Consider the following 42450-nt stretch of genomic DNA (forward strand, 5'->3'; position numbering starts at 1 on the left):
CCCGCTGGTGATGGCGGTCGCGACGCTGCTGCTGAACGACCGTGCGAGCGCCTGGGGCACCGCCGTGGTCGGCGGCCTGTTCGGCGCATACGGCCTGTTCGCGGTGATCAGCGAGACCGTGGGCGGCGCGTTCCACGCGCACATGGCGATGACGCTGGTGGCCGTGGCGCTGTTGGGCCTGAACGTCGGCCTGTCGATCACGCGGTTGCGGCATCGCATCCCGCTCGACGACGACGACATCGCCCTGCTGAGCATCCGTGCCGACGTCAGGCACCGGTGAGCTCTACGTCTACTGGACCGCCGCATCGTTCCTGATGCCGGCCCAGGAGATCGCCGCGCCCGCGGCGAGGAGCACGGCCGTGACCACGGTCGCCCGGTGGAAGCCGGTGAGGTCCAGCAGGCCGGCCACGATCGATCCGAGCATCGCGACCGCGACCAGGCCCGCGATGCGCGCGACCGCGTTGTTGACGGCGCTCGCGATGCCCGCGCGGTCGGGGCCCACGGGGGAGAGGATCGCGGAGGTCAGCGGCGCCACGGTGAGCGTCAGGCCCGCGCCGAACACGATCACGCCGGGCAGCACCTGGGTCCAGTAGTCGAACTCGGCGTCGACGGCGAGCAGCATGACGCTGCCGACCGCCATCACGGCCGGTCCCGCCGTCATGAAGAGGCGTGGGCCCCGGCGACCTGCCCACCGTCCGACCGTGGAGGAGCCGAGGATCATCAGCAGCATCACCGGCAGTGACGCCATGCCCGCCTGGGTCGCGCTGAGCCCGGCCCCGGTCTGGAGGTAGACGCCCAGGATGAAGCCGTTGAGCGCGAGCGCGCCGTAGATCATCCACGTGGCGGCGTTGCCCCACGCGAAGTTGCGGATGCGGAACAGGCTCAGCGGGAGCATCGGCGCGGGCGTGCGGGACTCGTGGATCAGCATCGCGATGAGCGCGACCGCGCCGAGCGTGCCGGTCACGATGATCGCCGGGTGCATCCACCCGAGCCGTGGCTGCTCGATCAGCGCGAACACGGTGGCCCCGAGGCCGCCCGCGGCCAGCGCCGCCCCGATGAGGTCCACCCGCGTCCCCGGGCGCCGCCTCTCCGAGGGGCCCAGGCGCCCCAGCAGGAGGATCGTGATCGCGATCGGCAGCACGTTGATGCCGAAGGCCCACCGCCAGCTCGCGAGGTCGGTGAGCAGCCCGCCCAGCAGCGGGCCGACCACGAACGCGCCGGTGGTCGCGCCGGTCCACGTGCCGATCGCCTTGGCCTGCTCGGGGCCGCGGAACGTCGACATGATCAGCGCGAGGCTGGACGGCACCAGCAGCGCGCCGGCGGCGCCCTGGAACAGTCGCGCGCCGATCAGCACGCCCGCGGTGGGGGCGAGCGCGATCGCGACGGAGGCGACGGCGAAGCCCAGCAGGCCCAGGCGCAGGATGCGGATCCTGCCGAGCAGGTCCGACAGGGAGCCCGCCACGAGGATCAGCGCGCCGAGCGTGATCAGGTAGGAGTCGACCACCCACTGCTGCATCGACACGCCGCCGCCCAGGTCGCGCTCGATGGCCGGGAGCGCGACCGTGACGATGCTGCTGTCCAGGAAGGCGACGAAGCTGCCGAGGATCGCGATCGCGAGGACGGCTCGGGGGCGGTTCACCTGCTCAGGCTACGGCCGGCGCGCCGTCCGGACCGGGTGGGGGGACGCGCGGCGCGCCGCGCCTACGCTGAGGGGCAGACGAGGAGGTTCCATGCCCACGCCCGCCAGCCGCCCCGATGGCGCTCCGCTGCCGCCGCACGCCGTGCGCAAGCTCGAGAACCGCTCGTGGCGGCTCAAGACGTCATGGTGGATCCTGCCGCCGCTGGTCTCGCTCGGCGTGCTCGGCTGGGTCGGGTTCGTCTGGGCGGGATTCAAGACCGCGCGGGTCAAGTACTACGTCTCGGGCGGCGCGTGGCTGGTGTTCAGCTCGCTGGTGGTGCTGCTGCCCGCCGGCTGGTGGACCGGGGTCATCGGCATCGTCAGCTGGTTCGGCGCGGCCATCCAGGCCGTGATCATGAACCGGACCTACCTGGTCGAGAGGGCGCTCAGGGACCTCTGAGCGCGGCGGGGCTCAGCCCATCGAGGCCCGGGCCTCGAGCGCGTGGCGCGAGCACAGCAGGCCCTCGGGGGTCGCGTCCTGGGTGGCGGCGTCGTGGACCAGCCAGAGGTGCTCGGCGTGATGGTGCGCTGACTCGGGCGGGCAGGCCACGCACCTGCCGGTGGCGCGGACCATGCCCGCGAGCGCGAGCAGGTCGCCGTAGTTGTCCATGGTGGGGTGGTCGAGCCGGTCGCGGCTGTCGATCATGATGCGGTGCCAGTCCTCTGTACGTCGTTGTCAGAAAGGGCGCGTCCAGGGTACGCGCCTCGGCGGGTGGACGATGCGGGTCCGAGGTCCCGCATCGCGGTCGGGGTCAGGCGGCGGGCGCCTCGGTCACGGTCGGCGGGGTCCGCAGCGCGAACCACTGCGCCGCGGCCACGCGGGCCTTGTCGGTGAGGACCTCCCACGGGGCGGGCTCGGCGCCGGCCGCGCGGATGGTCGCGTCGAGCAGGTCGCGCACGGCCCACACGTCGACGGGGTCGGCGGCGGGGCCCACGCGGAGCGTCTCGGCGGCGCGACGCGGGCTGAAGTCGAGGGTCTCGGCGATGGTCTCGGGCGAGAGCCCCGCGAGGGCGAGGTTGGCGGCGATCTCACGGCCTGCGCGCGCGGTCTGCTCACGGTTCAGCGACATGTGTCTTCCTTTCGGTCCGAGGCGACGTTGCCCCGTGCCACCGCAGAAGGATAATCCGCGATACGCCAACTATCGGACGAACAACCGTGTGATGTTGGCGACACGCCCGGCAGCGGCTACAGCAGCACGCCGATGCGGGCCGCCGCCCGCCGCGCTCCGTCCGTCTCCACGTCGACGTAGTCGACCTCGTTGCCGAGGAGCTCCACCAGCGCCGCGGCGACGGCGGCCGGCTCGAGCTGGTCGTACTCCATGAGGCGTCCCGCGCGGTAGCGCTCGAGGCGCGCCCGCACGTGGACGTTCTGCTCGAAGTGGTCGCGCAGCGGCACGTAGATGAACGGCACCTTGGCCGCCGTGAGCTCCATGGTGGTGGTGAGGCCGCCCTGGACGATCGCGACGTCGCAGGCCGCGAGCCAGCGATACAGCCGGTCGACGTACGCGTGGTACTCGACCCCCGGGACCTGCGGCATCGTCCGCGGGTCCAGCCGCGGCCCGGTGACGATCACCACCCGCAGCTCCGGGATCAGCGCCCGTGCCGCGGGCACCGCGGCCGCCACCCGTTCGAGCAGGCTCCGTCCGACCCCGGTGCCGCCGCAGGCGACCACGCAGACCTTCTCCCGCGGCCCGAAGCCCACGGACGCGCGCAGCCTGTCGCGATCGCCGAGAGTCCTCGGGTCGAAACCCGCGATGTACCCGGTGAAGTCGAAGTGCTCCTCGGTCCACTCGCGGATCCCCGGCAGGCCAGGTCCGAAGGGGAGGTGCGTGACGTCGTCGGGCTCGCCCACGAACACCGAGGCGTCGCGGATCTCCGGATGCCGGGCGACGTGCTCGATCATCTCGAGGTTGTAGTCGGCGACCAGCTCGGCCTGGCGCGGTCCACGCGCCGGCATCGGCACGTTGCCGACGAAGTCGGTGAGCCACGCCACCGGCGCCCTCTTGAGGCTGGGGGTCTCGTGCAGGTGGTAGTCGAGGTCCCACGCCTCGTCGGCGACGATCAGGTCGTAGCGGCCCTCCGCGACCACCTCGTCGAGCACGTGGAAGTTGGTGATGAGGATCTCGTCCATGGTGCGCGAGCACTCGAACACGTCGAGCTGGTGCTCGCCGCAGGACTCCTCGAGGTGCGCCGACTCGCTCGCCAGCAGCCGCGACGCCGGGTGCACGCGGTGACCCTCGGCGGCCAGCACCCGGGTGACGGGGTCCTGCGCCAGCCAGTCGATCTCCACGTCGTGGGCGGCGGCGAGCTCCTGCGCGATCGCCACGTCGCGCCGCGCGTGCCCCAGACCGATCGGCGAGGACAGGTACAGCACCTTCCGGCGGGACGATGCCGGGGCCGCCCAGGCCGCCGCCTCCAGGGCCGCGCGGGAGGGCCGGCCGAACACCTCGTCCGCGAAGTCGCGGATGCGGAGGTTGTTGAGCGCGGGGTAGCGGGCGTGCGGGGCATGGCCGGCGCCCTCGTCGATGATCAGGCGCGCGCCGGGGATCTCCGCCGCCGCGCGACGGGCGCTGTCCACGTGGATGATGCGGTCGTCGGTGCCGTGGATGATCAGGGTCGGGATGGTCGTGGCCGCGAGGCGGCGGCGCCAATCGTCCTGGTCGAGGTCGTCGGCATCGGTGATGCTCGCCAGCGCGACGTCCGGGTCCTGGGTGCTGCCCCAGGCGATCAGGTCCTCGACAGCCTTGGTCGAGTGGGGGTCGTGGCTCACCTGCGACATGAAGAACTCGAGGAAGCCGGTCCAGTCGCTGCGGATGCGCTCGTGGTCGAACTTCGACCACTCGAGAAGCCACGGGTCGTCCGCCCAGTGCGCGTCGTGCCAGTCCGGCGGGTCGACGCGGAACGGCTCGCTGCCGCCGATCGACACGACACCGGCGACCAGCTCGGGCCGGTACGCCTGAAGGCTGTAGGCGAGGGTCCCGCCCATGGAGACGCCCGCGATCAGCGCGGGCGCGTCGCAGGTCGCCTCGATCACCGCGGCGGCGTCGGCGAGCCGGTTGCCGTGGGTGTGGCGCGTCGGGTCGGCGGGGCCCGTGGAGCGACCGGAGGCTGCGGCGTCGAACACCACCAGGCGGAAGTGCCGCGCGAGGTACGGGATCTGCATCTTCCAGGCGCTCGCGTGCACCACGGTCCAGGTGGGCAGGAGCACGATCGTGGGGGAGCCCGCAGGGCAGAGCTCCGCGTAGACGTCGAAGTGCAGGCGGGCACGGTCGCGCTCCACCGTGCCGTCGGAGGACGGGAGGACTGGTCGCATGGGTGGCTCCTGGGGACGGGGAGGCCGGGCGGGGACGTGGCGCCGATGCGCGGTCGACGCGGGGATGGCGTCAGGGCTGCTGGGCGGCGGCGAGCAGCGGCTCGAGCGCGCGGAGCGCGTCGCGGACCGGGGTCGCGTCGTCGGTCTGACCCATGAGGCACAGTGTCTCAGCCCCCAGGAAGACCGCGGCGATGAGCGCGCAGGCCTCGTCGGCGGTGAGGCCGCCGAGCCGCAGGCCGTGGGCGTAGTGGTAGCGCAGGGCCTCGGTGATGAGGCCGGACCAGCCGCCGAGCATGTCGCGCACCTGGGCCCGCAGCTCGTCGTCGGAGTAGCCGGCGGTGATCATCTCCTGGAGCATGCGCACGTACCCGGACTCGAGGTCCTGGTCGAGGTGGTCGCAGGCCCGTCGCCATTGGACGGCGAAGGGCTCGTTCCCGGCGTACATCGCGGCCTGACGGTCGAGGAGGCGGCGGTCCTCGGCGGCGAAGGTGGCGAGCATCAGGCCGCGCTTCGACCCGAAGTGGTAGTGGATCTGGGACAGCGGCACGCCGGCGGCGTCGGCGACCTTCCGGGTCGACACCGAAGCCGCTCCGCCCGTGAGGATCTGCTCGCGGCAGGCGGCCAGGATGCGATCCGTGGTGGTCGCGTCGGCGGTGGCGGTCGGTGTCATCAGATCCTCTGTCTCAGGGTACGGCCGGTGTCAGGCCGCGCTCGGGGTGCCGGTGCCGTGGGTGCCGGCGTCGGCGAGGGCGTCGGACCAGCGGCGGGCGCGCGCGGCGACCGCGTCGAGCGACACCTGGCCGGCGTGGCGCAGCCGGTCGGCGAGGACGCGCTGGCGGGGGATGCGGTGCACGCGGTGCTCGTCGCGGCCGGGCAGGTGCCCGTTGACGCGACGGTAGGTCAGCTGCGCGATCGCCTGCGCGATCGCCAGGTTCGGGTCGGGGGACGGCACGTACCGCAGGTCGGGGTTGTCGTAGGTGGTCATGGCGGGGACTCCATCTGCTGGCCGGGGAGCCGCATCTCTGCCGCTCCTCGTTCGGTCGTTCGACCGACATGTGTCAGCATGCGCCCGAGCACGGTGGATGTCAACCGGAATGTCCGAATTCGGCCCGCTGTCAGGGGCGTCGGGGGCCAGGCGGCTCAGGCGGTCGCGATGACGGCCCCGTAGTAGTTCTTCCTGAACGTGTCGACCGGGACGCTCACGTCGTAGTTGGTGCCCCACGACCACGCGTTGAACTCCACCCGGTCGCCGTTCAGCGTCGCCGGCCCGTCGAGCATGATGAAGTGGTTGGGGAACGAGTTGAGGATGAACTCGTCGGACTTCACCTCGCCGTCGATCGGGGCTCCGCCGGAGGCCGCGACCGGCTGCCCGCGCAGCAGGTGCGCGTGGATGAGCAGGATCACGTCATGGCGGTTGTCGGGCGTGAGGCCCAGGATGTGGTCGACGTCGCGGTTGACCACCAGGTTCGCCTCGTTCCGCACGTTCGAGTAGAGGTTGGTCTCCTCGAGCCAGTCGGCCACCTCTCCGGGCGTGGTCGCGGCCGCGACGTCCTCGTCGGGGGTTCCCTCGAAGTCGAGCAGCCAGTTCTCGTCGTCCCGCAGCGAGCTCATCGCGATCCAGGCGGCGGGCTCGACGCCCCACGCGGGATCCATCAGCTGACGGCGCAGATCCCCGCCGGGCTCGACGGTCCGGGTGCCCCAGCGTGCGTCCCCGTGCGCGTAGAGGCCGGCGACGAACCCGGCGACCAGCTTGCGGTCGCGGTTCATCACGGCGCGCAGCGTCGCGGCCGGCCCGCAGAGGTTGAGCTTGCCCTGGCTCGGGTGCTTCTTGTCCGAGAAGAGCCGCGCGAGGCTGTCGGCGACGTCGTCGGGGGCGAACGTGAACTTCACGGTGCTGGGGTCCAGCCCGCGGATGGTGGTGATCATCGCCTGCGCGTCGGCGACGGTGGAGCCGGGGTTGGTGCCGGGGGCGGGGGTGCGGGTCGCGGGGCTCTTCGACGAGGAGGAGTCGGAGCCGCTGTCGTCCTTCTTCGACGCGTCGACCTCGACCGTCTCCGCGCCCTCGGCGGTCTGCCGGGTGACCTTGACCTTGCCGTCGGCACCCTTGTCGACCACCTTGCCCACCTGCTGGTTGTCCAGCAGCGAGCCGCCCGCGGTCGCCACGTTCTGGCTCTCGAGCACCTTCTTCGCCTGAGCCGTCGCCTCCTTGTCGTCGATCAGCCCCAGCTCCTTGGCCTTCTTGATGTTGTCGAGCTTGCGCTTGGCCTCCTGCGTGCCGTACTTGGCGGTCTGCAGGTCCACGGCCTTGGAGGCGAAGCCCGTCGCGAGCGACGCCGCCTGCTTGAGGCCCTCGATCGAGTTGTCCTGGGTCTTCGCGAGCCCCGCCATGTCGCGGAAGGAGTCGGCGGAGGTGACGGCCTCGAGGATCCCGGCGAGTCCCGTCGGGGCGGGTGCGGCGGGGGCCGCGTGGAGGTTGATGAGCGAGTCGTTGAACTCCGTCGGGGTGAGGTTGGCGGGCTCGGCGCGCCGGCTGATCAGCTGGGACGCGAGAGCCTCCAGCTCCGGCTCGTCCTGGGCGAGCACCCAGTCGAGGCTGCCCGCGTGCTCCTCGCACGCGAGGCACTCGTCCATGAGCGCCCGCGCGTACAGGCCCTGGGTGGGCAGGCTGACGCGCAGGGGCTCGGGCACCGCGGCGCCGTCCACGTAGTACTCGCGCAGGGCGTCGGGGCTGGGGTGTCCGTCGACTCCCAGGAAGGCGCCGCTCGCCACCCGCAGCACCAGGGAGTTGCCCAGGATCGCGAGCGGCTCGCGCTCGACCACCGAGGCGATCGAGCGGCCCGGGTCGTCGACCCAGTCGGTGCCGTCGAAGCGCCGGCCGTAGGGGCTGGTGAAGCCGTCGAGCATCATGTAGAGCTCGTCGCGGTCCATGAGCCACCAGATCACCTTGTGGTAGTAGACCCGGTTGGCGTTGAGGTGCGTGATGAGCTGGTCCACCTGGCTCTCGATCTCGACGCGCTGGTCGCGCAGCTCCCACGGCGTCAGGCGCAGGTAGGACACGGCGCCCTCGGGATCGATCGCCCCGGTCTCGACGTCGATCAGGTCCCCGACCAGGGGCGCCGACCGGGCGGAGTGGTCGAACGTGGCGGTGGAGTAGTCGATCGACGCGCTGCGGAGGTTCGCCGAGCTGCCCGGCGGGAGGTCGTGCCCCGCGACCACCTTGAGCTCCTTGAGGTCGTCGCGGGTGACGCCGTCCGGGGCGGCCGCCTGGAAGTCGATCCGCACCTTGCTGCCGAAGCGGTACCGCGTCGCGAGCGTGAGGTCGATGCTGTCGATCTTCTTGTCCCCCGCGAACAGCTCGAGCCGGTCCGCCCACTTGACCGCCATCCCGGGCGCGACCTCGCGCTGGTAGTAGGAGTCTCGCTGCTCGGCCATCGCCTCGAGCAGGTCGTGGACCTGCCGTGCGGGCCTGGCGAGGATGCGGCCGAACGGGCCCCAGGCGAGCTTGAGGTAGTCGGCGAGCTCCTCGTCCTTGAGCTGGGCCCGCGGCCGCTCGATCGAGAGGTCCACGTAGATCGAGCCGCTGAGGTACTCGATCTGCTGGTCCTTGCGCGCGCCGGCCGGGATGTCCGAGCCGGTCCAGTCGTTCTCGACCTCCTCCAGGTGGTCGAGCGCCGAGCGGAGCTCGCGGGAGCGCAGCCCGCGGCGCAGCTGCTCACGCCACGAGATGGCCTTCTCCAGGTCGAACGGCGTGATGGTGAACGGCACGAACAGGCACTCCCGCACGCCGGACAGCACGGTGTCCACGCGGAGGTGGCGGAGGATCTCGGAGTACGTGACGGTGAGCGAGTGGCAGTAGTTGATGTTGCGGACCACTTCGGAGACGCCCTCCGCCTCCTCCTCCTGCGTGACCTCCGTGACCACGGTGCTGTTGAGGGAGCGCGCGGACTCGCCCCACTGGCGGATCGCGTCGCGCAGGCGCTGCTCCTCGCTCGCGCCCACCCGCCGCCCGCCCGTCTGGGTGGACGATGCGCTGGAGCGGCCGTGCGCCGCGCCGCCGCCGATGACCACGGGCCCCATCGCGAAGCCGATGCCGCCCGCGGCCGAGGTGGTCTTCGACTCGGACTCGCCGTGCGCCCACTCGCTGAGGCTCGACTGGACCGCGTCGGAGTAGTCGCGGTCGCTGAGCGTGGTCTGCGAGACGGAGTCCTGCTGGCGCGTGCGCTCGGAGCGCCGCGCGCGGTCCCTTCGCGACCACGAGACCCGGGAGATGCGGCGGACCTGGCGCGGCGCCAGGGTGAGGGAGTAGGCGACGTTGCCGAGCGAGTATCCGTTGGAGCGCCACTGCACGCGCCAGTCGAGGATGTGGCCGCCGCACACGGTGGTCGCCTGGTACTCGGTCGGGTCGCCCTCCCAGCGGATCGGGTTGCTGCGGCTGACCGCGCGTCGCCCCTCCGCGCGGTTGCCGATCCACCGCGACCACTCCGTCATGGTCTCGGGGGACCGCATGCGGGTGATCACGGAGTCGCGGACCACGGTCTCGAGCGGGCGGTCGCTGTCGCGCGCGGCGAGCGCGCGGGTCCGCATCGGCATCGACGCGAGGCTCAGCCCGAGCAGCGGCGCCCGCCAGTCCGTGCCGACCTTGCCGCCGCCCACCTCGGGCTGGTCCACCCGCAGGATGGTGTGGAACGGGCGCTCGCCCAGGATGCGCTGGGGTGCGCTGAACGGGTGGCAGACGCTCCCGGGATCCTCGGCGAAGTCCGCGGGGTTGTCGATCAGCTGCCGCTCGTCGAAGTCCATCGGGACGCCCGAGGGGGACGAGGCGCCGCCCCCATCCGCCGCATCGTCCCCCTCGAGGAGGGCGCCGGCGGGCAGGACGATGACGATGTGCTCGGCGGACGCCACCGCCGGGTCGTCGGGGTGGAAGCCCGCGAAGGACTCGCGTCCGACGAGCAACCAGGCCCAGCCCGTCTCCGTCGGCCCGTCCGACAGCGCGGCCTCGAAGGCGAAGCCGCCGTCGGTGCGCAGGGTGGCCTCGCGCAGGCCGAGCGTGGTCACGGCGTTCGCGGCCACCGCGCCCGCGTCGATCGCCTCGGCCTCGAACGTGTCCACCGCGCCGTTCCCGCCCATGCCGAGCACCGCGCGCAGCGCCGCCCATTGCGAGTCGTCGGCACGGGTGGCGAGGGGCGCGACGTAGAGGCGGGTGCCGCCGAAGTCGGCGACCTGGTCGTCGAGCCGCACGAACCGTCCCGCCCGCCGCCACGCGGGCGTGCTGTCGGGCTCGGTACGCACGGTCGCGTCCACGAGCGTGTCGACGGGGAAGGTGGCGGAGGCGTGGAACGCGCGATCGTTGCCGCGGGCCGCCTTGACCTTGGCGGCCCACAGCCGGGTGCCCTGGGACGCCTCGATCGCCACCTCGACGCTGGCGTCGCCTGCGAAATCGGCGATCTCGAACTGGGCGGTGCCGTCGGTCTCGAGCTCGGCGCGCACGGTGGCGCCGACGGCGAGCGGCGCCTCGGCGCCGTCGGGCTTGTCCCCGGTCTCGGCGCGATAGCTGACCCGCGTGTAGAGGACGGCGCGCACGCCGTCCTCGAAGGCCTGGGTGTCGCTGGGTCGGACGTCAACGTTGAGGGTCGATGCCATGACGGGTCTCCACTTGCCTCGCTCGACGCGCCGGCCACGTGACCCTCAGCACCACAGCCACCGCTCCGTGTCCTGGTGCCTTCGATCATGCCAGCGGATCGGGAGCCCTGCGACTTTTGTCCGGGATGCCCGGATCGGGTCGGGAGTCGCTGTCCCACCCCGCGCCTAGACTCGTGCGCATGGCGGAGGCGGGCGCGGACACGGTTCTCGAGGGCCTCAACGCGGCCCAGCGCGAGGCCGTCCTCACCGGGTCGAGCCACAATCTGATCCTCGCGGGCGCGGGCACGGGGAAGACCACCACGATCGTCGCGCGGCTCCGGCACCAGCTGCGCCAGGGGGTGGCCCCCGAGCGGCTGCTCGCCATCACGTTCACCCGCCGCGCGGCCGCCGAGATCCGCTCCCGCGTCCAGGCCGAGATCGGGGTCGGTGGCGCTCAGGAGGGCGTCGCCGCCATGACCTTCCACGGGTGGGCGATGCGGCACGTCCGCAACAACCCCGACGTGTTCGGCTACGAGGGCTGGAGCGTGCTCGACGCGGAGGACCAGGCGCAGGTGATGCGCGGCGTCGTCGGGCGCGGCAAGCGTGTCGAGGGGCTCAAGGCGGACCAGATCGTCGACGTCCTGTCCTTCGCGCGGAACACCCGCATCACCCTCGCCGAGGCGATCCGGGTCAAGCATCCCGACCAGACCATCGACGCGAAGGCCGTCGGCGCGATCGTGCGGGCCTTCGAGGAGCGCAAGCGCGAGCGGCAGTACCTCAACTACGACGACATCCTCATGATCTTCGCCGAGCGGCTCAAGGACCCCGAGGTGGCCGCCTGGGTGGGCAGCCATTACGAGGAGATCCTGGTCGACGAGATGCAGGACACCAACCCTCTGCAGTGGCTGCTGATCGACCCCCTGGTCCCGCGCACGCGGTTCTACTGCGTGGGCGACGACGCGCAGTCGATCTACGGCTTCCGCGGCGCCGACTTCGCGTCCATCCACAGCTTCCGCGACCGCGTGCCCGGCGCGCGGGTGCTCAAGCTCGAGGACAACTACCGCTCGACGCAGGAGATCCTCGACCTGAGCAACTGGCTGCTCGACCAGTCGCCGCTGGGCTACGACAAGCACCTGCGCGCCGTGCGGGGCAGCGGGGCCAAGCCCGAGCTGCACTCCTTCGAGACCCCGCAGGACGAGGCGGGCTGGATCGCCGCCGAGATGATGCGCGCCCGCGACGACGGCCAGCCCTGGGCCACCCACCTGATCCTGGTGCGCTCCAACTACTCGGGTCGCGCGATCGAGGCCCGGCTGGTCGAGAACGACATCCCCTACGTCTTCTTCGGCGGCGTCAAGCTGCTCGAGAGCGCGCACGTGCGCGACGTGCTCTCCGCGCTGCGCGTGGTGTCCAACCCCGACGACGAGATCGCCTGGATGCGCCTGCTCACGCTGCTGCCCCGCGTGGGCGACCGGACGGCGGCGCGGGTGTTCGACGACGTGCTCGACGCGCGCGGCGCCGGGCTCTCCGCGCGGGAGGCGCGCGAGCGCGCCCTGAAGGGGCTGCCTGGCTGGCTCGCCGCCGGGTTGGACGCCATCGAGGAGGCCTCGGCCCGGGTGGACGATGCGGTGGGCCGGGCGGCCTCCATGCTCACTCCCGTGCTGGCGCACAAGTACCGCAACGACAACTGGGACGCCCGGTCACGCGACCTCTCGCACGTCGAGCGGCTCGCCGCGTCGCGACCGTCGATCAACGCGTTCATCGAGGAATACCTGCTCTCGCCCGTGTTCACATCGGAGCTGTCGCAGGACCGCTCCGACGGCGACCACGTCATCGTCTCCACCGTGCACTCGGCCAAGGGGCTCGAGCGGGACTGGGCGTTCTGCGCGGGGGTCTCGGCCGGGGCGTACCCGTCCGCGCGCTCCCTGGGCGACGTCGACTCGATCGAGGAGGAGCGGCGGGTGCTCTACGTGGCGCTCACGCGGGCGCGGGACAGGCTGATCGTCACCCGGACCTTCGCACACACGCCCGTGCGCGCATGGGTGAGCACGTCGGCTGGGCTCGGCTTCGTCGAGGACGCCTACTTCCTGGGCACGCTTCCCGAGGCGCTGGTCCGCGAGGAGGTCCATACGGCCGCGCGCCTGCCCAAGCCGGTGCCGCCCCCGGGCGCGGGGGTCGGCGGGCCGCGGGAGATCGATCTTGGGGTCGATCTGGGGGATCTCGAGTAGGTCCGGCCCCGGCGCCGCGGGCGCTCCTGTTGCCGCGCATCGTCCCGCGACGCAGACTCGTCGGGTGGGCGGCGCCCCGGCCGTCCCGACCCCTGGGAGGCACGCATGGCTCACGGCGACATCACGCACATCGACATCCCGGTCTCCGACCTGGCGGCGGCGTCCGGCTTCTACTCGGCGCTGTTCGGGTGGCGGATCGCGGAGCCGCCCGGCTTCGAGGGCTATCCGATGTGGCAGGCTCCCAACCAGATCAGCGGGGGAGGGCTGGCCCCGCGCTCCGAGGATTTCTCGCAGCCGCGCAGCTACGTCGAGGTCGACTCCATCGATGACACGGTCGCGCTCGCTCGGGCGAACGGGGCGTCCGTGCTGATGGAGAAGTCGCCCATCTCCGAGACCTCGTGGTGGGCGGTGATCGCCGACCCGGACGGCAACGTGATCGGGCTCTACGAGGGGGTCACCGACGTCGACGCCTGAGCGCCCGGCTCGGTGCGGTCCGGGCCGAGGGCGCCGTGGGATCCGACGTGGCGGTTCAGCGCGTCGTCCAGGGCCACGAGAGCCCGCGCGAGCGTCGCGGCGTCCTCGTCGGAGGCGACCAGCGGGTCGAGCAGGGCGGCCCACTCTCCGCGCACGCGGCGGCCGACGTCCTCGCCGGCGGCGGTCAGGTGGAGGTGCTTCGCCCGCCGGTCGGCGCCGTCCGTGCGCTTCTCGACCAGGCCCAACCGCGTGAGCGACCGGATGGCGGTCGAGGTGTTCGACGCCTGCAGGCCGAGGTCGGCGGCGACCTCGGACGGCTGCAGTCCGGGGAAGCGGTCGATGTGGCGGATGACGATCCGGTCGAGGTGGCAGAGCGGGACGATCCCGGGATCGTCGAACGGCACGCTCTGGATCTTGCGCGCGACGGAGATCGCCGCGGTGGCGACGTCTGCCAGGTGATCCGTGCGGGACGTCATCGTCACGCTCCCTTCCTTGCCTGCGGAAGTTATCGTACTATAGTTATGAATTCATAACTATAAGGAGTCTGCATGACCACCCCCGCCGCCGAGGCCGCGCCCCGCCGGATGCCCCGGCTCACCACCGCGCTGATCGTGACCGCCGGGCTGCTCGCCGCGGCCGCGCCGTTCGCGACCGACCTGTACCTGCCGGCCTTCCCCGACATGGCGGAGCAGCTGGGCGCCTCGACCTCGGCGATCCAGCTCTCGCTCACCGCCTTCCTGGTGGGCGCCGCGGTGGGACAGCTGGTGTTCGGGCCGCTGTCCGACCGGCTGGGCCGGCGCGGACCGCTCGTCGCGGGCGTCGTGATCTTCGTGCTCTCCTCGGCCGCCGCGGCGGTCGCGCCGACCGTCGCGCTGCTGGTCGCCGCCCGCCTGATCCAGGGCCTCAGCGGCGCGGCGGGCATGGTGATCGGCCGCACCGTGATCGCGGACCTCGCGCACGGCCGGCAGGCGGCGCGCGCGTTCAGCGCGCTCATGATCGTCTCGGGCGCCGCACCCGTGGTCGCGCCCATCGCGGGCAGCCTGCTCGCGGCGCCGCTCGGCTGGCGCGGGCTGCTGTGGATCGTCGCCGGGATCGGCGTGGCCTCGCTGGTCGCCGTGCTGATGTTCGTCCCCGAGACCCACCCGCGCGAGGCGCGGGGGGCCGGCGGCGCATCGTCCCTCCGGGCGGGCCTGCGTGAGCTCGGCACGCGCCAGTACGTCGGGGCGGCGCTGGCGTTCGCCTTCGCGTTCTCGACGATGATGGCGTACATCTCCGCCTCGCCCTTCCTCTACCAGCAGATGATGGGGCTGTCCGCCTGGCAGTACGGGCTCGCGTTCGGAGTCAACGCCCTGGTGCTGATGGTGGTGAGCGGTGCCGCCATGAACCTGACCGGCCGCTTCGGGGTGCGCCGGCTCGCGCGGCTGGGGCTGTCGCTCAACCTCGCGGGGACGGTGGCGCTCGCGCTCATGGTCGTGGTGGGCGTGCCCGCGCTGTGGCTCGCGCTGCCCATCCTGGTGGCGGTCGGCGCGCTGGGCCTGGTGCTCGGCACCGTGACGGCGATGGCGATGGACGCCGTGCCTGACGCGAGCGGGGCGGCCTCGGCGCTGCTCGGGTTCGGGCAGTTCGCGCTCGCGGGCCTGGTCGCGCCGCTCGTCGGCCTCGGCGGCGAGGCGACGGCGGTGCCGCTCGCGATCGTCATGCTCGTGGGGTCCGTGGTCGCGACCGCCGTGTTCTCGCTGACGCGGGACGATGCGGGGGAGCCTCCGGTCGAGGCCCTCGCCGGGGCGGGGGACGACGAGCCCGAGCTGGTCGGGGTGGGCGTCACGGTGTGAGCCGAGTTCCGCGCGGCGGCCGCTGCTAGCGTTCCCCGCATGGGGGAGAGCGTGGGATACGAGCGCATCGTCATGGCCGCCGAGGCCGCCGCCGTGGCGGAGCGCGCGCGGACCTGGCCGCGGCATCGTCCCTGGGCGATGGACGATCTCGAGTGGCACGCCGCGCTCGCGTACGCGACCTACCCGCTGCACCCGCCCGAGGACACCGAGGAGGCGCTGCGGGCGGAGACCCTCGCCTCGTTCGACGGCACGTGGGGCGAGGTGATGCCGGAGGCGTCGCCGGTCGCGCTCGGCGATGCCGGGGAGCCGGTGGGGGCCGTGCTGACGGTCCGGCGCATCGTCCACCCCCAGGCGCCCGACCACCCGTACGTGATCGGCGTGCTCACGGACGCGGCGTGGCAGCGGCGCGGGATCGCGTCGGCGCTGCTGGGGATCGCCGCGTGGGCCGTGCTCGCGGAGGGGGAGACCCGGCTGGGGCTGACCGTCGACGCGGACAGCGTGGGCGCGATCCGGTTGTACGAGGGGCTGGGGTTCGTCGAGCTGTCCCGCGGGGCGGCCGGGAGCTAGCAGGGCCGCCCGGCGCGACAGCGGGAGCCATCGGGCGCACCATGGAACCCTGACCTCGAGACGGATCCAACGGTGCAGGGGGCGCCATGCGGAGCACGAGCGAGCAGGTGGCACGCGAGCCGTGGCGTGCCGTGGAGACGTACCGCAACCTGCGGATGCTCCTGGTGGCGCTGCCGCTGCTGCTCCTCCTGTCCTCGCTCGCGCTGCTCGTGGTCTACGGGAGCCTCGAGGGGTCGATCAGCGAGTACTACGGCACGCTGCTGCAGGACGTCTTCGTCGGCGCGATGGTCGCGACCGGGGTCTGCCTGGTCGCCTACAAGGGCAACCCGCTCGAGGACTACGCGCTCAACGTCGCGGGGTTCTACGCGCTGATGATCGCGTTCGTGCCCACCGGCTTCGACTCGTTGGTCGCGAACCCTCCCCCGGGCACGAGCGCCGACGAGCTGCTGAACTCCCTGCGGATCGTGCTCGTGCTGATCGTTCTCGGCGCCGGGGTGTACGTCCTGGTCGAGCTCAAGTACGGCCCCCCGCGGGTCGCGGACCTCAGCCGCCGCACGGCCACCAAGGTGTGGTTCTGGATCACGCAGGCGCTCCAGCTGGTGTTCCTGGTGGTGCTCGGGCTCGCGCTGGTGCGCGGGACGGGCTTCCAGGCGGTGCACATGCTCGGCGCCGTGTTCCTGATCGTCGGGTTCGCCACCGCGATCGCGAGCCACGTGTGGCCCGAGCCGCTCGGCGGCACCGAGAAGGTGCCGCGCGGGCGCTACGGCGCGATCCTGGTGGCGATGATCGCGGGGCTGCCCGTGGTGTTCGCGCTGCGGACCTTCGCGCACTGGGAGCACGCGATCCTCGCGATCGAGTGGTGGGAGATCTCGCTGTTCGCCGTGTACTGGGTGCTCGAGATGAAGCGGACCTGGACGGTGGTGCCGGGGACGTGAGCGACGCAGGAACGACGCGCGAGCCACCGGTGCCCTTCGAGGTCTACGGCGACGGGACCGTGTATCTGCACGGGACCAAGGCGGCGCTCGCTCCCGGCGACGTGCTCGAGCCCGGCTACGAGTCGAACTTCCGTCCCGACGCCCCGCTGCGGCACGTGTACGTGACCCGGACCCTCGACGCGGCGACCTGGGGCGCTGAGCTCGCCGTGGGCGACGGGCCCGGCCGGATCTACGTGGTCGAGCCGACCGGCGAGCTCGAGGACGACCCGAACGTCACCGACAAGCGCTTCCCGGGCAACCCGACGCTGTCGTATCGCACGCTCGCGCCGGTGCGGGTGGTCGGGGAGATCCGCGACTGGGTGGGTCATCCGCCCGAGCGCCTCCAGGGGATGCGGGACGGGTTGGCGGCGCTGGAGGCTCGCGGCGAGGACGTCATCGAGGACTGAGCAGGGTCCGAGCCGTGGCACCCTTGACGCCGTGAACACGCCTGACCTGATCCCCGTCGACGCCGCGCTGGAGGAGTTCGAGCTGGAGGTCGCGCACCGGCCGCTGGTGCGGCAGATCGCGCTGCGCGCCGGGATCGTCGGCGGTGAGCTCAAGGCCTCGTACGTGAAGCTGCATCGGATCGATGGCATGCATCCGCTGCACGTGACCCATCGTGGGGTGGAGTGGTTCTCGTCGGAGGTCGAGGTGGTCTCCGCGTCGGGCCTTCCCGAGGCGGTGTGGTCGAAGACGAACCGCGCGGGCACCACCAACTGGGGCGTCGCGTTCCCGAAGATTGTGGTCGCTGCGGCGGTGTCGGTGGACGATGCGGTGCTGGCTCCGGCGGGCGGGGCGTCCGACGCCCCCGCCGACGCGCCGCGCCCGGCGCGTCTCTCCAAGCCCGCCTCGCCCAAGCCGGTCGAGCGCGACTACGGCGTGTGCGACCGCTGCTGGCAGGCGCGCACCGCCGCGGGTGCCTGTGGGTGCGACTAGCGGGGTGCCTTCTGGCCTATTCCGGTTGAGACTGGAATGGGCCGCGCGGCATGCGGGCCGTGCCCGCGCCGGTAGCGACGTGCACGGGTGAGCGTGTGCGCTGGCCCACGATGCGTGCGTCAGTCGCAGAGGTCGCACACACCCGTCGCCGGCAGGGCCACGAAGTGCACGGGGCAGGTGCCGTGGTCGCGTTCGGGGGCCTCGGCGCGTGCGGTGTTCCGGCTCGTGTAGGTGACGGGGTGCGTGACGCCCCAGAGGGAGGCGCGGTCGGACTCCCAGGTATCGGCGCCCTCGCCGGCGGCGGCCTTCGCCTCCTCGCGGGAGACGAACCCGGTGGTGTGGCCCGACGCGATCCGCAGCGGGCTGCCGCGGTCCGCGCGGAACGCCTTGATGAAGCCGGGGGTGACCTCGCAGCCGCTGATGCCGACGTGGGCGGCGAGGTCGCGGACGAAGTCGCGGTTCGCGAGCGGGAGGCCGAACTGCGTGATCGCGTCCTCGAGAGGGATGCGGGGTTTCTTCGGCTTGGCGGTGCGGGTCACACCGTCGAGCGTAGGCGGTTGGCGGGGCGTGGCCCGGTGTAGGCGATGACGATCCGGAACAGCGCCCACACGACGCCGCCCACGGCGGTCGCGGTCATGATGAGCGCCATGTCGGGCTGGAAGATCCGCACCGTGGATAGCGGCGCGCCCATGAAGCCCGGGACCAGCCACAGCAGCACCCACGCGGCCGCCGCGGTGGTGAGCACCGGGAACCACAGGCTGAACAGGCCGGCGGCGCCGGAGGTCTTCGCGCGGACCTTGTCCCGCTTGGCCCACGCCCACGCCATGGCGAGCAGGTACAGGACGGGGGCGAGCGCGAGCCCGAGGAACAGGGCCTTCTGCCCCCACCGCGACCCCTCGCCCGCGTAGTCGAGGTCGAGCGCGGCCGCGGTGACGGCGTACCGCAGCTGGGTGGTCTCCCCGAAGCCGATGCCGCTGCCGCCGTTGACCAGGACCACCACCGCATCGTTCCCGCCCGGAGCCATGGTGGCCTGCGTCTCGACGCCGGGAACGGCGCCCGAGTGGCCGACGGTGCCTTCGCCGTTGACGTACCAGCCGAAGCCGTAGAAGGGGGAGACGGCGCTGGCGGGGCGCATCATCTGCGCCTTGCCGGCGGCGCTGAGGACGTCGTCCTCGCCGTTCATCATCATCCCGAGGTAGAGCGACAGGTCATGGGCGCTCGCGATGATCCCGCCCTGCGGGGCGGTCGCGCGGTCGGTGGGCGTCTCGCCGAGCGGCCGCTTGGTCCAGAACCATGGGGTGTGGCCGGTGGCCATCTCGAGGTGGACGGCGCCGTCGGCGACTGTGCTCGCGGTCATGCCGACCGGCTCGAGGATGTGCTCCGTCACGTACGCCTGGTAGCTGGTGCCGATGACCTCCTCGATCAGCCGGCCCAGGACCTGGTAGTTGGTGTTCGAGTACTCCCAGCGGGTGCCCGGCTCGTAGGCGGGGGTGACGTCGGCGAGGCCGCTGACGGCGTTGGCGAGGTCGTCCTCGCCGCCGCTCCGGTCCCCGTGAGCCGTGTTGCCCTGGAGGGTGGAGAAGCCGCTGGTGTGGCTGAGGAGCTCCCGCACGGTCGGCGCGCCCGCGGGGGTACCGGCGAGCGCCTCGACGTAGTCCCCGCCGGGGGCGTCGAGGTCCACGTCGCCCGCCTCGACCAGCTGCATGACGGCGAGGGCGGTGAAGCTCTTGGAGATCGAGCCGATGAGGAAGGGCGTGTCCGCGGTGACGGGCGTGTCCGTGCCCTTCCGGGCGACGCCCTGTCCGCCGGACTCGGCGAGCTCGCCGCCGCGGACCACGGCGTAGGAGACGCCGGGCGCGAGCGAGGCGGGCAGCTCGGCGGCGACGATGTCCTCGATCGCGGTGGACCCGATGGTGTCGCTGTCGGCCGTGTCGGCGGCTGCGGGGACACCGGCGCCGCCGACGGTGGCCAGCGCGAGAATGGCGGTGGCGATCAGGTGTCGCACGAGTGTCACCCCCCAGTGGTCGTGCGAGCGGATTTCCGTCGACCCTAGCGGGCGTGGTCCGGGCAGGCAACGAGGCCCCCGCCACTGGCGGGGGCCTCGCTGGCGTTCAGGCGTCCGGGTTCAGCGGACGGCGTGGGTGCCGAGGAACTCCAGGTCCTTGAAGTGCCCCTTGGCCTTGCCCTTGGCGGTGCCGCTCACCGCGGACGTGGTGTCCGCGAAGGTCAGCGTCGCGTGGGCGATCGCGTCCGACATGAGGTCGAGCGTCTCCGTGGAGACGTTGTCGATGGTGTCGCAGGCCGCGTGGTAGCAGGGGTCGTACGCGACGCCGGCGATGCCGCCGTAGAGCGCGGCCTCCTCGACGGACTTGATGCCCTCCGCGCCGGTGAACAGGCCGCCCGCCGGGATGCCCGCCTCGATGAAGCCCAGGTAGTCGGAGCGTCCGTCGAAGGCGGTCGCCGTCGTGGGAGCGCCGGCCGCGTCGAAGAAGCTGGTGAAGACGTCCTCGACCACGTCGGAGCCGGTCGGGCCGGAGAGTCCGAACGCGTCGCCGTCGCCGTCGTAGACGAAGTTCACCGCGTTGGGCGAGCCGACCATGTCGAAGTTCAGGTTCACCGAGGTGCCCTTGAGCTCGGACTTGGACAGCTGGGAGACGTAGTACTCGGAGCCGAGCAGGCCGTCCTCCTCGCCGCTCCAGAACGCGAAGCGGACGCGGTTCTCCGGCTCGATGCCGAGCGCCGCCATCTGCAGCGCCGTCTCGAGGATCGCGGCGGTGCCGGAGCCGTTGTCGTTGATGCCGGGGCCCTCGCCCACGGAGTCGAGGTGTCCGCCGACCACCACGGTGCGGTCGGTGCGACCGGTCGGGGTGTCCGCGAGGAGGTTCATCGTGTCGACCGGGTTCCACACCAGATCCACGTCGAGGGTCAGCTCGAGGCCCTCGGCCTCCGCGAACTCGACGCCCAGGTCGTACGGGGCGCTGACCACGGGGATCGTCGCGCGCAGGTCGCCGAGGGTGCCGCCGAAGAGGACCTTGCGGTCGTCGCCGTTGCCCTGGTTGAAGATGATGACGCCGGTCGCGCCGGCCGCCATCGCGTTCTCCGCCTTCAGCGCGAAGGTGCAGGCGCCGCGCTGGATCAGGGCGATCCCGCCGGCAGGGAAGCCGGCGAAGTCGGACTCCTCGCAGCCGCTGGTGGAGCTCGCGGGGTCGTCCAGCGCGAGGTCGACGCCTGCGACGCCGGCGGTCGTGGCGCCCGCGCCCTCCATGTAGAAGAAGTCCGTGCCGTGGACGTACGAGGTCGGGTTCGGCGCGAGCTGCTCGAGCGTCGCGTCGATGAGGGTCTCCCGCTCGTAGGTGAACCGCTGGATCGTGGTCTCGTAGCCGGCCGCATCGAGCAGGTCCTTCATGTAGTAGACCGAGTCGACGTGACCGGGGGTGCCGGCCTGGCGGGTGCCGCCGTTGGCGTCGGCGATGTCCTGCAGCGCCTGCAGGTGCTCCAGGACGCCCTCGGCGGTGACCGCGTCCTGGAGGTCGGTGGTGTCGGTCGGGACGGCCGCCTGGGCGCCGGCCGCGACGGCGACACTGGCGGCGAGGCCGGCGGTCGCGGTGAAGGCGATCGTTCTGGTTCGCATACTGGATCGGTGATGCACGGGAGATCCCCCTTGATCGTTCTGGGCGGAACACCGGGTTTGTCCCACTCGCAGTATTTGCGACCTTAGACGCGGTTTGTCAGGTCTTTCAACCGGAGCGTCAGTCCGTGTCAGATTCTCCACACGGGCATTGCGGGGGTGGCGGCACCCGGGGTAGCGCGCCGCTGAGAGCTCACTCGAGGCGGAGCTCGGCGCGTTCGGTGAGGCGGAACACCGCCTCGATGCCGGCCGCGAGCCCCACCAGGCCGAGCAGGACCGAGAGGTTCTGCGCATCGTCCTGAGCCGTCTGCCAGATCAGCGCGCCGAGTGCGACCACGCACGCCGCGGCGGCGACCCAGGAGAGCCAGGCGCGCGAGGCGACGTCGCGCGAGCGGACGGCGCTCGCGACGTTGACGGCGGCGAAGATGACGAGGAATCCTGCCGATCCGATGGTCGCGATCGAGCCGAGGTCGAGGGTGTTCGCGACCACCAGGGTGACCGCGGCTGTGATGAGCAGGCCCTCGATGTCCCGTCCCCACAGGCGACGCCCGAGGGCCTGGGGGAGCTCGTGGGCTCGGACGATGCTGTAGCTCAGCCGCGCCGAGCCGTACAGGGTCGCGTTGATCGCGGACGCGGTGGAGAGCATCGCCGCGATCGCGATCATGGTGAAGCCGGCTTGGCCCAGGAACGGCTTGGCCGCCTCGGCGAGGGCGAAGTCCTTGGCGGCGACGATGCTGTCGACGCTCAGGTTGCCCACCGTCACCGCCGCCACGGCGACGTAGAGGACCACGACGAAGCCGACGGCGATGAAGAAGGCGCGGGGGAGGGTGCGGTGGGGATCGGCGACGTCGTCGGCGGTGTTGGCGATGAGCTCGAAGCCCTCGTACGCGAGGAAGATGATCATGCCGCCGGCGGCGACCTGGAGGAGCGGAGCCCACGCCGCGGGTGCCAGGCTCGACGAGTCGATCCCGAACGCCCCGACGCCGACGAAGAGGGCGAGGATGGCGATCTTGAGGCCGACGATCCAGTTCTCGGCGCGCCCGATGATGGTGGCGCTCAGCACGTTGAGGCCCGCGATGAGCACGATCGCGGCGCTGGTGAGCAGGTGTGCCCCGAGCCCCTGCCACCGGTCGGGGAGGAAGGTGGCGCCGTAGCTGCCGAACGCGTACGAGTACAGCGACAGCATCACGATGTAGCTGAGCCAGAGCAGCACGTTCAGGGTGCCGGTCAGGTAGTTCGCGCCGAAGGCGCGGTTGAGGAACGTCACCGTGCCGCCTCGGCCGGGGTAGGCCAGCGACAGCTTCACGTACGAGTATGCGGTGAGCAGCGCGACGCCGCCGGCGATCGCGAAGGCTAACGGGGTGCCGCCGTGGGCGAGCTGCACCGCGAGGCCCAGCACGGCGAAGATCCCTCCGCCGACCATCCCGCCCACGCCGATCGCCACCACGGGCCACAGCCCGAGCTTGCCGCTGCTGGACATGGAACCTCCCTGCTTCCAGCCTAGGGCGACTCCCGCATCGTCCCGCCGTCAGGGCTTGAGCAGCACCTTGCCCGTGCGGCCGGGGGTGAAGTGCGCCGTCACCGCGTCCGCGATGTCCGCGAGGGCGAAGGTGGCCTCGACGGGCAGGGTGATGGTGCCGTCGGTGAGCGCCGCGAAGAGCTCGCCCATGAGGCGGCGGCGGTCCTCGGCGGGCATGGCGCCGCTGACCTTGGAGCCCCAGAACCCGCGGATGGCGGCCTGCTTGAAGATGACGTCGCCGGAGCCGATTTCCAGGGTGGGGGAGGCCATCGCGCCGAACACGACGAGCATGCCGTTCCCGGCGAGCTGCGACATGACGTCGCCCGCGGCCGTGCCGCCGACGGACTCGACGCCAAACTTGATGGGGGCGCCGCCGGTGATGGCGGCGACGCGGTCCTGCCAGCCCTCGGTGTCGGTGGCGACGATGCGGTCGATGCTCTGTTCCTGGAGCTCCGCGATGCCCTCGGCGCGGCGGACCAGGCCGACGACGTTGATGCCGCGAGGCTTGGCGAGCTGCGCGACCAGGCGGCCGACGGCGCCGTTGGCGGCGTTCTGGATCAGCCAGTCGCCCTCGGAGAGGTTGAGGGAGTCGAGCAGGCTGATCGCGGAGAAGGGCATGGCGACCAGCTGGGCGGCGACCTGGTCGGGGATGCCATCGGGGACGGGAATGAGCGCGGCGGCGTTGGCGACGAACTGCTCGGCCCACACGCCGAACGTGCCGCCGGTGGCGACGCGCGTGCCGGGCTGGAGGTGCTCCACGCCCTCGCCGACGGTCTCGACCACGCCGACGGCCTCGGTGCCGGAGCGCGCCGGGAAGCTGGGCTTGAAGCCGTAGGTGCCGGCGACCGTCCAGAGGTCGTGGTTGTTGATGGCGGCGAGCGTGAGGCGCACGCGTGCCTCGCCGGGGCCGGGCTCGGGGGTGGCTGTCTCTTCGACGGCGAGGACCTCGGCGGGGTTGCCGAACGAGTGGTGGATCAGTGCCTTCATGAGCAGGCCTTCCTTCTGGGAGGGGTGGGGCGCGACGATGCCGGTTCGCTACGCCAGACGACACGTGGGAAGGCTTGGGAGATCTCGGGCCCGGCAGTTGCCGGCCCCGATGAGGTGTCAACGATCAGGCTAGGGCTCTGCGTGCGTTCGATGTCGGTGACTTCCTGTAAGAAGAGCAGCAAGTAACATTCTCGACGAATGAGATCGGAGCCAGCCGTTGCGCCACGAACCACTGTCCGTACAGCCCGGTGGCCGCGCGCGAAGGTCGACGGCTGAGTTGCGTTGGCCAGGCAAAGCCGGCCCGAATGAACGCCAGGCCCTCGCACAACGATCGCAGGCTCAATCGACCTGGGACGTTCGAGGCACATTGATTTGTGGTGAGTCTGCCGAGAGCGTGCTGATCCACGGAGACGCCGCGGCCGCACTCTCTGAGTTGGCAGCGGCGCGTGCGCCACACAATATGGTCGGACGTGTCAAGCTGTGCTACCTCGATCCGCCGTACAACACGGGTGAGCGATTCACGCACTACGATGATCGATCTGATCGGGCTTCCTGGCTGACAGAGTTGCGTGCAAACCTTCTGCTCGCCAAGCAACTTCTCGCGCCTGAGGGGAGCTTGTGGCTGCACCTCGACGACTCAGAACAACACCGTGCCCGGTGCGTACTGGACGAAGTCTTTGGCGAGGACGCGTTCGTTGCGACCGTCATATGGCAAAAGCGGACCACGCGCGAGAGCCGCACGGCATTCAGTTCCATGCACGAGTACATCCACGTTTATGCGCCAGGCGGACCGAAGGCTTGGAAACGCGTGCGCAACGGCCTGCCGGACGACGGGACGTTCGCCAATCCGGATGGTGACCCGCGCGGACCCTGGCGGTCAATCCCGATGACTGTGCAAGCGGGGCATGCAACGGCGAGTCAGTTCTACACGGTCGTGACGCCCACCGGGGACAGGCATGATCCGCCCAACGGTAGGTGTTGGACTTTCACGGAGAGTCGCCTCGCGGAACTCGACGCTGATGGTCGCGTCTACTGGCCTCGTGGTGGGCGAGGCAAGCCGCGCCTGAAGCGCTATGCCGATGAGGTTGCGGGTCTGGCGCCGTTTACGATTTGGAGTGCAGACGAGGTTGGGGACACTGGGAGCGCGAAGCGGGCGCTCCTAGACGAGTTTCCTGACTTGCGACCTTTCGATACTCCCAAACCCCGGGCGCTGTTGGAGCGAATCATCGCCGTTGCCTCAGATCCAGGCGATGTCGTGCTCGACTACTACCTGGGATCAGGAACAACCGCAGTCGCGGCGCAGGCCCTGGGCCGGCGCTGGATAGGCATTGAGAAGAGCGCCCGGGTGATAGAGGAGTTTGCGCTTCCCCGCATTCGCAACTCATGGGCGTCGAGCTCTGGGGCTGGCTTCTCCTACGCGCGCCTCTGACGTCTACGGCACTCAGTCACTATTCTCAGAGTGTCGCTAATGGAGGGGGGAGTCGCCAGTGCTCAAGTTCCAGCGTCCTGGTGGCGCTAGCGGTTACCTCTTGGAGCACTTGCTGCTTGAGTCGATGGGTGCGGTTGGCGGAGGCGGCATCTTCGCCTGGGCGAACCTTGGTGGGATCAAGAGTCTTATTGAGGACGAGATCTTTGACGAGTTCTTGATGCGGGGCAACTTCAGGCTCTTCGTTGGAACTGACTCGATCACCGATCCTGCTGCCGTAGAAAGACTTGTCGCAATCGAGACAAGGCGTCCTCGATTCGATGCCCGAGCCTTCATGAGTCCGGACTCATCGCTCTTCCATCCGAAGCTGGCGTGGTTTGAGCACGAGTCCCACCTGAGCCTCGTCGTCGGTTCTGGAAACCTCACCATGGGCGGGCTTAGGTCAAACTGGGAGGCTTTCACAGTTCTCAGGCTCACCGGAGGTGAACGGGCAGAAGCGACATCGCACATTGAGGACTTCCTGACAGATGTCACCGATTTCCTATTGCCTGTCAGCGATCCGCGCGTACTCGAGCGCGTGAAGCTCAACACCGGAAACGAACGCAGTCTCCGCAGGCACTCTTCGCCGACTAGCCCCGCGCTCGAGGTGGCGCCCTTTGTTGAGGATGTGCTCGTCGCGGAGATACCACGCGCCGGAGATCGCTGGGCCCAGGCGAATTTCGATCAGGAAAACTACGAGGGGTTCTTTGGCGCAGAAGTCGGTTCGCAGCGCCGCATTTCGTTGTACCACGTTGACGAGAATGCGCACGTCTCTGAAGTTGAGAGCCGACCAAGCGTTGAAGTAGCGAGCAAGAACTACCGGTTTGAGCTCGCCGCCGCACGAGGCCGGGCGTACCCAGTGTCGGGGCCGCCTATTGGGGTCTTTTGCAGGCTGCGTAGCGGCGCGTTTCTCTACGCCCTGCTATTGCCTGGAGACGCTGGGTATGCGGAGATGGACGGCTTGCTCGCTTCCAGATGGCAGGGGCGGTCGGATCGAAAGCGGCGCGTCCGAGTTCAGGGGGCAGAAGTGCGCAAAGCTTGGCCGGATTCGCCCGTTTGGCGGGCCGAGGTCCCTGCGCTCTAGTTCTTCGCGACCAGTACGACCTCCGCCGCGCCTGAGGTCTGAACGCTCACTTCTGCACGATTGAACATGCTGTGGGTGGACTCTTCGATCGGAACGATGTCAACGAACCGGAAGTGGCTTGCGGCTACGCCGGCAAGTTCGTCGATCGACATCAGCCGGGTCTCCGGCCGTGCGCGTGTCCCGTCGCTCATTGGCGAATAGGAGAGCACGACGGGCACTCCTAGGGCGCCCGCACGTGAGAACAGGAACTCGAAGGCGTGAGCCGCCTGGCTGCGAATGCTGAATGGCGACTGGTGACGACTCTTGCGATAGAGCCCGCGACTCGGCTGCGTTGAACCAGCGCTCCGTGTGACTCCGGGGTCGTCGTCGAGAGCTATGGTTTCCAGCACGTGGTAGAAGCGACTGTAGTGATCGCGCGTGTACGGCGGGTCCGCGTAGATCACCCCGATATCGGGACCCATAGTTGACAACGTAGAGCGGAAGTCGGCCTGTATGGATCGGACTTGATGCGCGACCGGTGTGAGCCGGCCATATCGAGCTAGCCATTCCGCGAAGCCCAGGAGAATCGAGTAGTCCCGCCTGCGCGCGACGCTTGCGATCCAGTTTCGCTTGATGCTCCCATCACGTCCGCGCGGCTGCACAGGCTGTGCAAAGTGGTTGCCCACGGTCGAGACAGCGTCGCTCGCCGCTCCCATGATCGCGGCCACCACGGTGTCGTCGCGCCCTCCGACGGTTCTTGCCGCATAGCGGAGCGCATCGAGCGTGAGCGCTTGTGCGTACGAGAAGTACGCGCCGCCGTAGTACCAGGTAAGAGTGGCGCTCGTAGGTGTCAACGAGTTGGCGGCCCTTGCTTTTGCTCGCACGAGATCTGGATCGAGTTGGTCCTTGAATGCGAACGAACCCGCTTCGATCAACTGAGCCAACGCAGCTGGGTCTCGAGGCGCGTTTTCTAGTGCTCGAGTTTCGTATTCGAGGAGGTCGCGCGTGTCGCGGCGCATTTGCGATAGCCACGCTTCTGCTGCCGCGAGAATGGCTTCGCCGTCGGATGCCGAGAAGCGCGTGGGGTGCGTAAGTGCGCGCGCAAGCACCTGGGAGTACATCTGGACATCCGCGCTGAGGACCGGACGCTTGCGCGCGAGGCGTCGAGACACGACCGACGTTCCGGCAAACAGATCGCAAGCCGCCCTGCCTGGAGGTGCGACTCCGTCTACCGCTTCTTCGATGGCCTTGAGGTACCGAGACTTGTTGCCCATGTAGTGGATCGGGCGCATGTCGTCGGTGCTCGGCGGCGGGCCCGTGGTCGCCGTGTGTTCCGTCCCGTGACTCATGGGCAAGAGTGTGTCAGGCCCGACCCACGCGGCCCCTTCACCGCGCCGTCAAAGGGTGCGGAATGAGTCCGCGGGTCTACTCACGCTTGCCGAGATCGCTTCATCAAGTCCGGTATGGACGAGTCGCGGTTTGAGGCATGCAGCGGAATCTCCGCATCGTCCCTCCCGGGGACCAAAGTCCCTCGCGCCGCCCGCTGACAGGCCTACCGTCGAACCTGGAGGCATGTCATGGGCGACATCCGCATTCTCGATCCTCTCGGCCTCGACGCGCTCATCGCGGAGCTGCGGCGCCGCGGGTATCGCGTGATGGGGCCCACCGTCCGGGGCGACGCGATCGTCACCGGTGACCTCTTCACGGCTGACGACCTGCCACGCGGCATCGGCGACAGCCAGGAACCGGGCCAGTACAGGACAAGACAGCGCGACGACGACGCCTACTTCGGCTTCGCAGCCCCCGCCCAGTCCACCAAGCCCGTGTTCTTCCCCGCGGACGAGGTCATCTGGCACGGTCGCCGCGAGCACGACCACTTCTCCGTCGAGCATGGCGCCGACGCAGCCGCGCCCGTCGCCCTCGTCGGCGTCCGCAGCTGTGACCTCCGCGCCACCGAGATCCAGGACCGCGTCCTCGCCAGTCGCAGGTACGTGGACGCCCACTACGCGGCCCGCCGCGCCGGCACCTTCGTGGTCGCGGTCGCCTGCGCCGACCCCGCCGCCACCTGCTTCTGCGCCTCCATGGGCACCGGCCCCCGTCCCGCCGACACGGACCCCGACACCCAGCAGCCCGCCTACGACCTGCTCCTGACCGAGTCGCTCCACGACGGCGAGCACCACTTCATCGTCGAGATCGGCACCGACGCCGGCCGCGAGGTCGCCGACGCCGCCGGCGCCACCCCCGGCACCGAGCACGACCACGACGAGGCCGTCGCCATCAGCGACGCCGCCGCCGCGCGGCAGACCCGCAGCATCGACACCTCGACCATCCACGACGTGCTCCGCGCCTCCGCCGAGTCGCCCCGCTGGGAGGAGATCGCCTCCCGCTGCCTCGCCTGCACCAACTGCACGCTCGTGTGCCCCACCTGCTTCTGCACCACCATCGAGGACAGCAGCGACCTCGCCGGCGACAACGCTGAACGCCACCGCGTCTGGGACTCCTGCTTCTCCGAGAACTTCAGCTACATCCACGGTGGCCCCCTCCGCGCCGACGTGAAGGCCCGCTACCGCCAGTGGATCACCCACAAGCTCTCCAGTTGGGAGGACCAGTTCGGGATGCTCGGCTGCGTCGGCTGCGGACGATGCATCGCCTGGTGCCCCGTCGGCATCGACATCACCGAGGAGGCGGCGGCGCTGGGGAGGATGGCGACCGCCGCGGGCTGATCGATTCGGCGAGCACAGTGGGGCTCGCCGCTGGATCTGTTCGTTGAGCAGGACATTCGTACGACCCATCATTCAATGGGCCGGCTAGATTTCGTGCATGTGGACTGTACTCGCGGCCGTTCTGGGCGTACTCGGTGCGGCGATGATCCCCGCACTCAAGGGCGACTTTGCACTACCGCACACACATCGTCTGGGAAGGCTCCTCGACCTTCGCGAGCGAAAGGAGGTGCCCGAGAGCGCAGCGATGATCCTCGACGCCATGATCGTCGAAGAGGCCGAGGAACTTCAGCTACGGTACGGGGTCCGCGATGCCCGGTCTGCGGCCCCTCGGCTCGAACGCGTAGACCGTGCCTACTACCAGTTCGTGCGGTGGTCGTGGCTCTGGTTCCCCCTAGTCGGCGCGATCACGGCAATTTGGCCAGGGGGGTTGCCGGCGAGCGGCGGTGGCACCTTGTCGGGCTGGCCGACCTTCTGGGTAATGGTCCTTTTCGGTGCCGTATGGGCGCCTGGGGCACGGTGGCTCGCGACGAGGTTTGCGTACTCGACATTGCGTGTCGAGCGCGCGAAGTCTGCTGGGACGCTTCCACACGGCCCGGATCCGAGAGGCGATAGGGCGGAGCTCGACGACGAGGCCGGCGGTGTCGTCGCGGCTAGCTGAATGTGCGCCTCGAGACTCAATTCCTTCAGAGTTGCGCGGTCGAGTCGGGTGACATTGGCGCTACTCCTGTCGGCGCACCCGGGTAGCCGAACTTCTCTGTGGCCTATTGACTCGTGCCAGCGCCGATCGTTTTCGCTTCAAGGTGGCGTGGACGTACGAGAGGGCTCCCGGGTCGTGCGCGCCGACCGCTTTGCGCCGGCGTCACATGCCGGTGCGAGTTGGCGGCGCAACCGCGAGTTCGCCAGCCGACGTGCGCTGCTTCGGAAAGCGCAGTGTCTTCGGCTGCGGACTACGGGGCGCCTAGCGCCCGTCGGCTTTGGCGGCACCGCCGTCGTAGCGGGCCGGAGGAAGATGGCGAGCGATGCCGGACGACGCGCTGTCGTGTCAGTCAGCGATTGCCTAGGGTGTCGACATGCCTGAACTGCCAGAAAATGCCTCGTGGCGAGGCCGGCTGAACCTCCGAGCGATCCTCGTGGCAGCTGGCATCAAGAACCTGGATGAAGTGCTGGTGATCCGGCATACCTTCAAGGAAGCGGGATTGCTTTCGCCCGCCGACGCGACCCCGGAGAAGGTTCTCGCGTACACCCGCGAGCAGGTGATCGGGGCGGGCAAGTTCCCCAAGGAGCCTCCGCGCTGGTGGCTGGTCTTCATAGCGGATGGCCGGCGTCGGTCCAGACTCTTCGGCGCGTACGAGAATCTCGGCGAGGCAGAGGCCGAGCGCACGGAGACACTCCGGTTCTACGACCTTGTCGAGTCCGACCTTCTCGATGCCCTTGATGGCCGTTTAGTGATCGAGTGGTCGGCGGACGGCATCAATTGGGCGAAGCGCGGAGCAGTGGCCGCCGACTTCCCGGTTGTAGAGATCTCCGATCCGGGCGCAGTCCCGTTTCCTGGCTTCGACCGCGTTACCCTGCCCTTCGCTCAGCTCAGAGAGGTGGTGTCGGACTCGCGCTATGCCGCCTGGCGGACCGCCTTGGGTGCCGTCCAGGGGATCTACCTCATCGCCGACTCGCAGACCGGGCGCCTATACGTCGGCAAGGCGGACGGGAGTGAGCGGATTCTCGGCCGTTGGCGCTACTACGCGGAGACTGGCCACGGCGGGAACGTCCTGCTGAAGGATCTGCTCGACACCGATCCAAGCAGGGTGGAGCACTTCACGTGGAGTCTTCTCCGTGTATTCGGCTCCAATACGACGCAGGACGTCGTCGACGAGGCCGAGAGTCACTTCAAGGACACACTCCTGACGAAGCGGTTCGGGTACAACGCGAACTAGGCAGCGGTCGCTCCACGACTCCGCCCAGCCAACTAACCCTCCATCGTCCCCGTTTCGACGCCGCGCCCCGTCGGGCCGTACCGCAGCTGCACCGCTCCGCTAGGCCCCATGACGGGCGGCTCGAGCATCTTGAGCGTCGCGGGTGTCGCGCCGTCGGGGAACACCTTCTTGCCCTGCCCGAGCACCACCGGGTAGACCCACAGGGTCAGGACATCGAACAGGTCGTGCGCCAGCAGCGTCTGCACCAGGTCGATGCTCCCGATCACGTGGAGGTCCTGGTGCCGCTCGCGAAGTTCGCGCACCTCCGCGGCCAGATCCGCCCCGACCCGCGAGGACCCGCGCCAGGTCAGGTCCACATCGCCCCGGCTCGCCACGTACTTGGGCACGTCGCCGAACTTCCGTCCGATCGCCCCCGCGGGGCCCGACTCGTGGAAGGGCCAGTACGCCCGCCAGATGTCGTACGTGACACGGCCGAGCAGCAGCGCGTCCAGCGACTCGATGCCCGCCATCACGCTCTCGCCGACCATCGCGTCGCCCAGCGGCGCCTGCCAGCCGCCGAACGGGAACCCGCCCGACGGGTCCTCGTCAGGCCCGCCGGGGGCTTGCGCGACCCCGTCGAGCGAGCAGAACAGATCGATGCTGAGGCGTCCCACGTCGTCTCAGACCTCCGCGTCCGCCGCCACGACCACCCGCTGTGTCTCCCCGTCGGAGCACTGCGAGACGAGCGTCAGCAGCTCCTCGCGCCCCACCGGCAGCAGCCGCGCCGTCACGTTTCCGCTCACCACCGAGTCCAGCGCGGACACGACGGCGGAGACCACAGCAAGCGACTCCTCCCCGGTGAGCGGCACGTTCCGGTCGTCCAGCAGCGTCACCTCGACGCCGCGCTCGCGGGCGCGGGTCGCCGCAGCGACCACCGCAGGCATCGCCAGCCCGCGGCCGCGCACCGAGTCCCGCAGCTGGGCCTCGACGCGGATGATCTCGGCCCGCGCATCGTCCGTCAGCGCCGCCCCGGTCGCGATCGCTGTGAGGACGGGCACGGCGACCTCGGCGAGCTCGTCGGCACGCTGGTCCTGGATGCGCCGCGCGGCCTCGACGGCGCCGGCGGCGGCCGCCGCGTCGAGCGACCGCTGCGCCAGCGCGTTGATCCGCGCCGTCGACCGGCGCAGCCCCGCGCCGAACAGCGTCGCGATCAGCAGCAGCATCACCTGCGGGCTCGCGAGCATCAGACCTGAGACCAGGCCGCGCCCCGACAGCTCCGCCCACGCCATGGTGATGAGCAGCATCAGCACGCCCGTGATCCACGCGCGGATGATCCGCCGCCGCAAGATCAGGAACCACAGTAGCCACGTGTTCGCCCCCAGATGCCAGGTCGCGCGTCCCAGTGAGCCCGAGTCCGGCAGCGCGTACGCGACCAGCACCGTGGACACCACGACGATCGCCATGACCAGGTACGTCAGCCGGCTCGAGAACGGGTCCGGGTGCGGCCGCGACACGACCACGCCTCCCACGGAGACCAGCGCCACCGCCAGCCACGACGCCCACGGGTGGACCAGGATGTCCGCCGTGGTCGCGACGAACGCCACGTTCGAGATCAGGTACACCCCGAGGATCGCCAGGGCACCGCTGGTGTGCAGCCCGACCAGCTGGCTGATGTCCGTGCCGCGCCGGCGGGGCGCCGTGTCCGGCCCGGCGGACCCCGGCACGGCGGTGGCCTCGACGTCGACCGGCGCGCTCACTGGACGTCCTCCGCGCGCCACCACAGCTCGACGTTCGCGCCAGCGCCGGGGGAGGAGACCACCCGCGCACCGCCGCCGGACAGCGCGTTCATGCGCCCGTGGATGCTGACCGCGAGTCCGAGCCGGCGCGGCGGCACGGTGCGGGGGTTGAAGCCGCGGCCGTCGTCGCGCACGGTGACGTGCACCTCGCCCTCCGTGATCGTCACGGCGAGCTCGCGCCGCACCTCGGGGCCGCCCGCGTGGATCATGCTGTTCCGGAGCGCCTCCCTTGTCGCCTCCGCGAGGGCGGCGACCACCTGCGCCGGGACGTGGTCCAGCGTGGTCACGTCCGACGTCACCACGATGTCCTCGCCGGCCTCGTTCGCCGTGGTGCGCAGCACCGCGACCACCTCGCCGGGCGCGTAGGCCGAGGCGCGCGTGCGCGTCTCCCGGATGGTCGCGACGGACGCGAGCGCCTGCTGCGCCTGCTCCGCCACGGCGGGGGAGTCGGGGGTGCGGACCGCGGCGAGGAGCACCGACATGATGTCGTCGTGCACCAGCGCGTTGATGCGTGCCTGCTCGCGCTCCGCGGTGCGCAGCGCCGCCTCGTGGGCCGCCACCGCGCGTGCGTGCTCCGCCTCCTGGTCCTGCCGGGCGGCCGCGTTGACGGCTCCCGCGCCGGCGCCCATCAGGATCAGGTTGGTCACCAGCGCGCCCATGCCGTCCAGCAGCGACTGCTCGAGGTTCCCTCCGGCGGAGAGATACTCGACGGTCGCGACCATCGGCCCCTGGACGATCGGGAACACCCACACGATCGGCTTCCCCCACGCGACCGCGAGCAGCGTCGCGTAGATCGCCCCGAAGCCCTGCAGCCACGGCGCCGCGCCGTCCGCCAGCGTGTCCGCCGTCATCATCGGCACCCACATGAGCTGCGAGGCGACGAACCCCGCCGCCGACCCCGTCACCAGGATCCGCAACGCGCGGATCGGCAGCACCCACGCCAGGATCGCGAGGCTCGCCGGCACGGCATTGCCCACCAGCACGGTGAACGCGCCGAACGGGACCACCAGCTGGTCGAGCTGCGCGACGAACCCGTTGGGCCCGCTCGACAGCAGCGCCGCGAACAGCGCGGTCGCGAGCCCCGTCGCGAAGTAGACGGTCCTCTGCAGGCGCTCGAGGGCGCTGCGGTGGACAGGGGTCGAGCCGGTGGTCACCGCGCACCTCGACTCATCCGACGCCTCCCCGTTGGTCTGCTGTCAATCTAGGTGTTATCCCTCGTGTTGTCGCTCTACCCGCCGGAACTCCCCCCAGGTGAGCGCCCACATCGCCAGCCCCGGACCAAGGTCCCTCCCGTGCGCGCGAGCGAGGCATACCGTCGACGGTGGAGGCGTGTCATGGACGACATCCGCAGCGTCAACAGTGTCGGTGGCGATCCCACCCACGCGGCAGGTGCGCCATGACCGCCTCCGTCGCATCGTCCCCCGCGCCCACCACGGACCCGATGGTCCCGCGGCGCTACGTCATCACCCACGTCCGCCAGGACACGCGCGACACGTTCACGCTGCTGCTCGATCCGGTCGACGGCCCGCCGCTCGAGTTCCGGGCGGGGCAGTTCACCATGCTCCACGCGTTCGGCGTGGGCGAGGTCCCGATCTCGATCTCCGGCGACCCCCGCAGCCCGGCCCCCCTCGAGCACACGATCAGGAACGTCGGCGCCGTCACCCGCGCGCTGGTCGAGGCCGCGCCCGGCACCGAGGTGGGCGTCCGCGGCCCCTTCGGGACCTCCTGGGACGTGGACGATGCGGAGGGCAGGGACGTCGTGTTCGTCACCGGCGGCATCGGGCTGGCGCCGCTGCGGCCCGCGATCCTCGACGTGCTCGCGCACCGCGAGCGGTACGGCAAGGTGCTGCTGCTCTACGGCTCCCGCACCCCGGACGACATCCTCTACGGCCACGAGATGCACCGCTGGGCGGACCTGAACGACGTCAACCTCCAGATGACGGTCGACAACGCGCCGTACGGGTACAAGGGCAGGGTCGGGTTCGTCACCGAGCTGGTGACGCGCGCGGGCTTCGACCCGCGGAACGCCTTCGCCTTCGTGTGCGGGCCCGAGGTGATGATGCGGTCCGCCGCGACCTCACTGGTCTCCCGCGGCATCCCGAAGGACCGGATCCGGCTCAGCATGGAGCGGTCGATGAAGTGTGGCGTCGGGCTGTGCGGTCACTGCCAGCTGCGGGAGCTGTTCATCTGCGTCGACGGGCCCGTGCTGGGCTACGACCGGCTCGAGCCCCTCATGGCGGTGCGTCAGCTGTAGCCGTCGCGTTGCGGCCGTGTGAACAGTTGGTGCACCCGGTGCCCGGCGTCGGTGGGGGCGGGTAAGGTCGATAGTCCGACCCCGGACCCTGAGGAGCCCTCCCGCGCATGCGTTACGAACTCGACGAACGTCTCGTGGTGGGCGTCGCCTCCAGCGCGCTGTTCGACCTGGCCGAGTCCGACGCCTACTTCCGGGAGCACGGCGAGTACGCCTACCGCCGCTACCAGGACGAGCGGATCGACGAGGTGCTCGAGCCCGGCGCCGCCTTCCCCTTCGTCCAGCGCCTGCTCGCGCTCAACGATCTGCGCGACGGCGACCCGGTGGTCGAGATCATCGTGCTGTCGCAGAACGACCCGAGCACGGGACTGCGCGTCATGCGCTCCATCGAGGCCCACGGGCTGACGATGACCCGCGCGGTCTTCACGCAGGGGGTGGCGCCCTACCAGTACATCGGCGCGCTGCAGATGTCGCTGTTCCTCTCGGGCAACCGCGCGGACGTGGACGATGCGATCGCCGCCGGCTTCCCCGCCGGGCACGTCCTGCCCTCGGCCGCCGCGTACGACCCCGCCGACCCGGGCCTGAGGATCGCCTTCGACTTCGACGGCGTCCTCGCCGACGACGGCTCCGAGCGGATCTTCAAGTCCGCCGGCATGGAGGCGTTCCGCGACCACGAGGTCACCCGCCGCGAGCACGCCCTCCAGCCGGGACTGCTACAGCCGCTGCTCAAGGACCTCAACCGCATCCAGGCGCTCGAGCGGACCCGCAAGGAGTCCGACCCGGCCTACGAGGAGCGCCTGCGCATCTCCCTGGTCACCGCCCGCGCGGCCCCGTCGCACGAGCGCGCCGTGCGCTCCCTGCGGGACTGGGGCGTCGAGGTCAACGACGCGTTCTTCCTGGGCGGCGTCTCCAAGGCGCGGGTGCTCGAGGTGATGCGGCCGCACATCTTCTTCGACGACCAGGCCACCCACCTCGAGGACGCCACCAGCTTCATCATGGGCGTCCATGTGCCCTACGGCGTGGCGAACGAGTCCCGCGAGGCCGCACCGGAGTAGCCTTTCCCGCTCGTCCCCGGACCTAGGTCCCTTTCGTCTCCTCGCTGGCGGCATACCGTCGCAAGAGGAGGCGTGTCATGGGCGACATACCGATCGATGCATCGTCCCCCGCGGGCGCGGGTGAGGACACGGCGGAGCACGGCCACCCGCACACGCATCCCCACGTCGAGACCCCCGCAGCGGCGACGCCCGCGGCCCCCAAGCCCAAGCTCGCGGTGTGGAAGTTCGCCTCCTGCGACGGCTGCCAGCTGAGCCTGCTCAACTGCGAGGACGAGCTCCTCCAGATCGCCGACTCCGTCACCATCGCCTACTTCCCGGAGGCCACTCGGGCGATCGTCGCCGGACCGTACGACCTGTCGCTGGTCGAGGGCTCCATCACCACCCCCGAGGACGTGCGCCGCATCCACGAGATCCGCGAGCAGTCCGCCACGCTGGTGACCATCGGCGCGTGCGCGACCGCCGGCGGCATCCAGGCGCTGCGCAACTTCGCGGACGTCGACGCGTTCCGCTCGATCGTCTACGCCCACCCCGAGTACCTCTCGACGCTCGACACGTCGACCCCGATCGCCAGCCACGTCGACGTCGACTACGAGCTCCGCGGCTGCCCGGTGGACAAGGCCCAGCTGGTCGAGGTGCTCGCCGCGTACCTCAACGGTCGCAAGCCGCGGATCCCGACCTACTCGGTGTGCGTCGAGTGCAAGCTCAAGGGCAACCTCTGCGTCCCCGTCGCCACCGGCACGCCCTGCCTGGGGCCGGTCACGCAGGCTGGCTGCGGGGCGCTGTGCCCGAGCTACGGGCGCGGCTGCTACGGCTGCTTCGGGCCGTCGGACTCGCCCAACACCGAGGCGCTCACGCGGCAGCTGGCGGAGCTGGGGATGGACGACCGGGACATCGTCCGCGTCTACCGCACCTTCAACGCGGGGGCGCCGGAGTTCCGGGCGGCGTCCGAGGCCGTGGAGGCGGGTGCGCGATGACCCATCAGCTGAAGGACGGCGGGCAGGTGATGCACGTCGGCATGCTCGCTCGCGTCGAGGGCGAGGGCGGCATGCACATCGAGTACCGCGACGGGAAGGTGGTGGACGTCAAGCTCAACATCTTCGAGCCGCCGCGGTTCTACGAGGGCTTCCTGCGGGGCCGCAAGTTCACGGAGCCGCCGGACATCACGGCGCGCATCTGCGGGATCTGCCCGGTGGCGTACCAGTCCGCGTCCACCGAGGCGATGGAGACCATCTGCGGGGTGACCACCACGCCCGAGATCCAGCTGATGCGGCGGCTGCTGTACTGCGGCGAGTGGATCGAGTCCCACGCCCTGCATATCTTCATGCTGCACGCGCCCGACTTCCTCGGGTACGAGAGCGCCCTCGACATGGCGAAGGTCATGCCGGACGTGGTCAAGATGGCCCTGCGGATCAAGAAGGCGGGCAACGACCTCATGACCGTGGTCGGGGGCCGCGCGATCCACCCGGTCAACGTGAAGGTCGGCGGCTTCTACCGGATGCCGACCGTCGCCGAACTGCTGACGCTGCGGCCCGCCCTCGCGCAGAGCCTCGAGGACGCGCTCGCCGCCGTCGAGCTGGTGTCGACCTTCGACTTCCCTGCGATGGAGCAGGAGTACACGTACGTCGCGCTGCGCCACCCCGAGGGCTACCCGCTCGAGCGCGGCACCGAGGTGGTCGCGACCTCCGGCGTGCGCTTCCCGGTCGCCGAGCTCGCTCAGCACATCGAGGAATTCCACGTCGAGCACTCGAACGCGCTGCACGCCCGCTTCGACGGCGGCACCTACTTCGTGGGCCCCCTCGCGCGGTACTCGCTGAACTTCGATCAGCTCAGCCCGCTGGCCCAGGACAGCGCGCTCAAGGCCGGCCTGGGGGAGACGTGCCGGAACCCGTTCAAGTCGATCATCGTGCGGGCCGTCGAGCTCGTGTACGCGCTCGAGGAGGCGCTCAGCATCATCGACCACTGGCGCGACGGCTATCCGCCGTCCGTACCGGTCGCGCCCCGGGCGGGGGAGGGGATCGGCGCCTCCGAGGCCCCGCGAGGGCTGATCTGGCATCGCTACGTCATCGATGACGAGGGGATCATCAGCGACGCGCAGATCGTGCCCCCCACCTCCCAGAACCAGGCCTCCATCGAGATGGACCTGCGGACGGCGGCCGAGCAGTGGGCCGACCTCGACGACCACATGCTCACCCACCGCTGCGAGGAGGCCATCCGCAACTACGACCCGTGCATCTCCTGCGCCACCCACTTCCTCGATCTGCGGGTGAAGCGATCATGAGCGAGAAGCTGGTCATCGGCCTCGGCAGCCCCGATCGCGGGGACGATGCCGTGGGCGGGGTGGTCGCGGAACGGATCGCCGCATCGTCCCTCCCGGGGGTCCGGGTGATCCCGCTGGAGGACCCGCTGTCGCTGTCGCAGGCGTGGGACGGCGCCGCGGGCGCCGTGGTGATCGACGCGGTGGCCTCGGGCGGGCCGCCGGGCGCGGTGCACGTGCGGGAGGTGGGCGCCGGCGCGGAGCCGCTGCCGACGCACGCGTTCACGGCCGCGGGGCGCGGCGGCAGCCACGCGTTCGGACTGGCGGGCGCGGTCGAGCTGTCGCGCACGCTCGGCACGTTGCCGCGGCGGGTCACGGTGGTGGGCGTCGAGGCGGCCACGTTCCAGCACGGTCGGATGTCCCCGGAGGTCACGGAGCGGGTCGACGATGCGGTGCATGCCGTGCTCGTCGCGCTCAAGGAGATGGACACGGAAGAGGTGCGGTGATGCAGGACACGGAGCTCGCCAAGGTGGTCGAGGTGCATCAGGACGGGCGCGCGGTGGTCGAGCACGACGGCATGCGCGAGGAGGTGCTCGAGCTGTCGTTCGTCGACGAGGACATCGAGGTGGGCGACTGGGTGCTGGTCAAGGCCGGGTTCGCCATCGAGCGGCTGACCGACCGCGACGCCCGCAAGCTGCTGCACGAGCACCTCGTGGGTCAGGCGAAGGAGTAGCCATGTGCCTGGGTGAGATCGGCCGCGTCGAGTCCGTCGACGCCGACGGGCGCGTGAGCGTGCGCGTCGGCGCGAGGCTGCGGGATGCGGCCGCGCTCATCCCGGGCGTGGTGCCGGCCGTGGGGACGTGGGTGCTGATCAACTCCGGGATCGTGCTCGAGGAGCTCGAGCCGGAGCGGGCGCGCGACGCCCTCGAGATCCGGAACGCGTGGCACCTGCAGGAGCCGATGGAGGTGGCGTCATGAAGGCGGCACGGAGGACCGGGCTGGCGCTCGCGGGGGTGACCGCGCTGATCTCCGGCGTGGCGGTGTACGTCAACGGCAACGGGGTCGCCGCGTACGGCGACGCGACCGCGTACACCACCGCCAAGAACCTCATGGCGGCGCTGGTGATCGGGCTGGTGTTCGCGACGGTACGGCGCTCGCGTGGGGGGAGCGCCGCATCGTTCACCCGGCCGGCACGGCCGGGGCAGTGGGCCGGGCTCGCCTACGTCGCGGTGCTGGGCGGCGCGGTGCCGTTCGTGATGTTCTTCGAGGGGCTCGCGTCGACCGCGTCGACGCAGGCGGCGTTCCTGCACAAGCTCCTGGTGGTCGGGGTCGCGGTGCTCGCCGTGGTGGTGCTGAAGGAGCGGCTCACGTGGTGGCACCTGGGCGCGATCGCGCTGCTGGTCCTCGCGCAGCTGGGGTTGGCGGGGGACATCAGTCTCGTGGGGGACCCGGGGACCGCTCTGGTCGCCGGAGCGACGGCGCTGTGGGCCGTCGAGGTGGTGGTCGCGAAGCGGCTGCTGGCGGGGATGACGCCGTGGACGGTGTCGATCACCCGCATGGCCGGAGGGTCGCTCGCGCTGCTCGCGTGGTGCGGCGCCACCGGCAGGCTGGGGGCCGTGATGCCCGCGACCGCTGCGCAGTGGTCGTGGGTGATAGTCACGGGCGTGCTGCTCGCGGGCTACGTGCTGACGTGGCACCAGGCGCTCGCGCGGGCGCAGGCGGTCGACGTGACCGCTGTGCTCGTGCTCGGCGCGCTGGTGACGGCGGCGCTCGCGGGCGTGCTCGACGGGGCCGCTCTGGGCGCGCAGGCGCCGTGGCTCGCGCTCATGCTCACCGGCGGGCTGCTCGTGTGGATCGCTCCTGCTCGCCATCGCAACCCCGCTCCCAGGAGGGCCGCCTCATGACCGACACCGCGCATCGTCCCGACCAGCTGCACCGCCCCCACGCCCCGCATCGTCCCGCGCCGCCCGCCGGCGACCTCGCGCCCACCGACAAGGGCGCGCTCCTGTTCGGCCGCTACGCCTTCCCGCCGAACGACCTGGGCTACTGCGGTCCGGACCGCGCCGACGAGCTCCTCGAAAGGGTGAGCGCCGGCGCGTCCGGACCCGGTCTCGAGGAGGTGGTCCGGGCGTTCGAGGGGGCGTGGCCGTACCTGGAGCACATCGGCGAGTGCCTGGGACGGGCGCCGCTCGACCCGGTGGTAGTGGAGACCTACTGGCTCGGCGGTCCCGAGCTGGACCGCTGCGGGGGAGCGTCCTTCGCCTCGTCCCTCGAGGAGAGGTTCCGGCCGCGTCTCACCCGGCTGGAGTTCGAACGGCTGGTCGCGGCCGTCACCGCCGGCGGGACCCCGCACCACAACTTCCACGTGTTCGCCGTGTACCCGTGGGTGGGGCTGCTGCGGAACGGGCACGTCGACGGGCCGCTCGAGGTGCTCGACAAGTGCCGGATCCGCTGTGGGCAGGTGCTGTCGATCGAGGGCGACACCGCGCTGGTCGAGAGCCGGCACCTCGTCTGGGAGAACGGGATCCTCAGCCTCGCGCCGCCGACGGCGGAGCTCGCGAGGTTCCGGCGGGACGGGCAGACGCTCGCGCCCGAGATCAGGCCCGGCGGCTACGTGACGCTGCATTGGGACTGGATCTGCGACTGGATCGGCCCCATGCGGCTCACCCGGCTGCGGAAAACGACCGCGCGGGAGATCGCGGCGGTCAACAGCTGTGCGTACTCGGCGCCCGCCGCGGTGCTGTCCTGAGGGTCTTCGGTGGTTCGGTGGTTCGGTGAGAGGGGGCGATCATGCATATCCCTGATGGAGTGCTCGATCCCGTGGCGTTGACGGTGACGGGGGTCGCGGCGGTGGGGGCGGTCGGTGCCGCCGGCTGGAGCCTGCGGCGCGGGAGCCCGCGGGTCGCCTCGGCTCTGGTGGGGGCCGGCGCCGTGCTGGTCGCGCATCTGGTGGACGTGCCGGTGTACGGCGCCCACACCGCCCACCTGGTGGGCGGTGCGCTGCTCGCGATCGCGCTCGGGCCGTGGCTGGGGCTCGTGGTCATGGCCGCGGTGCTGGCGCTGGAGGCGCTGGTGCTCGCTGACGGGGGAGTCCTGGCGCTGGGCGCGAACGTGGTCGTGATGGGCGTGGTCGGTGTGCTGGTCGGGTGGGCCGTCTATCGCGGCGTGCTGCGGCTGGTGGCCGGGACCGGGTCTGTGGGGTCGATCTCCGATGCCTGGCGCGTCGGTGCCGCGGCGCTGGCGGCAGGGGCGAGCGTTCTCGCCTCGTCGGTGGTGCTGGTCGGGGTGCTCGCCATGGGCGGTGCCGCGGTGGCGGTGTCCGGCGCGGCGCTCGAGGTGCTGATCCCGCATCACCTGCTGTGGGCGCTGCTCGAGGGAGCGGTGACGGGCGCGGTGGTGGCGGTCGGGCTGGCGTGGCGGCGCTCGCGGGCGCGGGCGCTGGCGCGGGCCGCCGTGGCGCGGCAGGTGCACGTGCTGGACGGGGACCTCGACACGCTGGGGTGAGCGGCCGCTCCGCGGCGACCCAGCGCCGGCCTACGAACCGAGGCCGATGATGAGGATCGCCGCGGCGGCGAGGGCGATGTTGAAGGCGAGCGCGCGCGTGGCACGGACGCCGACGCCGGCGCGCCTTGCGCGGCGGGCGTAGCGCATGCCGATCCAGCTCGGCGCGCCCAGCACCATCCCGCCCGCCAGGATCGCCACCCAGCCGAGCGGGCCGGCCTCGCGCAGGGTGTCCTCGCCGGGGACCCTGCCGAACCACGAGAACACCCAGTAGCCCAGCGCGAGCGCGACCCAGAACCACAGGAAGTAGGCCATGTTGATCGAGTAGGCGAGGCTCAGCTGACGGCGGGCGTGGGAGCCGGCGAGGCGCGGAGGGGGTGCGGTCGCCGGACGCGAGGCGCCCGTGGGCGGTGCGCCTTCATGTGGTGCGCCCGTGGGTGGTGCGCCTGTGTGCGGCGCCTCCGGCACCTCGGGGTGGGACATCGTCGGCCTCCTCGGGTCCACGCTATCGGGCCGGTAGGGCTGGAGGTGGGCACACGGCGAGGAGCGCTTGGATTCCGCGCCTTCCGGCCGCGCGGCCACGCCGCGAGTCGAAGGCGCTCCCCGTTCCGACTGATGTCCCCAGGCTGGGTCGGGCGGGCCCGAATTCACATGTCTACCAGGGTGGATGATCGGATCCC

At 70.8% G+C, this 42450-nt stretch carries 42 protein-coding genes (1 of these 42 running past the window's edge); 24 read left to right on the forward strand and 18 right to left on the reverse strand.

Annotation, left to right across the window (positions count from 1 at the left end):
* On the forward strand, positions 1–280 hold the 3' portion of the coding sequence (locus QQX13_RS09295; protein ID WP_301153225.1) for a hypothetical protein. The gene continues 185 nt to the left of window position 1, outside the view; the window shows 280 of its 465 coding nt (coding positions 186–465); its start codon lies beyond the left edge, outside the window; the stop codon is at positions 278–280.
* 9 nt (positions 281–289) lie between these two features.
* Here QQX13_RS09295 and QQX13_RS09300 read toward each other — a convergent pair whose 3' ends face one another.
* Positions 290–1639 carry an MFS transporter gene (locus tag QQX13_RS09300; RefSeq protein WP_301153227.1) on the reverse strand — a complete coding sequence of 450 codons (1350 nt, stop codon included), beginning with the start codon at positions 1637–1639 and terminating at the stop codon, positions 290–292.
* Positions 1640–1730: 91 nt separating this feature from the next.
* On the opposite strand from QQX13_RS09300, the gene QQX13_RS09305 reads away from it, so the two are divergent.
* The gene (locus QQX13_RS09305) at positions 1731–2078 is read left to right on the forward strand and encodes a hypothetical protein (RefSeq protein ID WP_301153229.1); all 348 of its coding nucleotides are present in this window, start codon (positions 1731–1733) and stop codon (positions 2076–2078) included.
* 12 nt (positions 2079–2090) lie between these two features.
* Here the strand turns inward: QQX13_RS09305 and QQX13_RS09310 are convergent, their stop codons facing one another.
* The 6 genes from QQX13_RS09310 to QQX13_RS09335 all read right to left on the reverse strand — a co-directional run bounded on the left by QQX13_RS09310 (position 2091) and on the right by QQX13_RS09335 (position 10631).
* Positions 2091–2324, reverse strand: a complete 234-nt coding sequence (locus tag QQX13_RS09310; protein ID WP_301153230.1) for a hypothetical protein — start codon at positions 2322–2324, stop codon at positions 2091–2093.
* 106 nt (positions 2325–2430) lie between these two features.
* The gene (locus QQX13_RS09315) at positions 2431–2748 is read right to left on the reverse strand and encodes a DUF2316 family protein (protein ID WP_301153231.1); all 318 of its coding nucleotides are present in this window, start codon (positions 2746–2748) and stop codon (positions 2431–2433) included.
* 116 nt (positions 2749–2864) lie between these two features.
* Positions 2865–4991 (reverse strand): alpha/beta hydrolase, encoded by a 2127-nt coding sequence (locus QQX13_RS09320; protein WP_301153233.1) that lies wholly within the window; start codon positions 4989–4991, stop codon positions 2865–2867.
* Between the two features lie 70 nt (positions 4992–5061).
* Positions 5062–5661 (reverse strand): TetR/AcrR family transcriptional regulator, encoded by a 600-nt coding sequence (locus QQX13_RS09325; RefSeq protein WP_301118559.1) that lies wholly within the window; start codon positions 5659–5661, stop codon positions 5062–5064.
* 30 nt (positions 5662–5691) lie between these two features.
* Positions 5692–5976 (reverse strand): hypothetical protein, encoded by a 285-nt coding sequence (locus QQX13_RS09330; RefSeq protein WP_301153235.1) that lies wholly within the window; start codon positions 5974–5976, stop codon positions 5692–5694.
* A gap of 155 nt (positions 5977–6131) precedes the next feature.
* Positions 6132–10631: a hypothetical protein gene (locus QQX13_RS09335; protein ID WP_301153237.1), complete on the reverse strand. Its 4500-nt coding sequence runs from the start codon at positions 10629–10631 to the stop codon at positions 6132–6134.
* A 179-nt stretch (positions 10632–10810) separates the two neighbouring features.
* On the opposite strand from QQX13_RS09335, the gene QQX13_RS09340 reads away from it, so the two are divergent.
* Together QQX13_RS09340 and QQX13_RS09345 are read left to right on the forward strand one after the other, a co-directional pair.
* A complete protein-coding gene (locus QQX13_RS09340) occupies positions 10811–12835 on the forward strand; it encodes an ATP-dependent helicase (protein ID WP_301153239.1) in 2025 nt (674 codons plus the stop codon).
* Positions 12836–12940: 105 nt separating this feature from the next.
* Complete coding sequence (locus QQX13_RS09345; protein ID WP_301153241.1) at positions 12941–13309, forward strand: VOC family protein; 369 nt, start codon at positions 12941–12943, stop codon at positions 13307–13309.
* Here QQX13_RS09345 and QQX13_RS09350 read toward each other — a convergent pair.
* Positions 13279–13785 carry a MarR family winged helix-turn-helix transcriptional regulator gene (locus QQX13_RS09350; RefSeq protein WP_301153286.1) on the reverse strand — a complete coding sequence of 169 codons (507 nt, stop codon included), beginning with the start codon at positions 13783–13785 and terminating at the stop codon, positions 13279–13281. The two genes, QQX13_RS09345 and QQX13_RS09350, sit on opposite strands and share 31 nt — an antisense overlap.
* A 72-nt stretch (positions 13786–13857) precedes the next feature.
* On the opposite strand from QQX13_RS09350, the gene QQX13_RS09355 reads away from it, so the two are divergent.
* The 5 genes from QQX13_RS09355 (at position 13858) to QQX13_RS09375 (ending at position 17618) form a co-directional block, all read left to right on the forward strand.
* Positions 13858–15141, forward strand: coding sequence for a multidrug effflux MFS transporter (locus QQX13_RS09355; RefSeq protein WP_301153243.1), 1284 nt, complete (start codon positions 13858–13860; stop codon positions 15139–15141).
* A 39-nt stretch (positions 15142–15180) separates the two neighbouring features.
* Entirely contained in the window at positions 15181–15708 is a 528-nt protein-coding gene (locus QQX13_RS09360) for a GNAT family N-acetyltransferase (protein ID WP_301153244.1), read from the forward strand.
* Between the two features lie 86 nt (positions 15709–15794).
* Positions 15795–16643, forward strand: coding sequence for a hypothetical protein (locus QQX13_RS09365; RefSeq protein WP_301153246.1), 849 nt, complete (start codon positions 15795–15797; stop codon positions 16641–16643).
* A gap of 29 nt (positions 16644–16672) precedes the next feature.
* A complete protein-coding gene (gene arr, locus QQX13_RS09370) occupies positions 16673–17089 on the forward strand; it encodes an NAD(+)--rifampin ADP-ribosyltransferase (protein ID WP_301118624.1) in 417 nt (138 codons plus the stop codon).
* A 31-nt stretch (positions 17090–17120) separates the two neighbouring features.
* Positions 17121–17618, forward strand: a complete 498-nt coding sequence (locus tag QQX13_RS09375; RefSeq protein WP_301118551.1) for a hypothetical protein — start codon at positions 17121–17123, stop codon at positions 17616–17618.
* A 119-nt stretch (positions 17619–17737) separates the two neighbouring features.
* Here the strand turns inward: QQX13_RS09375 and QQX13_RS09380 are convergent, their stop codons facing one another.
* The 5 genes from QQX13_RS09380 to QQX13_RS09400 all read right to left on the reverse strand — a co-directional run bounded on the left by QQX13_RS09380 (position 17738) and on the right by QQX13_RS09400 (position 23752).
* Entirely contained in the window at positions 17738–18157 is a 420-nt protein-coding gene (locus tag QQX13_RS09380; protein ID WP_301118550.1) for a hypothetical protein, read from the reverse strand.
* Positions 18154–19623, reverse strand: a complete 1470-nt coding sequence (locus QQX13_RS09385; protein WP_301118549.1) for a serine hydrolase — start codon at positions 19621–19623, stop codon at positions 18154–18156. Before QQX13_RS09385 ends, QQX13_RS09380 begins: the two co-directional genes overlap by 4 nt.
* 120 nt (positions 19624–19743) lie before the next feature.
* Positions 19744–21249, reverse strand: coding sequence for a M20/M25/M40 family metallo-hydrolase (locus tag QQX13_RS09390; RefSeq protein WP_301153248.1), 1506 nt, complete (start codon positions 21247–21249; stop codon positions 19744–19746).
* Positions 21250–21439: 190 nt separating this feature from the next.
* Entirely contained in the window at positions 21440–22726 is a 1287-nt protein-coding gene (locus tag QQX13_RS09395; protein ID WP_301153249.1) for an APC family permease, read from the reverse strand.
* Between the two features lie 48 nt (positions 22727–22774).
* Complete coding sequence (locus QQX13_RS09400) at positions 22775–23752, reverse strand: zinc-binding dehydrogenase (RefSeq protein WP_301153250.1); 978 nt, start codon at positions 23750–23752, stop codon at positions 22775–22777.
* 394 nt (positions 23753–24146) lie between these two features.
* On the opposite strand from QQX13_RS09400, the gene QQX13_RS09405 reads away from it, so the two are divergent.
* Together QQX13_RS09405 and QQX13_RS09410 are read left to right on the forward strand one after the other, a co-directional pair.
* Complete coding sequence (locus QQX13_RS09405) at positions 24147–25181, forward strand: site-specific DNA-methyltransferase (RefSeq protein ID WP_301153251.1); 1035 nt, start codon at positions 24147–24149, stop codon at positions 25179–25181.
* 58 nt (positions 25182–25239) lie between these two features.
* On the forward strand, positions 25240–26301 hold the full coding sequence (locus tag QQX13_RS09410; RefSeq protein WP_301153252.1) for a phospholipase D family protein: 1062 nt from the start codon (positions 25240–25242) through the stop codon (positions 26299–26301).
* Here QQX13_RS09410 and QQX13_RS09415 read toward each other — a convergent pair.
* Complete coding sequence (locus tag QQX13_RS09415; RefSeq protein WP_301153253.1) at positions 26298–27572, reverse strand: DNA adenine methylase; 1275 nt, start codon at positions 27570–27572, stop codon at positions 26298–26300. The two genes, QQX13_RS09410 and QQX13_RS09415, sit on opposite strands and share 4 nt — an antisense overlap.
* Positions 27573–27857: 285 nt before the next feature.
* Between QQX13_RS09415 and QQX13_RS09420 the strand changes: the two genes are divergently transcribed.
* The 3 genes from QQX13_RS09420 (at position 27858) to QQX13_RS09430 (ending at position 30934) form a co-directional block, all read left to right on the forward strand.
* Positions 27858–29003, forward strand: coding sequence for a 4Fe-4S dicluster domain-containing protein (locus QQX13_RS09420; RefSeq protein WP_301153254.1), 1146 nt, complete (start codon positions 27858–27860; stop codon positions 29001–29003).
* Between the two features lie 97 nt (positions 29004–29100).
* The gene (locus QQX13_RS09425; protein WP_301153256.1) at positions 29101–29661 is read left to right on the forward strand and encodes a hypothetical protein; all 561 of its coding nucleotides are present in this window, start codon (positions 29101–29103) and stop codon (positions 29659–29661) included.
* Between the two features lie 412 nt (positions 29662–30073).
* The gene (locus QQX13_RS09430; RefSeq protein WP_301153258.1) at positions 30074–30934 is read left to right on the forward strand and encodes a GIY-YIG nuclease family protein; all 861 of its coding nucleotides are present in this window, start codon (positions 30074–30076) and stop codon (positions 30932–30934) included.
* Between the two features lie 32 nt (positions 30935–30966).
* Here the strand turns inward: QQX13_RS09430 and QQX13_RS09435 are convergent, their stop codons facing one another.
* Genes QQX13_RS09435 through QQX13_RS09445 form a run of 3 tightly spaced genes read right to left on the reverse strand, consistent with a single transcriptional unit; the run spans position 30967 to position 33863 of the window.
* The gene (locus QQX13_RS09435) at positions 30967–31587 is read right to left on the reverse strand and encodes a dihydrofolate reductase family protein (protein WP_301153259.1); all 621 of its coding nucleotides are present in this window, start codon (positions 31585–31587) and stop codon (positions 30967–30969) included.
* 6 nt (positions 31588–31593) lie between these two features.
* Complete coding sequence (locus QQX13_RS09440) at positions 31594–32670, reverse strand: DUF8320 family protein (RefSeq protein WP_301153261.1); 1077 nt, start codon at positions 32668–32670, stop codon at positions 31594–31596.
* On the reverse strand, positions 32667–33863 hold the full coding sequence (locus QQX13_RS09445) for a sensor histidine kinase (RefSeq protein WP_301153263.1): 1197 nt from the start codon (positions 33861–33863) through the stop codon (positions 32667–32669). The genes QQX13_RS09440 and QQX13_RS09445 overlap by 4 nt, the downstream gene beginning before the upstream one ends.
* A gap of 242 nt (positions 33864–34105) precedes the next feature.
* Here QQX13_RS09445 and QQX13_RS09450 point away from each other — a divergent pair, with 242 nt between their 5' ends.
* From QQX13_RS09450 to QQX13_RS09495, 10 genes are all read left to right on the forward strand, one after another.
* A complete protein-coding gene (locus QQX13_RS09450; protein WP_301153264.1) occupies positions 34106–34963 on the forward strand; it encodes an FAD/NAD(P)-binding protein in 858 nt (285 codons plus the stop codon).
* Positions 34964–35070: 107 nt separating this feature from the next.
* Entirely contained in the window at positions 35071–36015 is a 945-nt protein-coding gene (locus tag QQX13_RS09455) for a 5'-nucleotidase (protein ID WP_301153266.1), read from the forward strand.
* A gap of 77 nt (positions 36016–36092) precedes the next feature.
* Positions 36093–36989 (forward strand): NADH-quinone oxidoreductase subunit B family protein, encoded by an 897-nt coding sequence (locus QQX13_RS09460; protein WP_301153268.1) that lies wholly within the window; start codon positions 36093–36095, stop codon positions 36987–36989.
* A complete protein-coding gene (locus tag QQX13_RS09465; protein ID WP_301153269.1) occupies positions 36986–38293 on the forward strand; it encodes a Ni/Fe hydrogenase subunit alpha in 1308 nt (435 codons plus the stop codon). Before QQX13_RS09460 ends, QQX13_RS09465 begins: the two co-directional genes overlap by 4 nt.
* Positions 38290–38775, forward strand: coding sequence for a hydrogenase maturation protease (locus QQX13_RS09470; protein WP_301153270.1), 486 nt, complete (start codon positions 38290–38292; stop codon positions 38773–38775). The genes QQX13_RS09465 and QQX13_RS09470 overlap by 4 nt, the downstream gene beginning before the upstream one ends.
* Positions 38775–39002 carry a HypC/HybG/HupF family hydrogenase formation chaperone gene (locus QQX13_RS09475; protein WP_301118519.1) on the forward strand — a complete coding sequence of 76 codons (228 nt, stop codon included), beginning with the start codon at positions 38775–38777 and terminating at the stop codon, positions 39000–39002. The genes QQX13_RS09470 and QQX13_RS09475 overlap by 1 nt, the downstream gene beginning before the upstream one ends.
* Before the next feature lie 2 nt (positions 39003–39004).
* A complete protein-coding gene (locus tag QQX13_RS09480; protein WP_301153272.1) occupies positions 39005–39247 on the forward strand; it encodes a HypC/HybG/HupF family hydrogenase formation chaperone in 243 nt (80 codons plus the stop codon).
* Positions 39244–40173: an EamA family transporter gene (locus QQX13_RS09485; RefSeq protein ID WP_301153274.1), complete on the forward strand. Its 930-nt coding sequence runs from the start codon at positions 39244–39246 to the stop codon at positions 40171–40173. Before QQX13_RS09480 ends, QQX13_RS09485 begins: the two co-directional genes overlap by 4 nt.
* A complete protein-coding gene (locus QQX13_RS09490) occupies positions 40170–41018 on the forward strand; it encodes a DUF6390 family protein (RefSeq protein WP_301153275.1) in 849 nt (282 codons plus the stop codon). The genes QQX13_RS09485 and QQX13_RS09490 overlap by 4 nt, the downstream gene beginning before the upstream one ends.
* A gap of 41 nt (positions 41019–41059) precedes the next feature.
* Entirely contained in the window at positions 41060–41773 is a 714-nt protein-coding gene (locus tag QQX13_RS09495) for an energy-coupling factor ABC transporter permease (RefSeq protein WP_301153276.1), read from the forward strand.
* Between the two features lie 30 nt (positions 41774–41803).
* Here the strand turns inward: QQX13_RS09495 and QQX13_RS09500 are convergent, their stop codons facing one another.
* Complete coding sequence (locus tag QQX13_RS09500; protein ID WP_301153278.1) at positions 41804–42253, reverse strand: hypothetical protein; 450 nt, start codon at positions 42251–42253, stop codon at positions 41804–41806.
* Positions 42254–42450: the final 197 nt, after the last annotated feature.

The organism is Demequina lignilytica, from assembly GCF_030418375.1.
In the GTDB taxonomy this organism is placed as follows: Bacteria; Actinomycetota; Actinomycetes; order Actinomycetales; family Demequinaceae; genus Demequina; species Demequina lignilytica.

Bases quoted from the DNA above. Each gene is read 5' to 3' on its own strand.
- QQX13_RS09305 (WP_301153229.1), top strand. From the start codon at position 1,731: ATGCCCACGCCCGCCAGCCGCCCCGATGGCGCTCCGCTGCCGCCGCAC.
- QQX13_RS09310 (WP_301153230.1), bottom strand. From the start codon at position 2,324: ATGATCGACAGCCGCGACCGGCTCGACCACCCCACCATGGACAACTAC.
- QQX13_RS09315 (WP_301153231.1), bottom strand. From the start codon at position 2,748: ATGTCGCTGAACCGTGAGCAGACCGCGCGCGCAGGCCGTGAGATCGCC.
- QQX13_RS09320 (WP_301153233.1), bottom strand. From the start codon at position 4,991: ATGCGACCAGTCCTCCCGTCCTCCGACGGCACGGTGGAGCGCGACCGT.
- QQX13_RS09325 (WP_301118559.1), bottom strand. From the start codon at position 5,661: ATGACACCGACCGCCACCGCCGACGCGACCACCACGGATCGCATCCTG.
- QQX13_RS09330 (WP_301153235.1), bottom strand. From the start codon at position 5,976: ATGACCACCTACGACAACCCCGACCTGCGGTACGTGCCGTCCCCCGAC.
- QQX13_RS09335 (WP_301153237.1), bottom strand. From the start codon at position 10,631: ATGGCATCGACCCTCAACGTTGACGTCCGACCCAGCGACACCCAGGCC.
- QQX13_RS09340 (WP_301153239.1), top strand. From the start codon at position 10,811: ATGGCGGAGGCGGGCGCGGACACGGTTCTCGAGGGCCTCAACGCGGCC.
- QQX13_RS09345 (WP_301153241.1), top strand. From the start codon at position 12,941: ATGGCTCACGGCGACATCACGCACATCGACATCCCGGTCTCCGACCTG.
- QQX13_RS09350 (WP_301153286.1), bottom strand. From the start codon at position 13,785: ATGACGTCCCGCACGGATCACCTGGCAGACGTCGCCACCGCGGCGATC.
- QQX13_RS09355 (WP_301153243.1), top strand. From the start codon at position 13,858: ATGACCACCCCCGCCGCCGAGGCCGCGCCCCGCCGGATGCCCCGGCTC.
- QQX13_RS09360 (WP_301153244.1), top strand. From the start codon at position 15,181: ATGGGGGAGAGCGTGGGATACGAGCGCATCGTCATGGCCGCCGAGGCC.
- QQX13_RS09365 (WP_301153246.1), top strand. From the start codon at position 15,795: ATGCGGAGCACGAGCGAGCAGGTGGCACGCGAGCCGTGGCGTGCCGTG.
- QQX13_RS09390 (WP_301153248.1), bottom strand. From the start codon at position 21,249: ATGCGAACCAGAACGATCGCCTTCACCGCGACCGCCGGCCTCGCCGCC.
- QQX13_RS09395 (WP_301153249.1), bottom strand. From the start codon at position 22,726: ATGTCCAGCAGCGGCAAGCTCGGGCTGTGGCCCGTGGTGGCGATCGGC.
- QQX13_RS09400 (WP_301153250.1), bottom strand. From the start codon at position 23,752: ATGAAGGCACTGATCCACCACTCGTTCGGCAACCCCGCCGAGGTCCTC.
- QQX13_RS09415 (WP_301153253.1), bottom strand. From the start codon at position 27,572: ATGCGCCCGATCCACTACATGGGCAACAAGTCTCGGTACCTCAAGGCC.
- QQX13_RS09420 (WP_301153254.1), top strand. From the start codon at position 27,858: ATGGGCGACATCCGCATTCTCGATCCTCTCGGCCTCGACGCGCTCATC.
- QQX13_RS09425 (WP_301153256.1), top strand. From the start codon at position 29,101: ATGTGGACTGTACTCGCGGCCGTTCTGGGCGTACTCGGTGCGGCGATG.
- QQX13_RS09430 (WP_301153258.1), top strand. From the start codon at position 30,074: ATGCCTGAACTGCCAGAAAATGCCTCGTGGCGAGGCCGGCTGAACCTC.
- QQX13_RS09450 (WP_301153264.1), top strand. From the start codon at position 34,106: ATGACCGCCTCCGTCGCATCGTCCCCCGCGCCCACCACGGACCCGATG.
- QQX13_RS09455 (WP_301153266.1), top strand. From the start codon at position 35,071: ATGCGTTACGAACTCGACGAACGTCTCGTGGTGGGCGTCGCCTCCAGC.
- QQX13_RS09460 (WP_301153268.1), top strand. From the start codon at position 36,093: ATGGGCGACATACCGATCGATGCATCGTCCCCCGCGGGCGCGGGTGAG.
- QQX13_RS09465 (WP_301153269.1), top strand. From the start codon at position 36,986: ATGACCCATCAGCTGAAGGACGGCGGGCAGGTGATGCACGTCGGCATG.
- QQX13_RS09470 (WP_301153270.1), top strand. From the start codon at position 38,290: ATGAGCGAGAAGCTGGTCATCGGCCTCGGCAGCCCCGATCGCGGGGAC.
- QQX13_RS09475 (WP_301118519.1), top strand. From the start codon at position 38,775: ATGCAGGACACGGAGCTCGCCAAGGTGGTCGAGGTGCATCAGGACGGG.
- QQX13_RS09480 (WP_301153272.1), top strand. From the start codon at position 39,005: ATGTGCCTGGGTGAGATCGGCCGCGTCGAGTCCGTCGACGCCGACGGG.
- QQX13_RS09485 (WP_301153274.1), top strand. From the start codon at position 39,244: ATGAAGGCGGCACGGAGGACCGGGCTGGCGCTCGCGGGGGTGACCGCG.
- QQX13_RS09490 (WP_301153275.1), top strand. From the start codon at position 40,170: ATGACCGACACCGCGCATCGTCCCGACCAGCTGCACCGCCCCCACGCC.
- QQX13_RS09495 (WP_301153276.1), top strand. From the start codon at position 41,060: ATGCATATCCCTGATGGAGTGCTCGATCCCGTGGCGTTGACGGTGACG.
- QQX13_RS09500 (WP_301153278.1), bottom strand. From the start codon at position 42,253: ATGTCCCACCCCGAGGTGCCGGAGGCGCCGCACACAGGCGCACCACCC.